Raw genomic sequence first — 56,694 nt, forward strand, 5'->3', positions numbered from 1 at the left:
ACCAGGATGGCCATGATCGCGACGACGACGATCAGTTCGATGAGGGAGAAGCCCTCGTCGCTCTTGCGACGCTTCAGGGCCTCGATGAGATGTGCACGCATGGAAGTAGCCTCCGGAGGGTGTGACAGAATACGGCCGCTACGGCAGACAGCTCATACCTGCTGTCCAGGTCGCCAGAACTCCCCCCTGGCCAGAGACGCCTTTTTCGGCGACTCCGGGGGAAACTTTTGCGTATTGAGAGACGTTTGTCAACGGCGTTTTTAGGGAAGTTTGTAAAGTGCGTTAACAGTCCCCCGGAGGGGGGACGGAATTGCATCTCCCGTTACCTGCTACGCGGTCGCGGAGGCTTCGGCTGTATCGGCTTTGACTAGGGGAGAGGCGCGTCAGTGAGGTGCTGAGTGGTGCGCGTCAGTCACCCCCGCGGGGGACAAAATAATCGAGCAATGAAAGGGGATCCCGGTATTTCTTGCCCGTGTTAAGGACCGGGTCCACCGCGCGGGGGACGGTGCCCCTTGTTTGTGGCGTAAAAAACGACTACTCGGACGAGCCCAGCGCCGCTCGGCCGGGTGGGATCGGGTGGTGGTGCTCGGGCAGCCTGGCCAAGGCGGCGCGGGTGACCGCCTTCGCGCCGAACCGGGCGTTGAGCCGGTCGGCGGCCCGCTCGGCCTCCCGCCAGCCGAGCTCTGGCTCGCCGAGGGTGGGCTGCAGGTGGACCTGATCGGCACCGACGAGTTGATCGCACCGCACACCCACCCGGCGCACCGGCTTGGCGTGCAGGCGTGGCCGGTCGTAGAGGGTCAGCGCCACGGCATACAACTCCTGGGCGGTGTCGACCGGGTTGGGCAGGGTGAGCGAGGCTGACGCGGTGGTGAAGTCGGCGAAGCGGATGCTCAGGGTGACCCCCCGTCCCATCAGGCCGGCCTTCCGCAGCCGGCGCGCCACTGAACTGCAGACCCGCAGGATCTCGGCCCGCACCACCGCGGGGTCGGCAGAGTCGGCGGCGAAGGTCTCCTGGTTGCCCACGCCGACGGCGGGGACGTGCTGGTTGCTGACGTGCGCCGAACTGCGGCCGAACGCCAGGTTGACCAGCGCCACGGCCGCCTGTGGCCCGAAGCTCGCCCGCAGGGTTTGCCGGGGTGTGTCGGCCAGGTCGCCGACGGTCACGATGCCCCGCCGGTGCAACCGTTCAGCGGTGCTCGCCCCCACGCCGTACAGCTGCTCGACCGGCATCGGGTGCAGGAAGGCCAGCACCTCCTCCGGCGGCACCTCCCGCAGTCCGTCGGGCTTGGCCGCCTTGGAGGCCATCTTGGCCACCAACCGGTTCGGGCCGATCCCGACCGAGCACGGCAACTGCTGCTCGGTGCGCACCAACTGTCGAATCTGCTGTCCGATCTCGACGGCCGAGCCCCACATCCGCAGGGCGCCGGTCACGTCCAGGTAGGCCTCGTCGATCGAGGCGGTCTCGACGACCGCCACCACCCGCCGGAAGATTTCCATCACCGCCCGGGAGGCGACCAGGTAGGCGTCGAAGTCCGGACGGACGGCCACCCCGGTGGGGCACAGCCGCTTCGCCCGCGCCGAGGGCATGCCGCCCTCCACGCCCCACTGTTTGGCCAGCCAGTTCGCCGACAGCACCACTCCGCGTCCGTCTCCGCCCACCCACATCGGCGCCCTGCCCAAGGCGGGCCGGCGGCGAATCTCCACAGAGGCGTAGAACGAGTCCATGTCGACGTGCATGATGGTCGCCACGACGCCTCCAAAATCGAACAATTGTTTCATAGTGTAGACGGCCGTCGGCATGGCCTGCGACGGTATGGCCTGCGAGACGGGATGAAGCATGCGAGTCGGTCCGCCAGCCCGCTGACACCGAGAAGAACGGCAGCAAGCGACGACCGAATGGACTGGGGCTGAGGGTTTCGGCGGGCTCCGCCCGGTGGGTCTGGCTGGACCAGGCCTTCAGGGTTGGCGGTGGGCTGTCCTGTGCCTCTTGACGGGAGGGTGCCGTCCGGGGTCGAATGGACGATGGTCCGGCGGGAGCCCCGTGGGCTCGCGACGGATGGGGGATTCCGGCTGAAGGCGTCGCCGGTTCCCGTGTGACGCCACCTCAAGGAGGAGTGGTGAGGCGACCCCGGCTTGCGGCGCTGGCGAGCGCAGTGCTCGCCGTCGCGACGATGGCCGCGCTGACCACCCCGGCGTCGGCTGCACCTCCGAGCCGCGATTCCAGGCTGTGGGTGAACCCGGCGAGTTCGACCCTGCAGGCGGCGGACTCCCTCACCGGGGCGGCGCTGACGAACGCACTCACTCTTGCTGCCTACCCCAGCGCAACCTGGTTCACCGGCGGCACCCCCGACGAGGTCCGGCAACAGGTCGGCGCAGTGGTGGTGCAGGCCGATGTGGCCGGACAGGTGCCGGTTCTGGTGGCGTACAACCTGCCCTACCGCGACTGTGGTCGGTACTCGACCGGCGGGGCGACGGGCGTGGTCGCGTACCAGGCCTGGATCGACGGCTTCGCGCGGGGGATCGGGAACTCGGCGGCGATCGTGATCCTTGAACCGGATGGTCTGGCGGCCATCCCCTGGTACTCCGCCGCTGACGGGACCGAGCAGGACTGCCGTCCGGACGGCTCCAACCGGGCAACGGCGGCTGCCGAGCGGTTCGCGGCGCTGAACCACGCCGTCGAGGCACTGACGGCGCTGCCGTCGGCGAAGGTCTACCTGGATGGTGGACACAGCAACTGGTTGGGTGTCGGGGACCTCAGTGAGCGGCTGATCAAGGCGGGCGTGCTCAGGGCGGCCGGGTTCTTCCTCAATGCTGGCGACTACCAGTACACCGCGAACCTGCGAGCCTACGGGCGCTGGGTGTCGTCCTGCATCACCTGGGTGGTCACCGCCCGAGGCGACCCCGACGAATGTGGCGACCAGCGCTGGAACGGCGGGCCATCCACCAACTGGGTCGGCGCGGCGATGAACGCCTACGGCCAGTGGAGCCAGGACAATCCCGCTTTCGCGCTGGATACCGCCGGGGTCGACTCGCGCTACGTCCAGCAATTGGCGGGACGGACGCCGCTGGTCCACTTCGTCATCGACACCAGCCGCAACGGGGCCGGGCCGTGGGAGGTGTCGTCGGGATACGAGGGTTGGTGCAACCCACCCGATCGCGGTCTCGGGCTGCGTCCCACCCTGAACGTCGACGACCCGCTCGTCGACGCCTACCTGTGGATCGCCAACCCGGGGACCTCGGACGGTGCATGTCTGCGCGGTGACCCTGGCCCGCTCGACCCGGCTCGCAACCGGGTCGATCCGCCGGCTGGGGAGTGGTTCCCCGAGATGGCCCGGGAGCTGCTGGCGAACGCCGTCCCGCCGGTGCGGTGAATCGGGGACCCTGCCACGCCGTGATGTGCCGCCGGGTGGGCCGTGGGTGGGCACCATCCGGCGCTGGTGAGCGACTTGTAGGCTGGACGGCATGACGTCCGCTCCCGCTGCCAGGCTGCGCAGGCTCAACAACCTGCCGGCGGGCGGGCAGGACCGGCGACCGCTGCCACAGCGGGTGCTCACCTCCTGGTGGACCTGGCTCACCGTCGGGATGGTGATCGTCTTCGCCGCCTGCCTGGCAGCGCTCTACGTCCAGATCACCGCCGACCAGCCGAGCCTGGACGGGACGGTTCCCGGGGTGAACCCTTCCGCGGTCAGACTCGGCGCCTGGTACGCCACCTCGACCCTGGCGTTCTGGATCGTGGTCTTCCTGCTCGCCGACCGCTTCCGTCCGCAGCGCTGGACGGTCTGGCTGATGTCGCTCGGCTGGGGAGGCTCGGTGGCCACCTACGTCGCCTACTTGGTGAACTCCTGGGCAGCGATGCAACTGCAGGTCAGCGGCAACTTCGACCCGGCGACCTCGGCCCGGGCGGCGATCTTCGTCGCCCCCTTCGTCGAGGAGGCCGCGAAGGCCACCGTCCTGTTCGGGCTGGCGATGCTGGTGCGCTACGAACTGGTCTCGAAGGTCTCGCTGGTGGTGATGGCCGGCCTGTCGGCAGCAGGTTTCGCGTTCACAGAGAACATCATCTACTACGCCCGCGCGATCGTGTACTCCTCGCAGACCATCAACGTCGGGGACGCCGAGTCGGCGGTGGTGGAGCTGGTCTGGCTGCGCGGCTTCTGGCTCGCCTTCGGCCACCCGCTGTTCACCATGATGACCGGCCTCGGGGTGGCGGTCGCGCTGCGCACCCGCAGCAAGGTGGTCAGGGTGCTCGCCCCGCTCGCCGGCTACGGTCTGGCGGTGCTGGGCCACATGGTGTTCAACTCCCAGGCCAGCCTCACCCAGGGCAACCAGCAACTCCTGGTCTACTTCACCCTTGCTCTGCCGCTGCTGATCGCGGCCGTGGTCTACGTGGTCAGGCAGGTACTCAAACAGGGCCGCCTGATTCGCGCCCGGCTGGTCGACTACGTCCTGATGGGCTGGCTGAAGCCGACCGATCCCGAGGTGTTCGCCAGGCTGCGCACCCGGCTGTGGGCACTGCTGGTCGCGCTCACCCGCGGCTGGCGGGTCTTCGTCGCCACCCGCGGCCTGCAACGAACTCTCACCGAACTCGCCTACCTGCGCGATGCCGAGGTGCGCGGGGTGATCGACGCGACCGGCGACGAACGCGTCCGGGAGCTGCTCGACCTCTCTCGCAGCCAGCGGGCGGCCGGGATCGACGACCCGCACGGAATGAAGCTCAGCCTGCCACGACTGCGGCGCCGGGCGGCGGCCGACTTCCCGCCGCCGACCCACCCCGGCCCGGCAGGTCTTGGCGGGTCATGGCCGGCTCCGACGAGTTCGCCAGTAGGATCGCAGCGACATTCGCCGGTGGACCCGACCTGGGGGCCACCGGGCCGGTAGGAGAAGGCTGACCAGATGGGTGCTGACAGCTTGGCGGTCGCCCTCGCACAGTTGCGCGACGTGCTGGGTGCGGTCCGGCTGCCCTTCGACCTGCCCGGGTCGACGCAGGCAGCCACGCAGGCCCGGGAGGCCACGGCCCAGCTCGACGACTACGTGCTACCCCGGCTGGCCCGGCTTGAGGCGCCGCTGCTGGCGGTGGTGGGCGGTTCGACCGGGGCCGGCAAGTCCACCCTGGTGAACTCCGTGATCGGACGGACGGTGAGCACGCCTGGCGTGATCCGCCCGACCACCCGCTCCCCGGTTCTGGTGCACCACCCGGCCGATGCGTCCTGGTTCACCTCCGACCGGATCCTGCCCGGTCTGGCGCGGACGCACCAGCCCGCCCACGACCCGCGCACCGTCCAGGTGGTGGCCGAGCCAACCCTGCCGCGCGGGTTGGCGATTCTGGACGCCCCCGACGTGGATTCGGTGGTGGCCGAGAACCGCGCTCTGGCCACGCAGCTGCTGGCTGCCGCCGACCTGTGGCTGTTCGTCACCTCGGCCGCCCGCTATGCCGACGCCGTCCCCTGGGACTACCTGCGCCAGGCCGCAGAGCGTCGGGCGGTGGTGGCCGTGGTGCTGGACCGGGTGCCCCCCGCCGCGATGGTCGAGGTACCGGCCCACCTGGGCCAGATGATGAGCCAGCGCGGGCTGGCCGACTCACCGCTGTTCGCCGTCCCGGAGACCACCGTTGACGCAGCCGGGCTGCTGCCGGACAGCGCCGTCGCCCCGATTCGCGGCTGGCTGGCCGATCTTGCCCAGGACGCGGTCGCCCGGCAGTCCGTGGTGCTGCAGACCCTGGACGGCGCGATTGCCCACCTGGCCGGTCTGGCGCCGCAGGTCGCCGACGCCGTGGATGCCCAGCGCGCCGCGCTCGCCACGCTCAGCGAGGACGCCGAGAAGTCCTACGCCGAGGCCGTCCGCACCATCGCCGTCCAGACCGCCGACGGCAGCCTGCTGCGCGGCGAGGTGCTCGCCCGCTGGCAGGACTTCGTCGGGACGGGGGAGTTCTTCCGGGCGGTCGAGCAGAAGGTGGGCTGGCTGCGTGACCGGATGATGGCAGCGGTGCGCGGCGAACCGAAGCAGGCGATCGACGTCTCCGTGGCGGTGGAGTCGGGCATGGAGGTGCTGATCCGCGAGGAGGGCGAGGCGGCCGCCGTCCGCACGGCTTCGGCCTGGGAGGCGCACCCGGCCGGACGGCAGCTGCTGGGCACTGCCGACGACCTCTCCCGGGCCAGCGCCGACTTCGACCTCGCCGCCCGCCGGACGGTGCGCGACTGGCAGGCCGACGTGATGGAACTGGTCAGCGAACTCGGCGCGGCGAAGCGCTCCCGGGCCCGGTTCTGGGCGCTGGGGGTGAACGGCGTCGGGGTGGCGTTGATGATTCTGGTGTTCTCCCAGACCGCCGGGCTGACCGGCGCCGAGCTGGGCATCGCCGGCGGCACCGCGGTGCTCGCCCAGCGCGTCCTGGAGGCGATCTTCGGCGAGGACCAGGTGCGCAAGCTGGCCAAGCAGGCCAAGGACCAGCTCGACGGACGCGTGCAGGTGGTGATGGCGACCGAACTGGCCCGCTACCTTGACCGGCTGGCGGCCGTGGACGTGCGGGGCGAGCAGGCCGAGGCGTTGCGCGCCGCGGTCGCGGCGATCGAACCCGCCCGTCGCGAACTGTCGCTTCCTGCCCTGCCGGTGGTCGATCAGCCGGCCGTGCCGGCGGCACCCGCAATCCCCGAGCTGGACGCTGCCACGACCCGACCGGCGATCACCGGTGAGGTGGTCGAGGGCACCGTCCTGGATCCCGAGGAGGACGGGTGAAGGCCGCCGCGGGCAGCCTGGCCGAGCGGGTCGAGGCGCTGGGACGGGCGGCGGGGGCGGCCGCCGGCCGCAGCGACCCCGCCGTCGTCGAGGCGGCCAGGACGGTCGTGCAACGCTCGGGCGAACGCCTCGGGTTCAGCGGCGAGTACACCGTGGTCGCCCTGGCGGGAGCCACCGGTTCGGGCAAGTCGAGCCTGTTCAACGCGATCACCGGCACCCAGCTGGCCGAGGCGACGGTGCGCCGGCCGACCACTTCCCGGGCGCTGGCGGCGGTGTGGGGCACCACGTTGCCGCATGAACTGCTGGAATGGCTGGACGTCCACAAGCGGCAGCTGATCCCCGCCGGCCCGGACGATCGGCTGACCCGGCTGGTGCTGATCGACCTGCCCGACCACGACTCCACCGAAGCGAGTCACCGGCTGACCGTCGACCGGCTGGTGCAGTTGGTGGACGCACTGATCTGGGTGGTCGATCCGCAGAAGTACGCCGACGCCGCGCTGCACGACAACTACCTCAAGCCGTTGGCGCCGTACGCCGATCTGATGATGGTGGTGCTCAACCAGGCCGACCGGCTCGCGCCCGAGCAACTGGCCAGTTGTGTGCAGGATCTGCGGGCCCTGCTCGACCGTGAGGGGTTGCGTTCCACGCCAGTGACGGTGGCCTCGGCGGTGCAGGGCACCGGTGTTCCGGAGCTGCGCGAGACACTGGCCAGGACGGTGAGCGGCAAGGCGGCTGCCGTCCGCCGGCTGGAGACCGATGTCGACGTGGCCGCCGAGGGGCTGGCGGCCGACCTCGGCAACGCCTCGGTGGCCGGGATCGGCCGTGGCCTGTCGGACGACCTGACTGCGGCACTGGGCGACGCCGCGGGGGTGCCGGCGGTGGTGGACGGGGTTTACAAGGCCTGGCGTAAACGGGGGGCTGCGGCCACCGGCTGGCCGTTCGTGAGCTGGCTCGGCAAGCTCCGACCCGACCCGCTCAAACGGCTGCGGCTCGACCTCGGCAAGGATTCCCGCAGCCCCACGGCGCTCAACCACACCTCGCTGCCCAGAACCGGACCGGTTCAGGCGGCACTGGTGGAGCGGGCACTGCGGGGCATCACCGATGCCGCGGCCGCCGGGCTGCCGAAGGGCTGGGCGGACGCGGTCAGACAGGCCGCCTACGTCAATCGTGCCCACCTGCCCGACCGGCTGGATGCCGCGATCGCCGGCACCGACCTGGGCGCCCGGCGCGGAACCTGGTGGTGGTGGCTGTTCCGGGTGCTGCAGTGGGTGCTCATGTTGGCGGTGGTCGGCGGCGGGCTGTGGCTGCTGTACGGGCTGTTCCATCCCTTGCTGCAGTTGCCGCCGCTGCCGGACGTGATCTGGTACCAGGTGCCGGCGCCGTGGTGGTTGTTCGCCGGCGGGATCGCGGGCGGACTGGTGCTCGCCCTGCTGGGCCGCGGCTTCGTCGCGATCGGTGCGGGCTGGCGTTCGCGCGCGGCACAGAAGGCGCTGCGCGCCTCGATCGCGACTGTGACCGCCGATCAGGTGGTCGCCCCGGTGCAGGCCGAACTCGATCGCTACAGCGACGCCGTGACGGCGGTGGCACTGGCCCGCCGGGGGGCGAAGCGGAGCGGGTGACGTCCACGCTGCCCCGGCGGGGGCCTGCCGGGGCTGTCCACAGCCTCGGGGTTGTCCACAGGCCGGCAGATTCGGGTGAACCGTCCGGGCCCCAACTGCCGATACTGCTGGGCGACCGAGAGGAGAATCGGAGATGGAAGCACAGCTGTGGATGACCGGACGGGTCGGCAGCGACGTCGACTACCGGGCGCAGAGTGGGTCGCCCTGGGCAACGTTCCGGATGGCCTGCACCCCGCGGGTGCCCCGTGGTGAGGAGTGGAAGGACGGGCAGACCACCTGGGTCACGGTGAACTGCTCGAATCGGCTGGCGCAGCACGTCATGTACAGCCTGCGCAAGGGCGATCCGGTGATCGTCGTCGGCAGACTGCGTACGAATCGCTGGATCGATGCCAACGGCGTCGAGCATGAGCAACTCCAGATCCGTGCCGGGAGCGTTGGTCATGACCTGACCACCGGCACCACCAGCTTCCACCGCCGCCCACGTGAGGCAGCTCCCGATCAAGCCGGATCGCCGGCGGAGGGGGAGACCACGCCGCGCGAGGGCTGGCGGGAGTCACCTGACGGGCCCGACGATCAGGAGTCCGGCTTCGACGAGTTCGGCAACGAGCCCGACGACCAGGAGGCAGGCGAGGCCTCGGCGGCCTGAGGACGCAGGGCCGGGGCCGGAGGACGCGAGGGCACCGCTGCGCCGGGAGGTGCACCCAGTGGTGGGCGCCTGAAGGGGAGAGGAGTTCGCCGCCGGCAGGGTTCCGGTCGGGCGGGTGCCGTTGGGTTGGGTTCCCGGTCGGACGGGTGCTGCCGGGCTGAAGCTCAGTCCTGGTCGCGGTTGTCCTGGTCGTTGTGGTGGTCGTGGTTGTCCTGGCCCCGGCGTGGCCAGGGTGACCAGGCGCGGGCCTCGGGAAGCCGCCAGCCGCGGGCGTAGGCGAGCAGGCACATGGTGCCGCCGACCAGGGCGGCCACCAGGGTGGTGACGCCGTCCCAACCGTCGGGGGTGGCGCCGTAGAGGAACACCGTGACGATCGCGGCCACCGTGGCGCAGGTGGCGTACAGCGTGCCGCCGCCGAAGATGATCGGGGTGCGGCGGACGAGCACGTCCCGGATCACCCCGCCGCCGACGGCGGTCACCGTCCCCAGCAGGATGGCGGGCATCCAGCCCATCCCGGCGGCGAGGGTCTTCTGGGCACCCACCGCACCCCAGGCGCCCAATGCCACGGCATCGATCACCCGCAGGCTGCGACGCCACCACCTGCCCTCGGTGAGCACGAAGTAGGCGACCAGCGAGGTGACCACGGCCGTCCCGAGGTAGGCAGGATCGGTGAGCCCCACCGGTGGACCGTTCTGCAGCAGGGTGTCGCGCAGCATGCCGCCGCCGAGACCGGTGATGATGCCCAGGAACAGGAAACCCACCGCGTCATAGCCCAGCGAGCGCGCCAGCACCCCAGCCAGCAGCACGTTGGCGACCACCCCGAACAGGTCGATCGCGCGGACCAGTTGCTGGCTGACCTCCGCGATGTCCACGCCTCAGTCGCGGGTCAGGCGACGGTGCGTGGTGCGGTGCGGACGGGCGGCCTCGACCCCGAGCCGGTTGATCTTGTTCTCTTCGTAGTCGGCGTAGTTGCCCTCGAACCAGTACCAGCGCGACTCGTCGGCGTCGTCACCCTCCCAGGCCAGGATGTGGGTCGCGACCCGGTCGAGGAACCAGCGGTCGTGGGAGATCACCACGGCGCAGCCGGGGAACTCCAGCAGCGCATCCTCCAGCGACTGCAGGGTCTCCACGTCCAGGTCGTTGGTCGGCTCGTCCAGCAGCAGGACGTTGCCGCCCATCTTCAGGGTGAGGGCGAGGTTCAGCCGGTTGCGCTCACCGCCGGAGAGCACGCCAGCGAGCTTCTGCTGGTCGGGGCCCTTGAACCCGAAGGAGGCCACGTAGGCCCGCGACGGCATCTCGAAACTGGCCACCTTGATGTGGTCCAGCCCGTCGGAGACCACCTCCCAGACGTTCTTGTTCGGGTCGATGCCCGAACGTCCCTGGTCGACATAGGAGAACTTGACCGTCTGGCCGACCTTGAGGGTGCCGGAGTCGGGCTGCTCCTGACCGACCAGCATCTTGAACAGGGTGGTCTTGCCGACGCCGTTCGGCCCGATCACCCCGACGATGCCGGCGCGCGGCAGCGTGAAGCTGAGGTCCTCGATCAGCAGCCGGTCGCCGAATCCCTTGAACAGATGGCTGGCCTCCAGCACGTTCGAGCCCAGCCGGGGGCCCGGCGGGATGTTGATCTCGGCCAGGTCGACCGCGCGGTTGCGCTCGGCCTCGGCGGCCAGTTCCTCGTAGCGGGCCAGCCGGGCACGGTTCTTCGCCTGCCGTGCCTTCGCGCCCGAGCGCACCCACTCCAGTTCCTTCTCGAGGATCTTGGCGCGCTTGGCGTCCTTCTTGCCCTCGATCTGCAGCCGGGCCCGCTTGGTCTCCAGATAGGTGGAGTAGTTGCCCTCATAGGGGTGCAACTGGCCACGGTCGACCTCGCAGATCCAGTCGGCCACCTTGTCCAGGAAGTACCGGTCATGGGTGACGGCCAGGACGGCGCCGGGGTAGTTCTTGAGGTGACCCTCCAGCCAGTTCACGCTCTCGGTGTCGAGGTGGTTGGTGGGCTCGTCCAGCAGCAGCAGGTCGGGCTGTTGCAGCAGCAGTTTGCACAGCGCCACCCGTCGGCGTTCGCCACCGGACAGGATGTCGACCACGACATCGCCGGGCGGGCACTGCAGCGCGTCCATCGCCTGCTCAAGCTGGGAGTCGAGGTCCCAGGCCTGCCGGTGGTCCAACTCCACCTGGAGTTCACCCATTTCGGCCAGCAGGGCGTCGAAGTCGGCGTCCGGGTCGGCCATCGCCTCGGAGATCTCGTTGTACCGGTTGAGCAGCCCCTTGGTGTCGGCGACCGCCTCCTCGATGTTCTCCAGGACGGTCTTGCCCTCGGTGAGCGGGGGCTCCTGCAGCAGGATGCCGACGGTCTTGCCCTTGGCCAGCATGGCGTCGCCGTTGTCCGGGCGCAGCAGCCCCGCCATCAGCTTCAGCATGGTCGACTTGCCGGCGCCGTTCGGCCCGACCACACCGATCTTGGCGTCGTCGTAGAACGAGAGGGTGACGTTGTCCAGCACGAGCTTCTCGCCCAGCTTCTTGCGGACGTTGTGCATGGTGAACACGAATTCAGGCATGGGGCTTCCTCGACAGAGTTTTCGGCCCCCCAAGTATGCCAGCCCTTGCCGCCCTGCAGGACGACGGGCTCAGCCGGCCGGCCGGGGCACAGGCGGGTTCAGGAACGGGCGTTTACGACGGCCTGCATGGCGCGGCCGAGAGCCTCGAAGTCGGCAGGATCGATCGGGTCGACCAGCGCCTCCCGCACCGACTGCACGTGGTACGGCGCGGCCTGGACCAGCAGTTCCCAGCCGGTCTGGGTCAGGACGGCGATCACACCGCGCCGGTCGCCGGGGCAGGTGGTGCGGGCAACCAGCCCCTGCCGCTCCATCCGGGTGACGGTGTGGGTGAGCCGGGAGCGCGAGTGCCGCAACCGGTCGGCGAGCTCGGACATCCGCAGCCGATGGTCGGGTGCTTCGGACAGGTGCACCATGATCTCGTACTCACCCAGATCAAGGTCGAACTCGCGCAGGGCGCTCTCGAGGTACTCCTGGATGACGTTGACGGCGTTCAGCCAGGAACGCCAGACGGCCTGCTGCTCCACCGTCAGCCAGCGCGGCTCCTCGATCTTCCTCACAGGGTCAATCTACCGACAAAAAGTTGACGGTTCAATCTTATCCGTACGCCCTCCTCGGCGCGGAGCTTTCCGCAGGCGGCAACCGGCGGATAATGTCAGGGCAGGGAGGCGCCCATCGCTGTGCTTCCGGGGCATCTGACCGATTGCCTGTTCCCAGGAGTGAGGAAATGCCGATGACCGACATCGAAGCCGAAGTCAACAGCATTCTTGCCGGAAAGCCCACCACCGTGGGCGGCATGCTGGCCTGGCGCGTCGAGCAGACGCCCACCAGGGAGGCGTTCCGGTTCCGCGACGCCGACCAGCAGTGGACCTCGATCACCTGGACGCAGACCCAGGAGCTCGCCCACACCATTGCCGCCGGCTTCCTGGCCCTCGGGCTGGAGACCGAGCAGCGGGTGGCCATCGTCGGAAACACCCGGATCGAGTGGATCCTGGCCGACCTCGGCATCAACATCGCCGGCGGTGCCACCACCACGATCTACCCCAACACCCAGGGCGCGGACTTCGAACACATCGTCACCGACTCCGGTGCGGTGATCCTGGTGGCCGAGGACGCCACCCAGCTGGCCAAGCTCGACTCGCTGCCGGCAGCCAGACAACAGGTCCGTCACATCGTCCTGATGGACGGCACCGGCGACGGCGAGCGGGTGCTCTCCTGGGCGCAGCTGAGCGAGAAGGGCAAGGCGCTGCAGGCCGAGCGGCCCGACGCCGTCGCGTCCGCCATGGCAGCCCTGGACGGCGACAGCCTGGCCACCCTGATCTACACCTCCGGCACCACCGGCCTGGCCAAGGGCGTGGAGCTCGTCCACCGCTCCTGGGCCTACGAGGGCTTCGCCGTCGACACCCTCAACATCATCGGCGACGAGGCCATCCAGTACCTGTGGCTGCCGCTCTCGCACGTCTTCGGCAAGTGCCTGATCGCCTGCCAGTTGGCGATCGGCTTCGGCTCGGCGGTCGACGGCCGGATCGACCAGATCGTCAACGGCCTGGGCGAGGTGAAGCCGAGCTTCATGTGCGGCGCCCCGCGAATCTTCGAGAAGGTCCGCGCCGCGGTGCTGCTGTCCTCCCCGGCCGGCGGCATCAAGGGACGGATCGCCCGCTGGGCGTTCGCGGTGGGTCGCGCCAGCCGCGAGTACCGGCTGGCCGGCAAGCCGCTGCCGCCGGCGATGAGCCTGGCCTACAAGGTCGCCGACCACCTGGTCTTCAGCAAGCTGAAGGAGCGGGTGGGCGGCAATATCGGGTTCTTCATCTCCGGCTCGGCCAAGCTCTCCGCCCAGGTGCAGGCCTGGTTCTACTCCGCAGGACTGCTGGTGGTCGAGGGCTACGGCCTCACCGAGACCTCCGCCGTGACCTGCGTGAACCTGCCGGCCGCACCCCGGTTCGGGACGGTCGGCCCGGCCATCCCGGGCACCCAGCTGAAGATCGCCGAGGACGGCGAGGTGCTGGTGAAGGGGCCGGGCGTGATGCGTGGCTACCACAACGACCCGGAGAAGACCGCCGAGGTGATCGTGGACGGCTGGTTCCACACCGGTGACATCGGCAAGCTGGACGCCGACGGCTACCTCACCATCACCGACCGCAAGAAGGACCTGATGAAGACCTCGGGCGGCAAGTACGTCGCCCCGGCGAAGGTGGAGAGCGTGATCGCCGCCACCATCCCGTATGTCTCGCAGGTGGTGGCGGTCGGCGACGGTCGCAAGTTCATCTCCGCCCTGCTGACCATGGACCGTGACAACCTGGCCAAGTGGGCCGACCGCAAGGGGCTTTCCGAGTTGTCCTACGAGGAACTCACCCAGCGTCCCGAACTGCGCCAGACCCTGGAGCGGTTCATGACCGCGGCGAACGCCAAGCTGGAGCGCTGGGAGACGGTGAAGAAGTTCATCGTGCTGCCGCAGGAACTCAGCGTGGACGACGGTGGTGTCACCCCGAACATGAAGGTGCGGCGGGCTTCGGTGGCCGCTCTCCACGCGAAGGAGATCGAGGCGCTCTACGCCGACGACGCGGTGGAGGAGTGAGCGGCGGGTTCATCGCACAGGTCCCGCTGCGCTGGTCCGACCTCGACGCCCAGGGGCATGTCAACAACGCCCTGGTCGCCGACTACCTGCAGGAGGCCAGGGTCGACTTCCTGCTGTCGGGTGACAACGCCCACCTGCTGGGCTCCTCGACGATCGTGGTCAGCCACCAGGTCGAGTTCCTGCGCCCGATCCGGTTCTCCGCCCGACCGGTCGAGGTCGCGGTCCGGGTCGGCCAGGTGGGTGCCGCCACCATCAACCTCGGCTACAAGGTGCGCCACGACGACGAACTCGCCGCCCGGGCGCGCACCCAGCTCGCGATCGTCCGCTCCGGTCGTCCCCGCCGGATGACGCCGGCCGAGCGGGAGTGGTTCGCGTCCCGTTCGCTGCCGCTGGGGCCGCTGCGCGACCTGGGGCAGTGGACGGTGGGGGAGCAGGCGCACAGCTACGACCTGCGGGTGCGCTGGTCGGATCTGGACCCCTACCGGCACGTGAACAACGTCCGCGCCTTCGACTTCGTCGCCGAGGCCCGCAACCGGCTCAACCCCGACGGCGAGCAGCTCACCCGGATGGAGGCGGCTGCCGCCGCCTCGCAGACCTGGATGGTGGCCCGGCAGGACGTCCGCTATCTCGCCGAGATCACGCACCGGCTGGAGCCCTACCGGGTCCGCACCGGCTACGCCGCAGTCGGGCGCACCTCGATGACGCTGGTCGCGCAGATCGAGGATCCGCTGGACGGTCGGGTGCTGGTCAGGACGACCACCGTGCTGGTCTGCGGTGACGCCGAGGGCAACCCCATCCCGGTCCCCGACTCGGTCCGCCGCGGGCTGGAGCGCTGGCCCGCGACCAGGCTCGACTGACACCTGTCTGCCGGGCCGTGACTCACGGGCCGTGACTCACGTAGGAACCGTCCCCAACCTGAGTCATGACTCAAGTAGGAACCGTCCCCAACGTGAGTCAGCGGTCGATGTCGGAGGAGGCGCGGACGACCAGCTCGGGGGTGAACACCAGCTGGCCGGCGTCGTCGCTGCCGAGCAGCAGGTCGGCAGCCGCCCAGCCCAGTTGCCGCATCGGCTGGCGGACGGAGCTGAGCGGGGTGGCCAGTTCGCCAGCCCAGTACAGGTCGTCGTAGCCGACCACCGCCACGTCGCCGGGTACCGTCAGTCCGCGGGCGCGGATCGCCCGGATCGCGCCCAGCGCCACCAGGTCGTTGATGCAGAACACTGCCGTCGGTGCCGGGCCCGGACCGTCGAGGGCCGCCGCCATCGCCTGCTCTCCCTCGGCGGCGGTGAGCGCTGTCAGGCTGCTCGGGTGCAGCACCTCGGCCGGCTCCAGTCCGGCCGCCCGGACGGCCTCCAGCGCGCCACGCAGCCGGTGCCGGCTCTGCTGCAGTTCCTGCGCCGCGGTGATGAACAGGATCCGTCGGTGGCCGCGTTCCAGCAGGTGCGCGATCGCCTGCCGTCCGCCGGCGACGTGGTCCACGCCCACCGAGGGCAGCACGGTGCTGCGGGAATCGACCAGTACCGACGGGATGCCGAGCGCCGCCAGGTCGGCCAGCCGCTGTGGCGTGCCGGGCATCGGGGTGACCAGCAGCCCCCGGACGCCCTGTTCGGCGAACTGCCGCAGGAAGTGCCCCTCGCGGGCCTCGTCCTCGTCCGACGAACAGACCATCAGGGTGTGTCCCTCGACGGCCAGCCGGTCCTCGATGCCGCGGGCGATCTCGGTGTAGAACGGGTTGCCGAGATCCAGCAGGACGGCACCGACAGTGGTCGAGACCCCGGCCCGCAGCTGCCGGGCGGAGGCATTGCGGACGAACCGCAACTCGGCCATCGCGGCCTCGACCTTCTCCCGGGTGCGCCTGGCGACCGCCTCGGGGCGGTTGAGGACGTTCGACACCGTGCCCACCGAGACGCCGGCCAACTGGGCGACGTCCTTCACGCTGGCGCGTTCCTTGGGCATGGGTTCACACCTTCCGTCCGGGTGCGCCGATCCTATGCTGAATCGTTCTATTGCGGGATTCCCGCGGCGACCCCGCAGCTCAGCGCCGGTAGGTGACGGTTCCTGCCCAGATGGTCGCCACCACCGGATCGGGCAGCTCCCGACCGTGGTAGGGGTTGTTCCGCGACCGGGACGCGGAGGCCGCGCCGTCCACCACCGCCCTGGCCGCCGGGTCCACCAGGACGAGGTTTGCCGGCTCGCCAACCGCCACCGGGCGGCCCTGGCCGGCCAGCCGGCCGATCCGGGCCGGGGTGGCCGACATCCGCTCGACCAGGGTGGGCCAGTCCATCCGTCCGGTGTTGACCATCACCTCCGCCACCACGGCGAGGGCCTGCTCAAGGCCGAGCATGCCGGGCAGGGCGATGTCGAAGGGGTGGTCCTTGTCCTGCCGGGCGTGGGGGGCGTGGTCGGTGGCGACGGCGTCGATGGTGCCGTCCGCCAGCGCCTCGCGGACCGCCTCCAGGTGCTCGGAGGTGCGCAGCGGGGGGTTCACCTTGAAGGTGGTGTCGAAGCCCTCGACCAGCGGGGTGTCGAGCAGCAGGTGGTGCGGGGTGACCTCGGCGGTGACCGCGATCCCGCGCCGCTTGGCCCAGCGGATCACGTCCACGCTCTCCGCGGTGGAGACGTGGCAGACGTGCAGCCGGGCGCCGGCGAGCTCGGCCAGCTGGACGTCGCGGGCGACGATCACGCTCTCGGCCTGGGAGGGCCAGCCCGGCAGCCCCAGCCTTCCGGAGATCTCCGACTCGTGGCAGCAGGCGCCGGGGCCGGCCAGCCGCGGGTCCTGGGAGTGCTGGGCGATCACGCCGCCGTAGGTCCGGGCGTAGGTCAGGGCGCGGCGCATCAGCAGCGAGTCGGAGACGCAGCGGCCGTCGTCGGAGAACATCCGCACCCGCGCCCGGCTGGTGGCCATCAGGCCCAACTCGGCCAGTTCCTCGCCGGCCAGGCCCTTGGTGACCGCGCCCACCGGCACCACCTGGCAGTGGCCCTCGCGTTCGCCCAGCCCCAGGACGTACTCGGCGGCCTCGGCGGTGTCGGTCACCGGGTCGGTGTTGGCCATGGCGTGGACGGCGGTGAACCCGCCGCGGGCGGCGGCGGCCGTCCCGGTGGCGACGGTCTCGGCGTCCTCCCGTCCGGGTTCGCGCAGGTGGGTGTGGAGGTCGACCAGGCCCGGCAGGGCGAGCAGCCCGTCGGCGTCGATCCGCTCGACATCGGCCCCCGCCTCGGACGGCGGCGCGAACACCCCGTCCCGGACGAACAGGTCGGTCCGGTTGCCGTCGGCGGTGGCCGCCCCGGTGATCAGCAACTGCGTCACGCGTTCACTCCTTCATCGGACCCGCCGAGGATGTGGTACAGCACGCTCATCCGGACGGCCACCCCGGCGGCCACCTGCTCCAGCACCAGGGAGTTGGCGGCGTCGGCGGCCTCCGAGGAGATCTCGACGCCGCGGTTCATCGGGCCCGGATGGCAGATCGCCGCGCCGTCCTTGAGTCGCTGCAGCCGTTCCAGGGTGAGGCCGTAGCCCTCGGAGTACTCCCGCGGGGTGGGGAAGAAGCCGCCGGCCATCCGTTCGCGCTGCACCCGCAGCATCATCACGATGTCGGCCTGGCCCAGCACGGCGTCGAAGTCGTCGGTCACCTCGCAGCCCCAGGTCTCCACCCCGGTCGGCAGCAGGGTCGGGGGAGCGACCAGGACCACCTCGCCGCCCAGGGTGCGCTGCAGCAGGACGTTGCTGCGCACCACCCGGGAGTGCAGCAGGTCTCCGACGATCGCGATCCGCTTGCCGGCGAAGCCGTCGGAGCCGAGCTGGCGGAAGTGCCGGCGCATGGCATAGGCGTCGAGCAGGGCCTGGGTGGGGTGCTCGTGCTGGCCGTCGCCGGCGTTGATGACGTGGGCCTTTACCCAGTCGGCCGCCTGCGCGACCGCCCCGGAGGAGGAGTGCCGGATCACGAAGGCGTCCACCCCCATCGCGTCCAGGGTCAGCATGGTGTCGCGCAGCGACTCGCCCTTGGAGGTCGAGGAGCCCTTGGCCGAGACGTTGATGGTGTCGGCCGACAACCACTTGCCGGCGATCTCGAAGGAGCTGCGGGTGCGGGTGGAGTCCTCGAAGAACATGTTGATGATGGTGCGCCCGCGCAACGCCGGCAGCTTCTTCACCGGACGGGTCTGCACCTGCTGCATCTGCTCGGCCAGGTCCAGGATGCCCTCCGCCTCGGCCAGGCTGAGGTCGGCGGCGCTCAGCAGGTGCTTCATCGGCGGTCTCCTGCCCGGGAGATGGTGACCTCGTCGAGCCCGTCGACCTCGGTCAGCCGGACGCTGACCCGCTCGTCGGCCGCGGTCTGGATGGTGCGCCCGATCGCATCGGCGGCGATCGGCAGCTCGCGGTGGCCGCGGTCGACCAGCACCGCCAGCCGGACCGCCCGCGGTCGGCCCAGGTCGCGCAGCGCGTCGAAGGCGGCGGCCACCGTCCGTCCGGAGAACAGCACGTCGTCGACCAGCACCACCACTGCGTCGTCGATCGAGCCGGGCACCTCGGTGCGGCCGACCGGACGGGTGGGGTGGCGGCGCAGGTCGTCGCGGTACATGGTGATGTCGAGGGTGCCGAGCCGGACGGCCGTGCCCTCGGCCTGCTCGATCAGGGCCGCCAGCCGGCGGGCCAGCGGCGCACCACGGGTGGGGATACCCAGCAGGACCAGGTCGGACGCCCCGCGGTTGGCCTCCAGCAGTTGGTGGGCCATCCGGGTCAGCGCCCGGGAAAGCTCCTCGGCATCGATCACGACCCGGTCGGGTTGGGGACTGTCAGGGGGCAGGCTCACGCGGGTGACTCCTCGGGCTCTCGGCCTGACCACGCCGAACGCGGACTGGCTCCGAGCCGCCAATGTAGCCCACGTCGGTTACCCTGTGCGCATGCTTCCACGTCTTGTGCTGACCCCGCTGGAGAGCCTGCCTGGCTGGATGGCCGTCCACGAGCCGAGCGTCCTGGAGTTCCTGGTGGTGATCCTGGGCGTCCCGGCCGCGATCGCCGCCGTGTTCGTCGCCCTGGTGATGGGCCCGGCGTGGTGGCGAAACCGCAGCTCGGGCATCTGAGGACGCTCAGGACATCTGCGTTGTCATCCGCTTTGCGGCTGACAAGCTGGCCGTCTGTTCCTCACACCGCTGGCGCGCTGTTCGTCAGGACGTCTGCGCTTGCACCCGCTCCGCGGCTGACAAGCTGGCCGTCTGGCAGCGCAGCGCACGCTCTGCGTCGTCCCGCCGCTCGTTGATCTGCCGGCGGACGGCGTCGGTGAGCGGGGTGTCGCGCAGCCAGGCGTCCAGCCAGCCGAGCAGTTCCCGGTCGGCCAGCGGACGGGGGAACAGCAGACCCAGCACATGCTGGCGCAGTGCCGAACTCCGGTCCGCCCAGCCGTCGGTGCCGTCCGAGATCGCCTTGGCAACATCGACGTAGGCCTGGACGTAGGGCGCCAGCACCTCGTCCTGGCCGAGCTGCCAGAACTGCGAGCAGACCTGGAAATGGGTCTCGTTGGCCACCTCCGGGTCGGCGGTGGCCAACGCCCAGGCAGTCGCCTTCGCCTCAGCCGTGGGCTGAGCGGCGCGCGCCCCGGCGGCCTTCTCCGCGCCAGCAGCGGTGGCATCGCGGCCGGCCTCGGCTGTGATCGTGTCCTCGCCGACCGCACCGCGCCGGGCCAGTTGGGTGAGGATCTGCCAGCGCAGGTCGGTGTCGATGGCGAGCCCTGCGGGAGCTTCCTCGCCGTCCAGCCAGGCCCGCAGTACCTCGATGGCGGGCTCGGACTCGGCCGAGCCGACCAGCGCACGGGCGAAGGCCAGCTGGTGGTCGGAGCCGGGCTCGGCGTCCTTCAGCAGCCGGGCCAGGCCGCGGGCGAAGTGTTCGTTCAGCGCCTCGCGATCGGCTCGGGGCGCGTAGTAGTCGATCGCGGTGCGGACCTCACCCAGGACGGCGCCGACAGCGGTCAGGTCGGTCTCGACGCCCACCCCGCCGAGGACCATGTCGGTGAAGTCGGCGGCATTGAGCTCGGCGTCGCGGCACATGTCCCACGACGCCCCCCAGACCAGCGCCCGGCTGAGCGCGGAGTCCAAACTGGCCAGGTGGCCCACCAGGGTGGCCAGGGAACGGTCGTCGAACCGGATCTTGGCGTAGGTCAGGTCGTCGTCGTTCAGCAGGATGAGGTCCGGCCGGGGTTGCCCGACCAGTTCGGGGAGCTCGGTCAGCTCACCGGCGATGTCGGTCTCGACCCGCTGGAAGCGGGTGAGCCTGCCGTCCCGCTGGCCGCGTTCCCCGCTTGGCTCGTCAACTCCTGCCTCGCCCTGGTGAGAGATCGAGTCGGTTCGGTCCTCCGCTCGGGCCTGGGTGGAGTAGAGGCCCACGGCCAGCCGGTGCTGCCGCAGCGTCGGCCAGGCTGGGGCGGCCGTCTGCCGGATCGCGAAGCTGGTGAACCGGCCGTCGTCGTCGACGCTGAACTCGGCCCGCAGGGTGTTGACCCCGCAGGTCTGCAGCCAGTCGGCCGCGAACCGGGAGAGGTCGCGTCCCGACGCCTCGGTGAGGGCTTCGAGCAGGTCGTCGAAACGGGTGTTGCCCCAGGCGTGTTTGGCGAAATAGGCCCGTACCCCGGCCAGGAAGCCCTCCTCGCCGACGAAGGCGACCAGTTGCCGCAGCACCGAGGCGCCCTTGGCGTAGGTGATGCCGTCGAAGTTGAGTTCGACGGCCTCCAGGTCGACCATGTCGGCGGCGATCGGATGGGTGGACGGCAGTTGGTCCTGCCGGTAGCCCCAGGTCTTGCGGCTGTTGGCGAAGGTAGCCCACGGGTCGTCGAAATCGCCGCCGGCCTCGCGCCGCTTCGCCTGGGCGAAGTGGGAGGCCCACTCGGCGAAGGACTCGTTGAGCCACAGGTCGTCCCACCAGGTCATGGTGACCAGGTCGCCGAACCACATGTGCGCCAGTTCGTGCAGGATCGTGTTGTCCCGGGACTCGTAGGCAGCGTTGGTGGTGCGCGAGCGATAGAGGTACTCGTCGCGGATGGTCACGCACCCGGCGTTCTCCATCGCCCCGGCGTTAAACTCGGGGACGAAGATCTGGGCGTAGTCGGCGAACGGGTAGGGGAAGCCGAAGTGCTCCTCGAAGACGGCGAAGCCGGCCTTGGTGGTGGCAAACAGGCGGTCGGCGTCCAGGAACTCCACCAGCGATTGCCGGCAGGACAGCGACAGCGGGATCTCGGCCGCGCGGCCGGCATAGCTGTCGGTGACGGTGTGGTACTCGCCGGCGATCAACGCGGTGATGTAGGTCGAGATCGGCGGCGTGGGAGCGAAGCTGAACCGGGCCAGCCCCTCATCCTCGGGCGTGGGTTCGACAGCGGGCGAGTTGGAGAGCACCGTCCAGTGGTCGGGGGCGATCACGGTGAGCTCGAAGGTGGCCTTCAGGTCGGGTTGCTCGAAGCAGGCGTACATCCGGCGGGCGTCGGCGGTCTCGAACTGGGTGTAGAGATAGACCCGATGGTCCACCGGGTCGACGAAGCGGTGCAGGCCCTCGCCGGTGCGCGAGTAGCGGCAGACTGCGGTCACGGTCAGCTCGTGGTCGCCGGCGGCGGCCCGGAAGTGCAGTTTGTGGTCGGCGAAGGCGTCCTGGGGCAGTTCCTCGCCGTCCAGGCTGGCGTGCAGCACCCGGTCGGCGATCAGGTTGACCCAGGTGTCGACGTCCACGCTGGAGAAGTGGATCGTCGAGGTGGAGACGAAGGTGGTGCCATCGCCCGCGTCCTGGTCGTCCGCGACACGTCCGGACAGGTCGACGAGCACCTGGTAGCCGGTGGTGCGAATATCCTTCGCGCGCTCGGCGGCGTCGGCGCGCGTGATGTTGGCCGGGTACATGGCCCCTCCTCTGGCTGAGCCTCGGTGGCAAGCGTGCCGAGGTTACCGGCCGGAGTGGCTGGGCTCAACCGCCGGCCTGGACGGGCCTTGCGATTGCGCTCAGCGGGATAGTCTTCCAGACCCGTCCGCGGAAAGGTCCAGGTATGCCCGAAGGTCACGTCATCCACCGGCTTGCCGGCGAGCTGGACGCCGCCTTCGCCGGCCGCCCGGTGCGGGTCAGCAGCCCCCAGGGACGATTCGCCGACGCCGCGGCGCTGCTGGACGGACGGACCTTTGCCGGCGCCGACGCCTATGGCAAGAACCTGTTCCTGGGGTTCGCGGGCGCGCCGGAGTTCGTCCACATCCACCTCGGGCTGATCGGGAAGCTGCGGATCGGGCCGGCGCTGCCGGTGACCACGCCGGACACCCTGCGGCTGCGGATTGAGGACGGGCGCACCGCCGCCGAACTGCGCGGGCCGCAGACCTGCGCGCTGATCACCGCCGACGAGAAGGAACGGGTGGAGATCCTGCTCGGACCCGATCCGCTGCGACCCGGAGCCGACGGGGCACTGGGCTGGGCAAGGGTGACCCGCTCCGCGCGCCCGATCGCGTCCCTGCTGCTCGATCAGCGGGTGGCGGCCGGGGTGGGCAACATCTACCGTTGTGAAGCGCTCTTCCGGGCGCGGCTGCACCCGTTGACGCCGGGCAACCAGGTGACGAGGCGGCGCTGGAACCGGATCTGGGCCGATCTGGTGGCGCTGATGCCGCTGGGGGTGGCCGACGGCCGGATCGACACCGTCCGGCCCGAGCACGGCCCGGAGGCGACCGGCCGCCCGCCGCGGGTCGACCGGCACGGCGGCGAGGTCTACGTCTACCGCCGGCAGGGGATGCCCTGTCTGGTCTGTGGGCGGCCGGTGAGCATGCGCATGCTGGAGGGACGTACCTTGTACTGGTGCTCCCGATGTCAGGCCAGCCGGTGAGGTTGCCGTTCGACGGCGGCCGGGTGGTCGTGGCTGCCGACGGCGGCCTGGAGTTTCTGGTGGACGGGCTGGGCGGCGTCCGGTGCAGTGTCGTGGGTGCACAGTTCACCCCGGTCCTGGTCGAACCGGACGTGGCCGAGCACGAGGGAACCGCCGGTGGCCTGGAGGTCGGGCAGCGGGTGACCGCCGGCGAGCACTGCCAGCTGCGCTGGGCGATCGACGTCCCCGAGCAGCTGGACGATCCCGGACTCGTGGTGCAGGTCGAGGTGGGCGACCGGCAGCTGGTCTGGCTCTGGCCGAGCGGTGCCGACGGGCTGCTGGTGGTGCTGCCGCGCAGCGGGACGGGCCCGGTGCTGGCGCTGCACGCCGTCCAGGCCGAGCTGCGGCTGGCGGAGTCGGCGGGGGACAGCGACCCGGCCACGGTGGTGCGGCTGGTGGTGACCCCGCGGGACCTGGGACCCGGGCGCCAGGTGGTGGTACTGCGGGCGCTGGTACTGCCGACCCTGCTGGCGGCCGGGTCGCTGCTGCCGGCCTGGTTCGAGTCGCTCACGCTGGAGGCGGGGGAGGAGTGGACGGCGCCGCTAGCCGACCTGGGTGTGGACAGCGAGCCACCGGTTGAACTGGCCCTGACCGAGCGCGCGGCGGAGATCCGGCTGCTGGCCCCGGCCGGGCGGCACCGGGTCGGCGTGCATGGTCGCCGCGGGGTGACCGACCTGGTGTTCGAGGTGGCGCCGCCGATCGCCGCGCTGTTCAGCGAACTCGCCGGCGTGCTCGGTGAGGTGCCGGTGGCCGATGGTGCGTCGGCGTTCGTGCTGCATCGTGCCCTGGTGTCGGGGGCTGTGTCGCGAACAACGGCGATCGAGGATGCGCTCGACCGCTTCGACTGGAGTTCGAAACCTGGCGCGCTGGCGGTGGCCTTCGGCAGCGAACGGGCGCTGGCGGACGGGGAGCCGGCCATGGCGAGAGAGGCGCAACGGCGGGCGGCCGAGCTGCCACCGGGGTTGGGCCGGCCGCGGGTGCGCAGCTTGGCCTGGCTGGTGGCAGCCGCGCTCGGCCTGGACGCGCTGCTGGCGCTGGGCGCTGACCCCGAGAGCGAGCTGCCGGACGACCGGCCGGTCACTAGGGACGCCGCAACGTCCGGTGAGGGTGTGGAAGCCGACCTGGCGCTGGCCCGCCGTAGCCCGCTGGCGGTCGACGGGCTGGCCGGTGCGATCAACGCGCTCGGCGCCGGGTTGCCCGGCTTCCCGGTCGGCCTGGGTGCGGTCGAGCAGGCGCTGCTGGTCGGTCTGCTGGAAAGCTGCCCGGAGGACTGGCCCGAAGCCCCGCTGGCCGGCGCCACCGCGCAGGCCACCCGCCGGCGACTGCTGGCGTCCTACGCCGCCGGCCGGCTGACCGACCCGGCGCCGCTGGCCTGGCTGCTGGTCTACGGCTGACTCTCACCGAGCTGTCTTTGGATGCAGGTCGCGAAACAGTCCCGGATATCGGTCGGCGGTGGGACGCGCGGACGGACGCTTTCTGGTAAGCAGAGCGGTGGAGATCGGGTGAGGGATGAGAGGCTGACGGGATGGGTGGCGGACGGCCTGCGGTCGCGATCGTGGGTGCCGGTGCTGCCGGGACGGCGACGGTGTGGCGGCTGCGCGAGCTCCTCGGTGGCGAGATCGCGCTCACCGTCTTCGAACGCGGCCCGCACGTGGGCGGACGGGCCTGGGACGTTCCCTTCGCCGGTACCCGGGTCGAGGTGGGTGCCAGCCTGGTGCACTCCGCCGACCGGTATGCCCACGCGCTGATCGATTTCGCCGGGGCGAGGGCTGTCCCGCTCACACAGCTCACCGGTGAGCCCAACGACGGCGCGCTGTGGACGACCGGAGGTCTCGCCGCGCGCCGCCGGGGCAGGTCGACTGCTGCCTCCCGGGGAATCGCGCGGTACGCCGGGCCGGCGGCTGCGCTGCGGCTCACCGGCAGCGTGAAGGAGTTCGCCGAACGCTGGGCGAGGATCTACCCGCTACAGGCGGCCGGCAGCGGCTATGACACCGTGGACGACTTGCTGCAGGCGCTCGACCTGCGCCCGGAGACGTTGGTCTCCCTGTGGGCGCATCTGCGGGCCCACGGTGTTGCCGAGCGTGCGATCGACGAGATCGCGGCCGCCGCCGTCGGTGCCCGGTACGGCCAGGGCGTCGAGGTGAACGCTGTCGCCGGAGAGTTCGTGCTGGCGGCGGCCGGCCTCGCCGGCGGTCAGCAAGCCGCCATTGAGGGTGGCAGTTGGAGGCTCCTCGATCGCACGCTCCGGAAGCTGAAGACGGAGATCCGGCTGAAAACCGCCGTCACCGGTGTCGAGGGACGGATGCTCGCCGGCTCCCCGTCCTACCGGCTGTCGACCACGACCGGTGAGGTGGGTGACTTCGACGCGGTGGTGATCGCCGCTCCGCTGGCGCTGGCCGGGCTGCGGCTGAGGGCGGACGGCCTCCCGCTCACCTTTCCGCTGCACCGCTACCAGGAGATGCACACCACCCTGGTGGCCGGCGAGCTGTCGTCGGGCTATTTCGGTTCTCCGCCGCACCGGAGGCTACCGGGACGGATCCTCGCAACGCCCTCGGCCGGGGCACCGTTCAGTTCGGTGGTCCTCGCCGGCCGCTCACCGACCCGCCAGGTCCCGATCTACCGGATCACCTCCAGCGCACGGCCGGCCGGGAGGGAGCTGGTCGGCCAGCTGTTCAGTCGCGTCGACGATGTGTACCACTTCGCTTGGCCGGCGGCCGCACCGGTGCTCACACCGGGGACAGCGCACCTGCCGTTCGAGCTCCGTCCGGGGCTGTTCTACGCCTGTGCTGGCGAGACCGTCGCGTCCGCGGTCGAGGTCGAGGCTGTCGGCGGTGTCAACACGGCGCTGCTGGTCGCCCGGCAGCTGCGTCGCTGACCTGCGCGGCCCGGCCGCCCTCGCTCGCGCACAGGACGACCGCCGCAGCCACCCCGCGACCCTCTACGCTGGCGCGGTGCACACGACAACCAGGATCGCCGAGGTGGACCGGGCCACCGAGCTGGCGGGCGACGCTTTCGCCGCCACCGTCGGGGCTTCCGACGACACCCGGGCCGGCTGGCTGCGGGCAATTGCCGACGCGCTGGACGCGCACGTGGACGACCTGGTTGCGCTGGCCGACGGCGAGACCGCCCTCGGCGCGGCGCGGCTGACCGGAGAGGTGGCTCGCACCACCGGCCAGCTTCGGCTGTTCGCCGCGGTACTGGCGGACGGCGGCTATCTCGAGGCGATCATCGACCATGCTGCGCCCGGGCGGCCCGACCTGCGCCGGATGCTGCGTCCGCTGGGACCGGTGGCGGTGTACGCCGCCTCCAACTTCCCGTTCGCCTTCTCGGTGGCCGGTGGCGACACCGCTTCGGCGCTGGCTGTCGGCTGCCCGGTCGTGGTCAAGGCCCACCCCGGACACCCTGAGACGTCGCGGCGCACCGCTGCCCTGGTGACGGAGGCGCTCGCTGCCGCCGGCGCGCCGGTGGGGGCGTTCGGTCTGGTCGAGGGTTTCGAGGCTGGCCTCGCCCTGATCGACCATCCAGCGATCACCGCCGCGGCCTTCACCGGCTCGGTCGCGGGCGGACGGGCGCTGTTCGACCGCGCGGCGGCACGGCCGGCCCCGATCCCGTTCTTCGGGGAGCTGGGCAGCATCAATCCGGTGGTGGTCACCGAGGCGGCCGACGCCGTCCGCGGAGCCGAACTGGCCGCCGGGCTGGCAGCCTCCTTCCAGTTGGGCGTCGGGCAGTTCTGCACCAAGCCAGGCCTGGTCTTCGTGCCCGAGGGATCGGTGCTTGAGGCCGCCCTGCCCGCTCAGGTCGGACGGGCGCCACACCGCCTGCTCACCGAGGCCATTGCCCGCGGCTTCCGCGCCGGTCTGGAACACCTCGCCGGCGTCCCCGGAGCCGCGCTGGTCGCCGGGACGGTCAGCGAACCGGCCGCCGGGCCCGAGCCACTGGTGTACGCGGTCGACCTGGCCACCTTCACTGACCCGGCGTTCACCGCGACGCTGACGACGGAGGTCTTCGGCCCGGTCACCCTGCTGGTGCGCTACCCGGACGCGGCCACCCTTGTGGGAGCTCTCGCCGCACTGGAGGGCAGTCTGACGGCGACCGTCCACGCCGAACCCGACGAGGATGTAACCGCACTCAGCGCGGTGCTCGCCGACCGGGTGGGACGGCTGCTCTTCGGCGGCTGGCCGACCGGGGTGGCAGTCACCTGGTCGCAGCAGCACGGCGGCCCCTGGCCCGCCACCACTTCACAGCACACGTCAGTCGGGGCGACCGCCGTCCGCCGGTTCCAGCGTCCGATCGTCTACCAGGACGCCCCCGAGGCCGTGTTGCCGGCGGCGCTGCGCGAGGACAACCCGCTGGGAATACCTCGACGGGTGGACGGCGTGCAGGTGCGCTGAGACGGCCGCCGAGTGAGGGAGGCCGGCCCGGCTGAGGCGTCCGGATTGGTCGCCCCCCTGACGGACGGCATAGACTGAGCCGCCGACGCGTCCGGGGATCCCGGGCGACCGGGGCGTAGCGTAGTGGCTAGCGCGCCTGCTTTGGGAGCAGGAGATCGCAGGTTCGAGTCCTGTCGCCCCGACCGTTGAAATACGGCTCTGGCTAGGATATTTAGCCGGAGTCGGCCCAGTTGGCGACGATCTTGCACAACATATGCACACCATAGGACTGCATGGAACTGCCCGGATCCTTAGGTCTTGGAAGGCTCAACTCGTCTCGTCGATGTAGGTCATGGGAGCTTCCATGACCTCCAGCACCTCGGTCGCGGCCCAGAACTCGCGTCCGCCGCGTCCCCTGCTGCCTAGGCTTCTTAGCCAGCCTCGGGCCTCGGCGGTCCGGATCAGGGTACGCGCTGCCGGGGTGGTCAGTCCGGTTGCTGCCTGGACGGCCTTTACTGTCGCCACGGGCTTGCGGACGACGAGTTCGACCAGCGCAGGCAGGCTGGAGCGGGTCTGAATGGCCTCGGAAAGGTAGGTCTCGCGGATCTTGACGAGGGCGCGCGAGCGGGCGACCGCGTCATCGGATTGCGATCTGACGGCCTTCAGGAAGAACAGCAGCCACCCCTCGATGTCTGCCCGTTCACGGACGGACTGGAGACTGTCGTAGTAGTCCTGCCGATAGGTCTCGAAGTAGCTCGACAGGTAGAGCAGCGGGAGGGGGAGGCGTCCGCGTTCCATAAGCAGCAGGTTGATCAGCAGCCGTCCGAGGCGGCCGTCGCCGTCGAGGAACGGGTGGATCGTCTCGAACTGGTAGTGCATGAGCGCGGCCTGGACGAGGGCAGGCAGGTGCCTACCGTCGTCGTTGACGAAGAACTCCCAGTCCCGCATCAGGTCGGGCAGGTGCTCTGGCAGTGGTGGGACGAAGAAGGCGCTCTCGGGCGTCGCGCCCGCATGCCCGACCCAGACCGGGCTGGCGCGGAACTCGCCGGGGTTGCGCTCGTCGCCGCGCACACCACGCAGGAGGACTTCGTGGACCCGTAGGACGAGGCGCTGGGTGATCGGAAGGGTCTTGGCCAGGTCGTAAGCCAGTTCGGTCGCTTCCAGATAGCGGCGGACCTCCTCGGTGTTGTCGTTGCCGGTCTGTGCGTCGAGTTCGGCCTGGAAGAGGTCGGACAGGGATGCCTGGGTGCCTTCGATGCGCGAGCTGGCCAGGGCCTCGCGCCGCAGATACGGGCCGATCAACAGGCTCGGATTGGTGATGACCATGCCGAGGCCCTGCAGGTGTCCGAGCGCGGCGTCGGCCTCGGAGAGTGCGGCAACCACCTCCGAGTTCAGCGGGAGTTCTCGCGGGATTGGATTCGGCAGGTAGTAGGTGAAGGCCCACTTGTTGCCCGGCTCGCGCCACGGCTTGCCGAAGATGCTGTCGGCGAACCTGCCAGCGTCCATGAATCCCCCTGTGGGTGAGGCGCGTTGACCCGAGTAGTGCAAGTTGTAAATCTGAGTATAGCAAACTTACAAGTTGTGGAAGACGCTGTAAGTCGGCTTGACACCCCGCCGCAGGTTGAAAGTGAGACCTGCGTTGACTTACATGTGCGCAGCCACCCTGTAAGCCGACTTGGCGTGCACTCACCAGCACTTCCGGAGCTGACTCGACGTCGGCGCTGGGTTCGCCGAGCCTGAAGGAGGTTGCCGATGAGCACCAAAGGCATCACCAGCTGCGCGGGCGACCCGCAGGCGATAGGGCCAGAATCGCCGTTCTGGCCGGATCGCAGCAGATATGTCAGTTGACTAGCAGTTTTGCGCGACTGTTCGACGTTTGTGAGTAGCGCACACGTCCCCCCGTCCGGGGGGCTGAGCCAGCTTCGAGGGCGGGCGCGCCCGGGCGAGTTAACCTGAGAAGATGTCAATGCAGACTGAATCCGGTCCAACCCTCGCCGTGATGGGACGATCCCGCAAGGAGAATGAGCGGCGGCTTGCGCTCCATCCCAAGCACCTCGAACGGATTCCGGACGAACTCCGGTCGCAGGTGTTCTTGGAGACGGGGTACGCCTCCCGGTTCGGCGTCCCGGATGCAGAGCTGGCTCCGTGGGTGGGTGGATTCGGTTCCCACGACGAACTCGTCGAGCGTTGCGATATCGTCCTGCAGCCCAAACCCGTGGCCGCCGAGCTGGCCAGCATGCGGCCGCACCAGGTGTTCTGGGGGTGGGCGCACTGCGTCCAGGACCACGAGCTGACCCAGCTTGCCATCGACAACGGACTGACTGTGGTCGCCTTCGAGGCGATGAACCACTGGCACAGCGACGGGTCCTTCTCGCTGCACGTGTTCCACAAGAACAACGAACTCGCCGGCTACTCCTCGGTGCTGCACGCCCTGGAGCTGTGCGGGTTGACCGGGCACTACGGGCGGCGCAAGAACGCGGTAGTGATCGGTTTCGGGGCGACCGCCCGCGGCGCGGTGACCGCGCTGAACGGCCTCGGTTTCCACGACGTGGACGTGCTCACCCACCGGGAGGTGGCCGCCGTCGCGGCACCGATCCACTCGGTGCGGATGGTGCACTTCGAGAATGGCGTCGGGGCCACCGATCCCGGGCAGGCGGTCGTGGAGGACGAACTCGTCCCGCTGCCGTCCTTCCTTGCCGCTCATGACATCATCGTCAACTGTGTCCTGCAGGATCCGAACGCGCCGATGGTCTTCCTCGATGAGGGACACCTGCCGATGCTCGTCCCGGGCACCCTGGTGATCGACGTCTCCTGCGACGCCGAGATGGGGTTCAGCTGGGCGCGTCCGACCACCTTCGACGAGCCGCTGCTGACCATCGGAGGCGTCCGCTACTACGCAGTCGACCACAGCCCCTCCCACCTGTGGGCCGCCGCTACCTGGGAGAACAGCGAGGCCCTCCTGCCGTTCCTGCCAGTTGTCCTGAGGGGACCGGCTGCCTGGGACGCCCACCCCGCCATCGGCCGGGCGGTGGAGATCCGTGACGGCGTCGTCCAGAACCCTGCGATCCTCACCTTCCAGCACAGGAGGGCCGGCTTTCCGCACGAGGTCATCGCCGACTGATCGCGACCGTGCGGGCGAACCGGACGGGGGGCGACCTTTCAGGAAGATCGTCCGGCACCAGGAAGGCACGCCCGTCCGGCGCCAGGAGGCTCCGTCCGACCGTCATCCCGGCGAAGGCGGGGGTCTCTCGTGGGGTCTGATCGGACGGGCCGTCCCGATGAAGGTCCCCGCGAAGGGTCAGGACGAGCAGGTCGGTGCACGCCTGTGGCGCACCGCTGAGGAGCTCACCGGCGGCTCCCTGGTATCTGTGGACCTGTGAGGGACTCGCCTCCCCGGCCGTGCAAGGGACTGCCACGATCGACTTCGACGTCTCTCACGCACCGTCAGGACGCCGCCAGGTGCCGGCCGGCGATGTAGCCGAAGACGGCCGCCGGGCCGAGGGTCGAGCCCGGACCGGGGTAGGTGTGTCCCATCACCGAGGCCGAGTTGTTGCCCGCGGCGTACAGGCCCTCGATCACCGAGCCGTCCTCGCGCAGCGCGCGGGCGAACTCGTCGGTCAGCACCCCGCCCTTGGTGCCGAGGTCACCGGCGACGATCTGGACGGCGGTGAACGGACCCTTCTCGATCGGGCCGAGGTTCGGGTTGGGCCGCACCAGCGGGTCTCCGTAGTAGCGGTCGTAGGCGGAGTTGCCCCGTCCGAAGTCCTGATCGACGCCGGTGCGGCAGAAGCCGTTGAAGCGTTCGACCGTGGCAGTCAGCCGGGACGGGTCGACACCGATGCGCAGCGCCAGGTCGGCCAGGGTGGGCGCCTTGACCGAGATTCCGGCCTCGGCCATCGCCTTGTTCGCGCGCGGGTCGAGCGCATAGGACCGCAGGTAGCGACGGGGGAACCGGGCGTCGGTGATCATCCAGCAGGTGCCGGGCACCGACTTGTGGTGTTCGAACATGTGATGGCCGAGGTCGACGTAGGACTCGGACTCGTTGGCGAACCGCTCGCCGGCGGCGTCCACGATGATCGTGTACGGCATCGAGCGCTCGCTGACCAGGAAGGACGGCGAGCCGTCCGGGCCGGCCGGCGGGATCGAACCGCCCCACCAGGCGTCGTCCATCAGATCGACGGCTGCGCCGATCCGCTGAGCCACCTCGATCGCCGATCCCAGGTTCCCGGGGGCGCCGGACGAGGCGCTGCCGTCCACGCCCTGGTAGCGCTCGCGCCACTCGGCATTGTGGTCGAAGCCGCCGCCGCCCAGCACGACGCCGCGGGTGGCGCGGACTGTCTGCGGCCGGCCATCGCGGACGGTGTGGACGCCGACCACCCGGCCGTCGGCTTCGAGCAGTTCCTCGACCGGGCTACTCAGCCAGACCTCGACGCCCAGCCGCAACGCCACCTCCAGCAGCGCGGCGGTCACCGCACCACCCATGCCCACTGCCCGCTTCCGGGTGGCGAGACTGCCGATGGTGCGGAAGACCACCTTGGCGCCGCGGGTGAACCCCGCCGGGGTCGACCAGGCGCGGGAGAGCAGCCAGAAGTCGTCGGTCTTGACCGGTGCGGGCAGGCCGTCCTGACCGCGGGAGGTCTCCCACCAGGATCCGATCCGCTTGGTGTCGAAGGGCGCCACCTCGATCGCCCGGCCGATCTTGCCGCCGGGCAGCTCCGGGTAGTAGTCGGGGTAGTCGGTGGCGCGGGCGAAGGTGACCCCGTGCCGCTCCGCCAGGCCGACGAAGCCGGTGACGCCGTCAACGAAGGCCTCTTTGCGCGCCCGCGAGGTGGCCGGTCCCGCGTCGCCGATGGTGGCTTCCAGGTAGGCGAGCGCGTCCTCGCGGGAGTCGCCGGCACCGTCGCGCTGCATCAGCGGGTTGTTGGGCAGCCAGAGCCCGCCACCGGACAGGGCGCTGCTGCCACCCCAGCGGTCGGTGCTCTCCAGCATCAGTACCTTCAGGCCGGCATCGGCAGCACTGACGGCCGCGGCCAGGGCGGCGACCCCGGTGCCGACGACCACCACATCGACGGTCTTGTCCTGGCTCATCGTTCCAGCTCCCCTCTGACCGGACACTCCTGTCCGGTTCTAGACTGACAAGCATGCCTGCTCCCGCCCGTCCCAGCAATAGAGGCCCCGCTGCCGCGGCCGAGAATCGTGCGGCGATCCTGGCCGCCGCACGGACGCTGTTCGCCGAGGCGGGCTATCGGGTGCCGCTGAGCGCGATCGCGAAACGCGCCGGGGTCGGCCAGGGCGTGTTCTACCGTCATTTCGGCGACCGGCTCACCCTCGCTGACGCCGTGTTCGCCGAGAACTTCGACCGGTTCGAACAGTTCGTCGCCACTGTGCCCGGACCGGAGTGCTTTGGGGCGCTCTGGCGCCGCCTGGTGGCCGCGACCCTGGAATCCGGCGCCTTCATCGACATGGTGATCGACGCCCGCACCCGACGACCCGGATCACAACCCGAGCAACGCCTGCGGGAACTGGTTGCCGAGCCGCTGGCCCGGGCCCAGGCGGCGAGACTGGTCGACCCCGGCTGGACGGTCGACGATGTCGAGTTGCTGCTTCACATGGTCCACGGCGTGGCCATCGCGCAGCCCGATCGCCGTCGAGTTCCCGGTGCCGTGCAGCGCGCGCTCTCCCTGATCGACCCTCGGCTGGCCGACAACCACTGAGTTGACCGACGCGGCCCGCCGCGGTCGCTGCCAGCGGGGGCGACCGGTGAGGGTCAATCGGCGCTGGCGGCCTGGCGTGGCGATCGCTGCGCGCCGTCCCCGGCGCCCGGCGGCACTTCCTCCCCGGCGAGCGGGGCGATCTCGCTGAGCCAGTTCGTGCGTCCACCGGGGAAGGCGGCTTCGAGGCGGGCGATGGTGTTGCGGGAATGCTGCAGCAGTCGGGCGTGGCGGCGGGATCTGGCCTGGTCGAACTCCGTTCCCAGGTTTGCCAACTGGTGGTCGATCTGGTCACGCAGTCGCGTGAGAGAGCCCTGGAAGGCGCGGATCTCGGGACGGACGCGCAGCACGGAGACGATCGAGTGGCCCCAGTCGGCGATGAACACGGTGGCCAGGGCAGAGGCGAGCGCGACCGCCCACAGCACCGGGAGCGCGGCCAGAGCCTGCTGGAGCAGCGGATCGAGAACGTACACCACGGCCAGGGCGGCCACCCCGAAGCCGAGCGAGTTCAGCAGGCACACCCGTCCCTGGATGCTGCCGACCCGGCCGGAGTAGTCCCACAGCACCAGGCCGAACAGCCGCTGGAGCAGCAGGTGCCCGATGAACTCGACGACGGTCGCGACGGCGGTTCCGATCACGAACACCAGCACAGGGCTGTCGTGCAGCCCGGCGGTGCACACCTGGATGCCGAGCGCCCCGACCGCGTAGATCGGGACGAAAGGCCCGGTCAGGAAGCCCGGGTTGATCAGCCGTCGCTGGTACCACGACAGCACGGTCCCCTCCAGCACCCAGCCGAGGAAGGAGTAGCACGCGAACGCGAGCACGAGGCTGCTGATCGTCACCATGGCGTCACCGCGCCCGAGATCGCTCCGCTGCCGAGCCTGAAGTGCGGCCCTGAGGCGATCATGGCTGCAGGGGCGCCGTCCCGCGCGGGGGGAGCGGGACGGCGCCCGACGGGTTCAACCCGTCCAGGAGAAGGCTCAAGTAGCGTCGCCGGACGGTCGGCGAGGCGTCCACCACGCCCTGCCCGGTCAAGACCATCGCAAGCAGGACAGGCAGATCGTCGGCATCCAGGTCGGGCCGGAGGTTGCCGGCCTGTTGCGCCCGGGCAACAGTGTCCCTCAGTCGCCCGTCCCGGCCCAGGAACTGTGCGGTGACCTCGTGAAGGTTGCCGACCGACTGCACCACCCCGATCTCTCGCCGCATCACCTCAACCACCTGCTCGGCGACCGTCAGCAGGTCCTGATGTGTGGCAGCACCCGAGGCGAACTCCGCCAGCAGCGGATCGATCTCCTCGTCGAACACCCGATTGAGCACCGCTCGAGCCAGCACCTGCCGGTTGGGAAAATGCCGGTACAGCGTCGCGACACCGACGCCGGCCTCCTCAGCGATGCGGCTGAGCGTGACCGTGCCGTCTCCCAGCAGCCGCCGGGCAGCGTCGAGAACCCGACCGATGCTGGTCCGGGCATCCGCCCGGACGAGCCGTTGCATGGGTGGCGAGTCGACTGAGGTCACACACCCATTCTGATAGTTCACTCTCAGATCATCAAGTCCGCCGACTCATCAGCTACTCGGGTGCGACCTTCGTGGGCGGGGGTGGAACCAGCAGTTGGCCGCGCAGGGCTCTGGCTTGCTGGTAGAGGTCGCGCAGGCTGTTGGTGGTCGTGAAGGCCCAGGCGTCCAGCGCGGCGGTGACCGTCGCGATGATGAGGTGCAGGACGACGGCGATCGGGAGTTCACCGATCCCGGCGGGCAGTTGCTCGCCGAGCCGGGTCTCGGCGAGTTGCACCAGCCGTGACTCCCAGGCATCAAGGGTCTGGCGCAGGTCGGGATCCTGCTGCACCAATTGGCGGAACCGCCGGTAGGTCCCCGCGGCGGCCGGAGCGGTGACCCGGTCGTAGTCGTCGAGGGCCTGCAGGATGGTGCGCTCGATCTCGTCCAGCAGATCGGACGGTGTGGTTGCGGTGAGCGGGAGGCTGTTGAGGAGTTGTTCCAGGCCGGGCAGCCAGTCGAAGACCAGGTCGCTCTTGGTCGGGAAGTGGCGGAAGACGGTGCGGGTGGACACCCCCACCTTGCGCGCGATGTCTTCCATGGTGGTGGCCCGGAACCCCTGCTGATCGAACAGGTCGAGCGCTGCCGCGGCGATCTCGTTGTGGGTCTGGTCGCGCAGCCGTTCGCGAAGCGGCACCGGTGCCGTCTCGGTCATCGTCCACTCCTTCCGGGCGTGCTGCATCGGGATCGCTCCCGCCGCAGATCGACTGTCAGCCTACCGTTTGGCGCGCGATGTCACCATGTCAGTGAGTGACGTATAGTCAGTCGGGTTGGTGTTGTGAGGAGATCGCGAATGGCTGGTTGGCTGTATCGGCTGGGCACCTGGTCGGCGCGTCACGCCTGGTTGGTGATCGTCGCCTGGCTGCTCATCCTGGGTGGCGTCGCGGGTGCGGCCAGCGCGCTGTCACGGCCGTTCACCACCCAGATCACGGTGCCAGGGACGGAATTTCAGGCTGTCGTCGATGAGCTGGAGGCGGCGCTGCCGGAGGCCGCCGGCGGTTCGGGGACGGTGGTGTTCTCCACCGCCGACCGGGCCGCGTTCACCCCCACACAGCGGGCGGCCATCGCCGAGGTGATCGCCCGGTGGGAGAGCATCGATCAGATCGACACGGTGGTGGACCCGTTCGCAACCCAACAGCAGATGGATGACGCTGTCACCGATCTGGCCAAGGGCAAGCAGGAGCTCGCTGACGGCAAGAAGGAGCTGGAGGAGAACGCCCAGAAGCTGGCTGACGGGAAGAGCGACATCACCGACGGCAAGCAGCAACTGGAGGAAAAAGCCGAGGAACTGGAGGACGGCGCCCGCCAGCTTGAGGAGGGCCAGGAGGAACTGGATCGGGGCAAGGCGGAACTGGAGACCAACGCCGCCAAGCTCGCCGACGGGGAGAAGCAGCTCAACGCCGGGCAGAAGAAGCTCAACCAGGGCCGGTCGGAACTGGAAGCCAACGCTGACAAGCTCGCTGCGGGCGAGAAGCAGCTCAACGCCGGCCAGCAGAAGCTCGACGAGGGCCGGTCGGAACTGGAGGCCAACGCCGCCACGCTGGAGGCGGGGCTGGCTGTGATCAAGCAGCAGGAGGCCGGGCTGGCCGCCAACCAGCAGCAGCTTGACGCTGCCCGGGCCGACCTTGAGGCCAAGCAGCAGCACGTTGCCGGAGGGCTCGCCAAGCTCGCGGGGGACATCACCGACCTGGAGCAGGAGATCGAGGCCTTGATCAAAGATCAGGGTGAGGACTCCGAGGCGGTGGCCGATGCCCGCACGAAGTTGGCAGGGTTGGAGGCTCAGCAGCAGGAGCTGCAGGGCCAGGCCGACCAGCTGGCCGCCGGGCTGCAGGCACTCGCCCAGCAGCAGCAGGAACTCGACGCCGGAGCCAAGCGACTCGCCCAGGCCCGCGCCGAGGCCGAGGCCGGTCTGCAGCAACTCCAGGCAGCCCGCGCAGCGCTCGAGGCGTCCCAGGCTGAGATCGACGCCAATCGCGCCGAGCTCAACAGCGGCAAACAGCAGATCGCCGCCGGCCGGGCGGAGTTGGCGGCCGGCCAGGCCGAGATCGACGCCAACCGGGCAAAGATCAACGACGGCAAACAGCAGATCGCTGCCGGCCGCAAGAAGCTCGCCGCCGGTCAGGCCGAGCTCGACGCCAACCGGGAAAAGATCAACGACGGCAGGCGGCAGATCGAGGAAGCCCGCCAGAAGCTTGTGGACGCCTCCGCGGAGATCGCCGACGGCGACGTGAAACTGGCCGAGGGGCGCCAGGAGCTGCTGGACGGCGAGGCCGACCTGTCCCGCGGCGAACGGCAACTCGCACTGACCAGCGGGCTGCGGATGGTCAGCGAAGCCGGTGACGTTGCGGTCTCCCGGATCCAGTTCACCGAACCGATCGAGGGGGTCTCTGCCGACACCAAGGCAGCCATCACCGACCTGGGCGCCACCCTGGCCGCTGTGGGGGTGACGGTCGACTACTCCACCCAGATCTCGGCGTCGACCTTCGCCTTCGGCAGCGAGGGCGCCGGCCTGGCGGTGGCCGGGCTGATCCTGTTGGTGATGCTCGGCTCGCTGCTGGCGGCGGGCCTGCCCCTGATCACCGGCCTGGTCGGCGTCGGGACCGGCCTGCTCGGTGTGGTGGCCGCTACGCACTGGGTGGAGCTGACCGAGTTCACCCCGATCCTGGCCTTGATGCTCGGTCTGGCGGTCGGCATCGACTACGCCCTGTTCCTGGTCAACCGGCACCGCCACCAACTCGTCCAGGGCACGGACCTGGTCGAGTCGATCGGCCTGGCAACCGGCACCGCCGGCAGCGCCGTGGTGGTCGCCGGCCTCACCGTGACCGTCGCGGTCGGCGCGCTGACGCTGACCGGGATCCCCTTCCTCGGTGCGCTCGGCATCGCCGCGGCCGCCACCGTCCTGCTCACCGTGCTGGTGGCGATCACCCTCACACCCGCACTGCTGCGGCTGATCGGTCATCGGGTGCTGTCGCCCAAGGGACGGCGGAAGCTGGCCGCCAAGCAGGCGGCGGCGGGCGAGTCGCAGCCGGCGGCTTCGAGCGTCCTCGCGACCGGTGCGAAGCATGACAGGGGCTGGGGCCGCTTCGTCACCCGCCACCCGATCCCGGTCATGCTCGCCGCGACCGCGATCCTGGGCCTGATCGCGGTCCCCGCTGCCAGCCTGCGACTCGGCCTGCCCGATGGCTCCAACGAGCCGCAGGACTCCACGGCATTTCGTGCCTACACGCTGATCTCGGAGAACTTCGGCGTCGGCGAGAACGCGGCCATGATCGCGGTCGCGAAGCTGCCCGAGGCCACCGCGTCCGCGCTGGACTCCGACGGCTTCACCGATCTGCAACTCGACATCGCCGAACGGTTGCGGGCCACCCCCGGCGTGGCCTACGTGGTGCCGGCCATGACCAGCGACAACCAGCAGACCGTCGTCTTCCAGATCGTGCCCACCACCGGTCCCTCCGACGACGCCACAGTTGACCTGGTCAACGCGCTGCGCGACCAGCGCGACGGGATCATCGCAGACACCGGCATCAGTTCGCTCGGCTTTGCCGGCCAGACCGTCGCCAACATCGACATGTCGGAGCGGCTGGCCGAGGCCCTGCCCGGCTACCTGGCAGTCGTGGTCGGCATCTCCCTGGTCCTGCTCCTGCTGGTCTTCCGCTCCTTGCTGGTGCCGCTGCTGGCCACCGGCGGCTTCCTGCTCACGATCGCCGCTGCGTTCGGCGCGGTGGTGGCGGTCTACCAGTGGGGGTGGCTGGGCACGGTGTTCCAGGTCACCCACCCCGGACCGATCCTGAGCTTCCTGCCCACCCTGGTGATCGGCATCACCTTCGGCCTGGCGATGGACTACCAGATGTTCCTGGTCACCGGTATGCGCGAATCCTGGGCCCATGGCGAGGACGCCCGCACTGCCGTCCGCTCCGGGTTCAGCCACGGCGCGAAGGTGATCACCGCGGCCGCCCTCATCATGGCCTCGGTCTTCGCCAGCTTCGTCTACTCCCACATGACAGTGGTGCGGCCGGTCGGGTTCGCGCTGGCCATCGGCGTCCTGTTCGACGCCTTTGTCGTCCGGATGACCATCATGCCCGCGCTCATGCACCTGCTCGGCGAAAAGGCCTGGTACCTCCCCCGCTGGCTCGACCGCATCCTGCCGAACCTGGACGTCGAGGGCACCAAACTCCTCGCCGCCAACCACAGCTCCACAGCTGATTCGTCCGGCGGCACCGAGCGCCCGGATCCGGCCTGAGCGGTGCGACGGGGATTTCCTCCCCCGAACTCAAACCGGTTACGTTGCGGCTTTACGGCATGATGAGCTAGGTCAGTCCCGACAAGGGGGCGGTGATGGTGGGCGCATTGCCCGGTGTCGTTCGGTTGGCGTTGCTGTTTCTGCAGCGCTCCTGGCGGTCGGGGCTGGCGGCCGGTGCGGTGAAGGACTGACCGATTCCTGCGACAGTGAGGCGGAGACAGACATGCGTGTGTTGGCGACCGGCGGTGCCGGTTACATCGGTTCCCACACCCTGGTCGAGTTGCTCGACGCCGGGCACGACGTCCACGTCGTCGACGACCTGTCCAACTCATCGGTCGAGGCGCTTGCCCGCGTCCGTGAAATCACCGGCAAGCCGGTCGGCTTCACCCGGGCGAATCTCCGCGACGAGGACGCGCTGGAGCAGTTGTTCACCGACTTCGCTCCCGAGGCGGTGATCCACTTCGCCGGGCTGAAGGCGGTGGGGGAGTCGGTGGCCCAGCCGCTGCGGTACTACCACGAGAATGTCGGCGGCAGCATCGCCCTGGTGCGGGTGATGGATCGGCACGACTGCCGCACCATCGTGTTCTCCTCCTCGGCCACGGTCTACGGGGTGGCCTCGGAACCGCCTTTCGTCGAGGACGCGCCGGTGGCGGCGACCAACCCCTACGGCCAGACCAAGGCGATGATCGAGCAGATCCTGAGCGATGTGGCAGCGACCGGTGGCTGGCGGGTGGCGCTGCTGCGCTACTTCAATCCGGTCGGCGCCCATCCATCCGGGCGGATCGGCGAGGATCCGGCTGGCATCCCCAACAACCTGTTCCCCTATGTGGCGCAGGTGGCCAGCGGGCGGCTGGAGGCCCTGCAGGTCTTCGGCGACGACTACGACACCCCCGACGGCACCGGGGTGCGTGACTACATCCATGTCTGCGACCTGGCCCGGGGGCACCTGGCAGCCCTGGAGGCGCTGGCCGAGGGCGAGGGCTGCCGGGTCTGGAACCTCGGCACCGGGGTGGGCGCGTCGGTGCTGGAGGTGCTCGCCGCCTGGAGCGCGGTGGTAGGGCGAGAGCTGCCCTACCGGGTCGTCGCACGGCGCAGCGGGGATGTCGCGGTCTCGTTGGCCGATCCGGCCAAGGCTCAGCGTGAGTTGGGCTGGCGGAGCACGCGATCGCTGGCCGACATGTGCCGTGACCACTGGGTCTGGCAGTCCGCGAACCCGCGGGGGTACCGGGCGTGAGCGTCACCAAGGCGGTGGTGATGGCGCGGGGTCTGGGATCCCGGATGCGCACGGCCGCTGCCGGCGACCTCACTGTCGAGCAGGCGGCCGCCGCTGCGTCCGGGGCAAAGGCGATGATGCCACTGGCCGGGCGTCCGTTCCTGGACCACGTCCTGACCAGGCTGGCCGACGCCGGCCTGACCGACGTCTGTCTGGTGATCGGCCCCGAGCACGCTGCGGTGCGGGAGTACTACGACGCACTGCGGCGGGAACGAGTGCAGATCAGCTACGCCGTCCAGGCTGAACCGCTGGGAACTGCGGACGCTGTCGCCGCCGCAGCCGAGTTCGCGGGCCGGGACCGGTTCGTGGTGGTCAACGGCGACAACCTCTATCCGGCCGAATCGTTGCGGCGGCTGGTCGCCGAGCCGGGGCTGGCCACCGTCGGATTCCGTCCGGAAGGGCTGGTGGCCAACGCGAACATCCCCGCAGACCGCATGGCTGCCTTCGCGCTGCTCATGGTGGATCGGGCGGGCAGCATCATCGACGTCATCGAGAAGCCCTCCGAGCAGGAGATCGCCGCGCTCGGCACGGATCGACTGGTGAGCATGAACTGCTGGTTGCTCGGGCCACGGGTGTTCGAGGCTTGCGCCGCCATCGAGCGATCCCCGCGTGGCGAGCTGGAACTGGTGGACGCGGTGCGCTGGCTGGTCGCTGCCGGCGAGCGGATCTCCCTGGTGCAGTCCACCGAGGGTGTCTGGGACCTGTCCTCGCGCGGGGACGTGGCCGACGTTGCCCGCGCCCTGACGAACGACAAGGTTCGGCTGTGACCGCCAGGTGGCGGGTTCCCGGACGGATCGAGGTGCTCGGCAAGCACACCGACTACGCCGGCGGGAACGTGCTGGTGTGTGCTGCCGGCCGGGGTGTGACGGTCACCGGCACTGCCACCGGCGGAGGCCGGATCGTCGCCCGGAGCACCAGCTTCCCCGAACCGGTCACCCTGGGTGGCGGTGTGGACGCGGGCCTGCCGGCAGGGCACTGGGGACGCTATCTGCAGACCGCGATCGACCGGCTGACGCTCAACTTCGGCCCGCTGGAGGGTGCCGAGCTTCGAATCGACTCAGACCTGCCACTGGCCTCGGGGATGTCGAGTTCCTCGGCCCTGCTCGTCGCGGTGGCCCTGGTACTGGCCGATCTGAACGGCCTCCGGGAGACACCGCTGTGGGCAGCCGAGCTCGGCACCGACCGGCTCCGGCTGGCGTCCTATCTGGCGTCGGTGGAGAACGGGAGCAGCTTCAGCGGGCTCGGCGGGCACACCGGGGTGGGCACTCTGGGCGGGTCGGAGGACCACACCGCGATGCTGTGCGGGAGCCCCGGGGAGTTGGGCTGGTTCGGGTTCGCGCCGGTCGAGCAGCAGCAGAGCGTGCCCTGGCCTGCTGATCAGGTGTTCGTGGTCGTCACCAGCGGCGTGAGGGCGGAGAAGACCGGCGCTGCCCGAGAGCTCTACAACCGGGCCTCGCTGGCGACCAGGGAGGCGCTGGCGGTGTGGAACGACGCCACCGGACGCGCCGACCGGCACCTGGCGACCGCCGTCCGGAGTTCGGACGATGCTGTCACCAGACTGCTGGGCCTGCTCCCGGCCGGCTATCTGCGGTTGCGGGTGGCGCAGTTCGTCCGCGAGTCGGAGGTGCTGGTTCCGCAGGCGTCGGCAGCGCTGCAGACCGGCGATCTGGCGGGCTTCGCGGCCGCGACCCTGGAGTCACAGCAGCTCGCTGAGACCCAGCTCGGCAACCAGGTTCCGCAGACTGTGGCGCTGGCCGCCGACGCGGTGCGGCTGGGCGCCGTGGCCGCCTCGGCCTTCGGCGCCGGATTCGGCGGCAGCGTCTGGGCTGTGGTTCCGTCCGACGCCGCTGAGGGCTTCGCCGAGGAATGGCTGGCCGGCTACGCCAGGGCCTTCCCGTCCGAGGCCGCCGTGGCCACCGCCCTGGTGACCGTACCGTCGGCGCCGGCCGAGAGACTGGACTGACCCCGGTCGGGGTGCGGGCTACCTCCCTGGTTCCCGGTGGGGTTGGCGCGCAGGCCTGACACGACCTGCGCGCCTGTGGAGGGGGTCGTTACTGGTGGCCGTTTTCACTCATCGGGTAGACGACCACTTCGGTCACGCGCGCGTTCGCCGGCTGCTGAATGGCGTAGAGCACCGCGTTGGCGATGGTCGTGGGGCTCAGCCGGTCGACATCTGCCACCTCGGCGGGATCGATACCGGTGCCGAAGGCCCAGTTCGTGTCGACGCCAGCCGGACAGATCGCCGTCACCTTGATGCCCTTCGGGCTCAGCTCCTTGTCGAGTCCACGACTCATACCCACTGTCGCCCATTTCGTCGCGCAGTAGGCAGTCGCGCCGTCGAAGCCAACCAGGCCGGAGATCGAGGCGATGTTGACGATGTTGCCTCCGCCCGTAGCTTCCAGTCGTGGGATCATCGCGCGGGTGAACCTGAAGATGCTCTTGACGTTGACGTCGAGTTGACGGTCGAAGTCCTCGATGCTCATGTCGGCGAGCGGTCCGAGGATCCCGATTCCGGCGTTGTTGACCAGGATGTCGAGCCGCCCGGTGACCGCGTCGGCCGCAACGAATACAGCCTCGACCGTGGCGAGTTCTGTGACGTCGCCTGCCACGATCGTGGCCGCTCCGCCGGCCTGCCTGATCTCCGCCTCAAGTGACTCCAAGTCGGCTTCGGAACGGGCTGTGGCAACAATGTGCGCGCCGTTGTGTGCGAGCAGCAATGCCGTCGCCCGTCCGATGCCCCTGCTCGCTCCGGTCACGATCGCAACGCGGCCTGTGAGGTTTCCCATGTCTCTCCTCTGTGGTGGTGTTTGCCTGGTCGACGTCCGGTTGACCGCCGGACTACTTCAGGAACTGGTCCAGGTTGTCCTTGGTGACCAACTGGAACGGGATCACGTATTCCTTGTCGACGGTCTTTCCGGCGAGGTAGTCGGCGGTCACCTCCATGGCCTTGGTTCCCTGGCCGACGGCATCCTGGAAGACGGTTGCGGTGATGTCCCCGCTCTGAACGGCCTTGAGCCCTGCCTCGGATCCGTCCACACCGATGATGAATTTGAACTCGTCGGACCGGTTCGCTTCCTTGATGGCGGATGCCGCGCCGATGGCCATCTCGTCGCTCTGCGCCACGATGCCGGAGATCTCACCCTTGGTGGAGTAGCGCCGCAACAGGTTCTCCATCACCGTCTTGGCGTCGGCGCGGGAGCCCTTGGCCTCGATCTCGGTGGACACGTTGATGCTGGAGCCCTTGATGGTCTCGTCGAAGCCTGCCTTGCGTCGCTCGGTCGAGGCACCGCCGTACTGGCCCACCAGGTAGATGATGTTTCCGCCCTGGGGCAGTTGGTCAAGGGCGTACTGGCCCTCGATCTGACCAGCCTCGGTGTCATCGGATCCCACATAGGTCACCGATTCTCCGGTGAAGTCATCGCTGAACCGGGTGTTGACCAGGACGAGCGGGATCTTGGCCTGGTTGACCTTGGCCGCTGCCGCCTGGCTCGCCTTCTGGTCGACCGGGATCATGATGATGGCGTCGACCTTCTTCGTGATCAGGTCCTCAATCTGGCTGAGTTCGGTCGCGGTGGACTGGCGCGGGTCGAGCGAGGTCAGTTCGACACCGCTCTTCTCAGCCTGCGCCTTCATCGCGTCATCAAGCGTGACCAGGAAGGGGTACTGCAGGCTGAGCAGCGTGGCTCCTACCTTCTTGCTGCTGGCTGCGGTAGATGAGGCTCCGCTCGACGATGCGGCCGGTGAGTTCGAACACGCGGCGACGCCGGTTGAGAGCAGGACGGTGGAGAGGATGGCCGCCGTCGTGGTGGTGATTCTGGACACTGCAATCTCCTTTGATCGTGCACGGAAGTCCGTGGCTGACAATGGCTTTCTGACGTGAGGTTTCGGGCGCTGGGTGACGTTCACCGGTCGCTCTTCCAGCGGTTGAGCAGGACGGCGAGGACGAGGATCACGCCCTGGACTGCCTGTTGGTAGTAGGACGAGACGTTGAGGAGGTTCATGCCGTTGAGAACCACGGCCACCAGCAGGACGCCGACGACGGTGCCCCGAATCGTGCCGGTACCGCCGGTGATACTGGTACCCCCGATGACAACTGCCGAAATCGCCTGAAGCTCGTAGCCAGTGCCTGCCAGCGGATCGGCGCCGTCGACTCGTGCGGTCAGCACCAGCCCGCTGGTGGCCGCCATGATCCCCGAGATGATGTAGACAGCGGTCAGCACGCGACTGACCGAGATGCCGACATTGCGAGACGCCTCCTCGTCCCCGCCCACCGCGTAGACGTGCCGGCCGAAGGCCGTACCCGAGAGTACGAACTCCAGGATCAGGGCGGCTATGACGAAGAGGATCACGGGTACCGGTACCGGGCCGACAGCGCCGGCGCCAATCCAGTCGAATCCGCTGTCCAACTGGGTTATGGGTTGGCCGTTGGTGAACACCAGGGCAGCACTGCGCAGGATGGCCATCATGGCAAGGGTCGCCAGGAAGGGAATTACTCCGCCGCGAACTACCAGTCCGGCGCTGAACGCACCGGCCATCAGCCCGATCAGGAGTCCCACCACGATCGGCAGGAGCAGTGCGCCCGATCCGCTCGGCGTCAGTGAGGCTGCCACGACGCCGACCAGTCCGACGGTCGAGCCGACGGAGAGGTCGATTCCGGAGGTGATCATGACGAACGTCATGCCGAGCGCCAGAAAGCCGATGATGGACGACTGGCGGACCACATTGGTGAGGTTGTCGAGGGTGAGGAACTCGGGGGTGGCGACCGCGAGGTAGATGATCGCGGCGGCGAAGACGAGCAGGATGCCGTAGTCGCCGAGCAGGTGCCGGATCGATGCCTTGCGCGCCCGGGCGGTGGGGGAGATGCCGGTGGCGCTGGGAGCTGGGGAGGTCATGAGAGTCTGGCTCCCTTGGTCTCGGGCTGGTGGTGTGCGTGAGATGGCGGAAGTTCTCCGTGCGAGATGAGGTGGGCGATGTCGGTCTCGTTCGCTTCCGTCGGACGGAAGCGGCCCACGACGCTGCCCTGCCGCATCACAACGATCCGATCCGCAACAGCGAAGGCCTCATCCATCCGATGGGTGATGATGATCACGGCGATGCCGAGCTCCTTGAGGCGCTTGGTGACCTCGATCAGCTTTTCCACCTTCGCCACCGACAGGTTTGCCGTCGGCTCGTCCATGATGACGAGCTTCGCTTCGAAGGCCAGGGCACGGCCGATGGCGACTGCCTGACGCTGCCCGCCGGAGAGTCGGCGAACCTTGAGCCTGGGGTCGATCTCGATGTCGAGCGAGTCGAGGACGGTCCTGGTGCGCGCCGTCATCTCCTTGTTGTTGAGTATCCGGATGAGGCCGCCCAGGAGATTCCGCTTCACCTCCCGACCCAGGAAGATGTTCGACCGGACGTCCAGGTTGTCGGCGAGCGCGAAGTCCTGAAAGATCATCTCGATGCCGTGCGCCCTCGACACCGACGGGTTCTCGAAGACGACGGTGTCACCGGCATAGCTGATCGTGCCGGCGTCTGGCTGGTATACCCCGGTGAGCACCTTCATCAGGGTCGACTTGCCCGCCGCGTTGTCGCCGAGGAGGGCAAGGGTCTCGCCGGGGTCGATGTCTATCGTCACCCCCCGCAAGGCCGTCACTGCACCGAAGCTCTTCTGGATATCGGTGAGTGCGATGAGTGGTGTGCTCATGACTGAGTCCTTCTGAGGTCAGCGATCGTCACTTCTGCCGGAGGCCGAGAGTCAGGACGATGCACGAGGCCGGACGGAGGTCGCCGGTCAGGATTGCCAGGCACAGGTCCTGCTCAGAGAAGGTCGTGGTGAGCTCGGACCCCTTGACCGACTCGAGTTCGATGTCAGCTGGGAGCAGGTGGTCGAACTCCGCCCACGCGGGGGGTTTGCTTCCGTCTTCACGTACCGTGGCGACCGCCGCCTGGACGGGCACGGCGTCGAGGATCGGGCCCAGCGCCGCGGGCGCTGAGATCACGTCCGGTGCGTAGTTCAGGAAGACCCTCGCAACGTGCTGCGGTAGCGCGGTGGAGGAGGGGAAGTGTCCATCGGCGATGAGCACTTTGGCGGTGTGGCCGGCTGAAGCGAGCGCTCGCAGGACATCCGGGTGGGTCAGTTTGCCGTTGATCATCGGCTTCTAGCTCCTGTCGATCTGGTTCATGGCGTGGAGAGTCTGTTCGAACTGTTCCAGGCGGTGCGCGAATCGCGTCCGTCCTCGTGCTGTGGGCAGCACCGGGGGGAAGTCGTCGCTGGCCGGCGGGGTCCAGCCGTCGCTGTGGGCGGCCAGGATGGCGGCCCCGCTGGCCGATCCGGACGGGGAGAAAACGACCGGCCGTCCAAGCCCGTCTGCCAGGAGTTGGCGGAGTGCTGCGATCCGTCCGGCGCGGCCCCCGATGCGGACCACGTCGTCGACCCCGCTGCTCCCGGGAAGCCCTTCCGCCAGCCGGACCAGATCAATGGCCACGCCTTCGAGGACCGCTGCGGCCAGATCCTTGCTGGTGTGGGTGGCCCGAAGGCCGGTCAAGGTGCCCGGATATGCTCGGCCGCCGCGGGCGCCCTGGAGGTACGGCAGGAAGACGGGCAGGGATTCGGGCCTGCTGTCCGGTTCGGCGTCGTAGAGGCTGTACTCGATGCCGGTGCGATCCGTCCACCAGGCCAGAGCCAGTCCTGCGGCGTGGGTGGAGTCCAGCGCCAGCCAGGTTTCGGGGAGCGCGTGACGGAAGGCGCCCCGTACGGGCTGAGCGACGGCGCGGAAGGCCACTCCGCTGGTACCGATTCCCAGCCCGAGTGCGCCTGCGTCCGTGACCTGGAGGGCGAGTGCCTGAGCTGCCTGATCACCCGCACCTGCGACGACGGGGATGCCAAGGAGTTGTCGTTCTCTGCCTCGGGCAGGAGGTGGGTTCGTGATCACTCCGGTTACCTCGGTCGAGGCAAGGATGGGGGGTAGCTGGTCGTGCGAGGCGCCCACGTGGTCGATCAGATCGGATGCCCACTGGTCGGTTCGGTAGTTCATCAGGTTCATTGCTGATGCATCTGACGGTTCGGTGGCCCAACCTGCTCCCAGGCGCAGCCGAAGATCGTCCTTGGGGACAGCGATCGTGTGGGCCCGGGCCAGCGATGCTGGTTCGTTCTCGGCCAGCCACGCCAGATGCGCGGAGGTGAATGCCGGCATCGGTGTCTGCCCGGCGATGGACTCCCACAGCGGCGAACTGGCCTCAATGGCGGCACACAGGGACGTGGCTCTGGTGTCCGACCAGAGGATGGCCGGCCGGATCAGCGTCCCGGTGGAGTCGCGCAACACGCTGGTGTGCATCTGACCCGTCAGTCCCAGACGGGTTGACCTGGCGTCAATCCCGGGGAAGGCTTCGAGTGCGTCGGCGAGCGCCTGCCCTGCCGCGTCCCACCACTGACTGGGATCCTGCTCGGCCCAGCCGGGGTGTTCTGACTGGGTCGAGTAGGGCTGGGACACGAACTCGGCCTGCCGGCCGTGGGAGGTGAGGACGCTCACCTTCACGCTGCTGGTGCCGACGTCGATTCCCACAGCGAAGCGTTCGCCGGCCTGTCGCTGGCCAGCTTCCTGTTCAGGACGCGTCACTGCAGCCCCTTCTGCTCGATGATCAGCCATCGTTGGCGTTGATACGTAGACCATAAGGCCCTTATTGTGGAGATGCAAGGCGTAAGAAGAGAATCTTTGGTAGTCTTTTCGACGTAAGAGAGGTGCTCGGCTGGAGTTCGGCAGAATTCGTGCCACGATCAAGCACCAAGCCAGGAGGGACGCAGCAATGACGTTGCTGAGCAGGTCGTCAACTGCCGGGGATGTGTTCGCGGCGATCGCCGACGGCACCGCCAACACCCGCTCCGACCTCATGCGCGCGACCGGTCTGTCGAGGTCGACCGTCACCGAGCGGCTGGATGCGCTCTTCGAGGCTGGACTGGTCAAGGAGGCCGACCAGCGTCAACCCTCGGGTGGACGGCCGTCGAAACGCATCGTCGTGAACGAGGAGGGGCACCTGGTTCTGGCGGCAGATCTGGGCGAGGATCACTCTCGCCTGGTGGTGACCGATCTGGCAGGCCACGTGCTGGGGGAGCGTGTCGGGGCGATCGCCGTCGGTGGCGGGCCATCGCCCCTGCTGTCCTGGATCGCCGAGCAGGCCCGCGAGTTGGTGGCCGAACTGGGCAGGACGGCTGCGGATCTGCTCGGTCTGGGTCTGGCCGTTCCGGCGCCGGTGGACTTTGCCCGGGGGCAGGTTGTTGCCCCCTCTGTTATGACGGGGTGGGACGGTGTCGACATCCAGGCCCGCTTCAGGGAACTCCTCGATATCCCGGTTCTGGTCGAGAACGACGTCAATGCGCGCGGTTTCGGCGAATACCTGCAGGGTTGGCAGGACTACGACGACGTGCTCTACATCAAGGCGGGGACAGGCCTCGGCAGTGCGATCCTGACCGGACATGATCTGTACCGTGGCGCTCAGGGTGCGGCCGGGGACATCGGTCACATCCGCCTCGAGCCCGATGGCGGCCCGCTCTGTCGTTGTGGCGCGATCGGTTGCGTCGAGGCCATCGCTGCGGGGTGGGCGATCGTTCGCGATCTCGCAGCTGCCGGCATGCCGGTAGCGTCCACGCGGGACGCCATCGCCGCGATCCGTGACAATGACCCCATCGCCATCCACCGGGTTCGGGAGGCGGGCCGCGTCCTGGGGCGGGCCATCGCCTACACGGTGAACATGCTCAACCCGAGCCTCATCATCGTCGGTGGAAGCCTCACCGCGGCTGGCGACCATCTGATGCTCGGGATCCGGGAGTCCGTCTACCAGTACTCCTTGCCGCTTGCCACCAGGGATCTTCGTATCGTGCCGGCTCGCGGGGACGACCGGCGGGGTGCGATCGGCATGGCACACCTCATCATCAAGACGTCCCTGCAGCCGACGCAGATCAACGGACGCATACGTTCAGTCCGCGAGCGCTAGTGGTGTCGAGTGCCGTATGGCGCGTCCGCCATCATGGCGGTGCAGTGGCGCCCCAGGAGGCGGAGCGTCCAGCCGGATGGCCAGATCTCTGGTAGTCCAACCCGCCGCTGGGGTTCCGGTACCATAGCCGTTGGCCCGCGGCAGCGGTTGCCACGCGGATGTAGCTCAATGGCAGAGCCCCAGCCTTCCAAGCTGGTCATGCGGGTTCGATTCCCGTCATCCGCTCTCGGGTGAGTTGCCTAGTCAACGCTAGGTTCCACACCCACAAGTGAACAGTTTGGAAGCGCGATCAGACCCCTTCCGTGGACTCCCGTGGACTCACGGCCACTGGAAAGGGGCACGCAGCATGGCACGCACGACCACCAAACGACGCACACCCGGCCCGCTGGGGACGGTCGAAAAGCTCCCCTCGGGACGGTTCCGAGCGTTCTACCGCCACGAAGGAACCAAGTACCCAGCACCGCACACCTTCACCACCCGCGAGGCCGCGCAAGGCTGGCTGGCCACCGAGCGGGCCGACCGCCGGCTAGGCACCTGGCGAGACCCGAAGCTCGGGCAGATCACCCTCACCGAGTACGCCCGAAGCTGGCTCGACTCCCGAACCGACCTGGCCTCACGCACCCGCCACCTGTACGGCCACCTGCTCGACCGGCGCGTGCTGCCGGCCGTCAACGCCGACGCCGGCGGCCGGCTTGCGCTGGGGCGGCTGGCCCTGGTCGCGCTCACCCCGGCACTGGTCCGCCAGTGGTTCGCCCTGATGTCGGCCGACTGCGCACGGGACGCCCGCCGGCCCCGACGCCGGCCAGATGGTGCCGGCTCGACCCACGGCCCTAACCCCGTCCGAGCATGGGCAATCGCCAACGGCCACCGAGTCGCCGCGCAGGGCCGGCTACCGCAAGCCGTGCTGGACGCCTGGAAGGCCGCCGGCAGCCCCACAGACGACGACCAGCCGGCCCGGCCGACCCACACCGGGCAGACCACCGCCGCCCAGTCCTACCGGCTCCTGCACGCGATCCTGGCCGCCGCCGTGATTGACGGACTGCTGACCAGCAACCCCGCAAGGATCACCGGCGGCGGCATCGTCCGGCACGCCGAACGCGAGACCGCCAGCCCCGACGAAGTCGCCGCCCTGGCCGAAGGAATGCCGGCCAACCTCCGCGCGGCGGTCTGGCTGGCCGCCTGGTCCGGTCTGCGCCGAGGCGAACTGCTCGGCCTGGCCCGCCGCCACGTTGACCTGGAAGCCGGCAGCGTCCGCGTGGAACGCACCCTTGACCGAGCCGGCACCCTCGGCCCGACCAAGACCCGCGCCTCGGTCCGGACGGTCTACCTGCCGGCGTTCGTGGTCGAGCACCTCGCCAACCACATGGAAACCTTCACCAAGGCCGAACCCGACGCCCTGGTGTTCACCAACGCCGCCGGCGGCCCGGTCTACGCCAGCCACCTGCTCTACGCCTTCCAACGCGCACGCCTGGCAATCGGCCGGCCCGGCCTCACCTGGCACGACCTGCGCCACACCGGCGCAACCCTGGCCTACCAAGCCGGCGGCAGCGTCCGCGACGTGCAACGCCGCCTCGGCCACGCCACCGTCCGCGCCGCCATGATCTACGCCCACGCCGCCGACGACTCAGACCGCCACCTGGCCGGCCGGCTCAACGCCGCGTTCGGCCCAACCGATCCGCAGCCGCCCACACCCACACCCCAACGACCCGAGCCGGCCGCACCGGCCACCGCGCCTTCCGCAGCCCGCCGGCACCTGCGCGCCGTCCCGAACCCCTCCGAACGGCGGGCGTCGTGAACCTCGCCCAGCGGCCCGACCTGGCCGACTACGCCGCCGAGCTGGCCTATCTCGACCCTAGCCGAACTGCTCACCGAGCACGCCGACCAGACCGCCGAAGCAAACCAAGCTGAACGGCTGTTCGACGGCACCGACAACACCCGCCAGCGCTACGGCTGGCTGTTCGACTACCACGATCAGCGCCGCCAGCTCGCCGCCACAGAACTCGACCGCCGGCACCAAACCACCTAGCCAACGCAAGATCACACCACCGCCACCCCGCAAACCACACGCGAGCTGGCAACCAACCGAAAGGAAACCCCATCATGACCGACAGCACCGCCATGTACGCCGCCCAGTGCCCGCCCTGGTGTGACCGCCAGCACTCGCCCTTCCTCGCCCTGGACAACGGAGGCCCCGCCGAACTGGTGATCCACACCCGGCAGCTACTCGACCACTCACCCGCAGCGGCGGCCGCCGGCCTGGCCGTCACGATCGAGCAATACGAGCTGCACCCCGACTGTGACCAAGCCGAGGCGGTCGCCGGCCCGCACCTGGTGGTGACACCACACCGCGAGCACGCCGACCTGGGCATTACGCCGGCCGAACTGCGCGGCTGGGCCGTGCTGCTCGACCTGGCCGCCGACCGCGCCACCGAACTCCTCACCGAGGCCGACCGGTGACCGCCACCACGCCGGCCACCCGCCGACCCCGAACCCTGGCCCGCTCGGAACGCTGGGATGCCAGCCTGGCCGACTTCACCGACGCCATGACCCGCGCCGGCCTGGCCGACTCCACCATTGAGCGCGTGGTCAAACACTGCCGCAAGTTCGCGGCTGAAACCGGCCTGACGCCCTACGACGTAACCGCCAGTGAACTGGCCGGCTGGCTCGATTCCCGCAACGTCACCCCGGACGCGCTGAGGGTCTACCGAACCAGCCTGCGCACGTTCTACCGCTGGGCACACCGCGCCGGCCGCGTCCCCGACGACCCCACCACCCGACCCGGCCCAGACCCCCGAGCCAAGCCCGTTCCGACCGACTGGCAACCGCTACTAGCCCAGTGGCGGCGCTGGATGCACTCCGCCGGCCGATCCCGTGAAACCGTCGTAACCTACACCGACCTCCTACGCCGGCTCGCCCGCCAAACCGGAGCTAGCGACCCGTGGGCACTGGACACCACCGACCTGGTCGATTGGATGGCCCGGCAACGCTGGGGACTGGAACAACTCCGATCCGGCCGCAGCGCGCTACGGAGCTTCTACGGCTGGACCTATGACCTGGCCCTGGTCGATCACAACCCCGCCGCCCACCTACCCAAGCTGAAAGCCACACCACCCAACCCCCGACCCGCCAGCGAGGCCACCTACCGCGCCGCGCTGGACGCGGCCACGACGACCGCCGACCGGCTCATGCTCCGGCTCGCCGCCGAACTGGGCCTACGCCGAGGCGAAACCTGCCAAGTCCACAGCCGGCACCTGACCACCGACGACGCCGGCGTCTGGTGGCTCGACGTGCTCGGCAAAGGCAACAAACGCCGCCGCGTCCCCGTCCCCGACGACCTAGCCCGCGACGTACTCACCGAGGCCGCCGGCGGCTTCCTGGTCCCCGGCGACATCGACGGCCACCTATCGGCGCAACGGGTTGGCAACCGGGTATCCCGACTGCTTCCGCCCGGCGTGACCATGCACGCGCTACGACACCGGTTCGCCACCGTGGCCTACAACTTCGACCGAGACGTGTTCACAGTCCAACGACTACTGGGCCACGCCTCACCAGCCACCACGCAACGCTACGTTCATACAACCGACGACACCGCCCGCCGACTGGTCGCACGCGTCGGCGTACTCTCCTGGCCGGCAACGCCAACCGGCCGTTGACGGCCGACGCCGGCCCGCTACCGTGACCAGCGAAGGGACACCATGACCGATCAGACGCCCGGAGACGACCTCGCATGAAGCACGCCGAGTTCCACTACCTCGACCCCAGCGTGATCGCGCGCGACTTCCCGCCCCTCGACGTGACCCCAGCTTGGCCGGCCGGCCGGCCCACCCGGTGGGCAGGAACCAACCTCACCGCCCGCCAAGCCTTCGCCCTGGCCCAAGCCGGCCACGGTCGCGGCCCCGCCATGCAACGAGTCGAACTCACCTGCTGGGCCGAACCCCAACCCCACACCCTGGGGCAGATCATCACCGACACCACCGGCCGGCTACTGATCGACCCCTGGAGCAACGCCGGACAACCAAGCGTCGGGCAGATCGGCGGACGACTCGTAGCGTCCTGCCACGCCTGCCGCCACGCCGGCCGCACCCTGACCACCGACCTGGACCTCACCCGGCTCTGCGCACTGGCCGCCGCCCTGGCCTTCCTGGCCGTCACCAGCGACGGGGACCACCCCCGGCGTACGGAACTCCGAGTGCAAGCCCAAGCCGACGCAATCGACCGTGCCACGCGCGAGCTGATCGCCGGGGAAGGACACGAAGATTCCCACCGCCGCCGGCAACGCCTGGAGCTACGCGCTCAACTGGTCCGGGCAATCCAGCACGATCGGGGATAAACGGAAACAGACCACTGCATACGGCGTGGCGACGTGCGTAGTGGTCCGGTGCTGGGCAGTGTTGTTCGGGTCATCCTTTGCCGGGTAGCGGCCGGCGGGGTGGCCCCGCTTCGTGGCCGTGGGAACCAAGATGCTACGGGTTACCTGCGCTGGGGTGTTCGGCCGGCACCTGGGACTAGCTCCCTTGGGCTGTTGGCAATGGCCGGACTCGGTGCGAGCTTTCGCACGCACAAGGAGTCCACCCCGTGGAACCGCTACCGAACAACCCGCTATCCCATAGCGCCACTGACCCGCTGTTCACCGTTGGGCAGGCCGCCGCCGCGACCGGATTGAAACCCCAAACCTGGCGCGGGATCTTCAACCGCCGAGACGTGCCACTGGTCCGCGTACGTGGCCGGCTCTACGTCCGACAGTCCACCATGCTCGCCTACCTGGAAGCCTGCGCCGAAGGGCCGGCGGAGTGAACGGCCAAGACCTGGAGCTGCTGGACGTCGCCGGCATCGTGGCCGCCACCGGCCTGGCCGCCCGCACAGTTCGCGAGCTGGTCTACACCCGGCAACTGCCCGTGGTGAAGGTCGGTAGTCGGGCCTACGTCCGGCGCTCAGACCTGGCCGACTGGATCGAGCGCAACACCGAGCCAGCGCGGGCCGAACAGTGACCCTCAGCCGGCACGCGGCCGTGATCCTCGACCACGCCCGCCGAACACCGGGCCTATGCTCCCGAGACCTACGCCACGCATTACCCGAGACGCTGACCCGTCGGCAGTTCGCGCAAGCCTGGCGCGAGCTGGTCGCGCTCGGCCTGGTCCCCGTCCCGGAGGTGACCCGGTGCCCAGTCGGTTAGTCGTAGACCTCCGATCCGCAATCGACGCGACGGGGTACCTCGACCCGCGACGAGGACGACAGGCGATAGCGGCGCTCGGCTGGTCGCCGGCGCTTGGCCGAACCGCTGGCCTGTTCGTCGTCGTCAGATTGCCGCTACGACCAAGTGAGCCGGGCCGGTTCCTGCACGACCTGGCCGAAGGTATCCGGTGCTATCCCCGAGTGATCTTCGAGGGTGAGCCTTCCGCCGTCTCCTGGGAAAGGGAATACCACCGCATAGCCGGCGGCGTGGTGCTGCTCGACCTGGTGCTCTTTGTGGACCAGATCACGGGAACGCTCGACGCCGGCGCGGCCAGTGAATGGCTCTCGGGTGAGCTGGTCAAGACGCGCCTAGCGAAGGCGCGAGCGGTGGCCGTAGACCTGCCTGAGTGGCGCACAATCGACCCATCCGTGCCCGTCCTGGCGGCATTGGTCCGCACCATCGCGGCCGTGATGCCCTCACGCCGCACCGCTGGCCTGAAAGCCCCACCGGTCACGTTCTACGGACTCACCGCCCACGCATGGGACGCCAACTACAGGGCCGCCGTCGCGGCCTACCTCGACACGCGAAAGCCGAAGACAACGTGATCGATTGGCCCGACGATGACACCTACTACGCAGCCGAGCCAGACCCGGACAGTCAACCCCCGGTTGACGCGCAACCGCCGCCGAGCTGGGCACCCGTAGACCTGGCCCCAATCCTGAGTGGGGACTACACGCCACCGGTTCCCGATCTGCTGATCCGAGAGGACGGGGTGGGGCTGCTGTACCGAGGCCTCACGCACTCGTTCCACGGAGAGTCTGAGTCTGGGAAGTCGCTGCTCGCCCAGTTCCTTGCTAGCGAGCTGCTGAAAGGCGGTCAGCGCGTGCTCTACGTCGATTGCGAGAGTGACCCGGTATCGGTGGTCGGCCGGCTACGGCTGTTCGGCGCTACTCCCGCCCAGATCACCGCCGGGTTCTTCTACGTTCACCCCGAAGCAGACCCACGACTAGCCGGGGAGCTACGGGCCTGGGTTCAACTGCTTCGGCAAGCTTTCGACCTGGTGGTGATCGACGGGGTAACCAACGCCCTCGGCCTGGCCGGCGGTGAGAGCAAAGACAACGACCAAGTAACTCGCTGGATGTACTCCGTGCCTGGCCAACTGGCCACCCGTACCGGCGCGGCGGTCGTGCTGATCGACCATGTGACGAAAGACGCGCAGACCCGAGGCCGCTACGCAATCGGCGGGCAAGCCAAGCTCGCCGCACTAACCGGTGCGGCCTACGTGGTCGAGATTGACGGCCACATGGTGGCACCCGGCAAGAAAGGCGTGATCGCACTCAAGGTGTCCAAGGATCGCCCCGGCTACGTCCGGGCGCGTTCTGGAACCTTTCGCCCTGGTGACCGCCTGCAACTGGCCGCAAAGGTGCTGATCGACTCGACCGGGGAACAACCCATCGTCCGTGTCCTGCCACCTGACCACATGGACGGAGACCCGGCCGCACCGGCCGACTTCCGACCAACCACGCTCATGGAGAAGGTATCCAAGCTGCTCGAAAACTCGGCCGACCCGCTGAGTAAGGCGGCAATCGAGAGCGCGAAACTTGGGAACACCGACATGGTGCGAAAGGCGGTCGCTTTCCTAGTGGCGGAACGGTATGTGACCACCGCACCCGGCCTACGAAACTCGGTCCTGCACACCAGCGTTAAGCCCTACCGCTGGGACGCCGAAGTGGCCGGACCCGCCATCGACTGAGGCAACACCGTCGTTCCGGACGGCCGGCAGCACGCGCTGGTGACCACCGCTGGCCGGACGCGCTCACCCCACGTTCCGGCGTGGTCGCACCACCGCCAAGCAACGGAGAACTAACGGGGTGGGAAACGGGTGGCCAGCGACCTCGACCTCGACCTCGACCCCCCTATAGGGGGTTGGTCGAGGTCGAGGTCGAGTACCAAGACGCTGGCGGGGTCATGGTCGAGGTCATGGTCGAGGTCTGGGCGGGGTGGTCGAGGTCGAGCGAAGCCCCTAGCCGCGTCCGGGTTGACCTCGACCATGACCTCGACCACGGCTTTTTCCCAACCCGCGACGGACTGGAAGACTCCGCCGCTTCCCGTCTCTCTCCCCGATGTGAAGTCCCTAGTCAATGGCTGGTCGAGGTCGAGTTTTTTTCCCTGCCCGAATCGGCCAAACAGACTCCGCCGCTTCCGTCGTACACATCCGCAAGCGTCCTGGTCGAGCTGCTGGCCGGCGTCCTGCTGGCCGTCGTCCTGGTGGCCGTCGTCCTGGTGGCCGTCGTCCTGGTGGGCGTCGTCCTGGTGGGCGTCGTCCTGGTGGGCGTCGTCCTGGTGGGCGTCGTCCTGGTGGGCGTCGTCCTGGTGGGCGTCGTCCTGGTGGGCGTCGTCCTGGTGGGCGTCGTCCTG

50 protein-coding genes, 2 tRNA genes and 1 pseudogene are annotated in these 56,694 nt (G+C 69.4%); 31 read left to right on the forward strand and 22 right to left on the reverse strand.

What is annotated here, in order from left to right; genetic code table 11:
• On the reverse strand, window positions 1–101 hold a 101-nt coding region (locus VB080_RS16055), incomplete at its 3' end, for a prepilin-type N-terminal cleavage/methylation domain-containing protein (protein ID WP_416339627.1).
• 433 nt (window positions 102–534) lie between these two features.
• Complete coding sequence (dinB, locus tag VB080_RS08630; RefSeq protein ID WP_323418037.1) at window positions 535–1,770, reverse strand: DNA polymerase IV; 1,236 nt, start codon at window positions 1,768–1,770, stop codon at window positions 535–537.
• 347 nt (window positions 1,771–2,117) lie between these two features.
• On the opposite strand from dinB, the gene VB080_RS08635 reads away from it, so the two are divergent.
• The 5 genes from VB080_RS08635 (at window position 2,118) to VB080_RS08655 (ending at window position 8,991) form a co-directional block, all read left to right on the forward strand.
• Window positions 2,118–3,371 carry a glycoside hydrolase family 6 protein gene (locus VB080_RS08635; RefSeq protein WP_323418038.1) on the forward strand — a complete coding sequence of 418 codons (1,254 nt, stop codon included), beginning with the start codon at window positions 2,118–2,120 and terminating at the stop codon, window positions 3,369–3,371.
• A gap of 91 nt (window positions 3,372–3,462) precedes the next feature.
• Complete coding sequence (locus VB080_RS08640) at window positions 3,463–4,875, forward strand: PrsW family intramembrane metalloprotease (RefSeq protein ID WP_323418039.1); 1,413 nt, start codon at window positions 3,463–3,465, stop codon at window positions 4,873–4,875.
• Between the two features lie 15 nt (window positions 4,876–4,890).
• Window positions 4,891–6,726 carry a GTPase domain-containing protein gene (locus tag VB080_RS08645; protein ID WP_323418040.1) on the forward strand — a complete coding sequence of 612 codons (1,836 nt, stop codon included), beginning with the start codon at window positions 4,891–4,893 and terminating at the stop codon, window positions 6,724–6,726.
• Window positions 6,723–8,345, forward strand: a complete 1,623-nt coding sequence (locus VB080_RS08650; protein WP_323418041.1) for a GTPase family protein — start codon at window positions 6,723–6,725, stop codon at window positions 8,343–8,345. Before VB080_RS08645 ends, VB080_RS08650 begins: the two co-directional genes overlap by 4 nt.
• A gap of 133 nt (window positions 8,346–8,478) precedes the next feature.
• A complete protein-coding gene (locus tag VB080_RS08655) occupies window positions 8,479–8,991 on the forward strand; it encodes a single-stranded DNA-binding protein (protein WP_323418042.1) in 513 nt (170 codons plus the stop codon).
• Window positions 8,992–9,155: 164 nt separating this feature from the next.
• Here the strand turns inward: VB080_RS08655 and VB080_RS08660 are convergent, their stop codons facing one another.
• From VB080_RS08660 to VB080_RS08670, 3 genes are all read right to left on the reverse strand, one after another.
• The gene (locus tag VB080_RS08660; RefSeq protein ID WP_323418043.1) at window positions 9,156–9,863 is read right to left on the reverse strand and encodes a trimeric intracellular cation channel family protein; all 708 of its coding nucleotides are present in this window, start codon (window positions 9,861–9,863) and stop codon (window positions 9,156–9,158) included.
• A gap of 3 nt (window positions 9,864–9,866) precedes the next feature.
• Window positions 9,867–11,549 carry an energy-dependent translational throttle protein EttA gene (gene ettA / locus VB080_RS08665; RefSeq protein ID WP_323418044.1) on the reverse strand — a complete coding sequence of 561 codons (1,683 nt, stop codon included), beginning with the start codon at window positions 11,547–11,549 and terminating at the stop codon, window positions 9,867–9,869.
• A 98-nt stretch (window positions 11,550–11,647) separates the two neighbouring features.
• On the reverse strand, window positions 11,648–12,106 hold the full coding sequence (locus VB080_RS08670) for a MarR family winged helix-turn-helix transcriptional regulator (RefSeq protein ID WP_323418045.1): 459 nt from the start codon (window positions 12,104–12,106) through the stop codon (window positions 11,648–11,650).
• Window positions 12,107–12,279: 173 nt separating this feature from the next.
• Between VB080_RS08670 and VB080_RS08675 the strand changes: the two genes are divergently transcribed.
• A complete protein-coding gene (locus tag VB080_RS08675) occupies window positions 12,280–14,121 on the forward strand; it encodes a long-chain fatty acid--CoA ligase (protein WP_323418046.1) in 1,842 nt (613 codons plus the stop codon).
• Window positions 14,118–14,978: an acyl-CoA thioesterase gene (locus VB080_RS08680; RefSeq protein WP_323418047.1), complete on the forward strand. Its 861-nt coding sequence runs from the start codon at window positions 14,118–14,120 to the stop codon at window positions 14,976–14,978. Before VB080_RS08675 ends, VB080_RS08680 begins: the two co-directional genes overlap by 4 nt.
• Before the next feature lie 97 nt (window positions 14,979–15,075).
• On the opposite strand, the gene VB080_RS08685 is transcribed toward VB080_RS08680, so the two are convergent.
• The 4 genes from VB080_RS08685 to pyrR all read right to left on the reverse strand — a co-directional run bounded on the left by VB080_RS08685 (window position 15,076) and on the right by pyrR (window position 18,929).
• Window positions 15,076–16,077, reverse strand: coding sequence for a LacI family DNA-binding transcriptional regulator (locus tag VB080_RS08685; RefSeq protein ID WP_323418048.1), 1,002 nt, complete (start codon window positions 16,075–16,077; stop codon window positions 15,076–15,078).
• A gap of 79 nt (window positions 16,078–16,156) precedes the next feature.
• On the reverse strand, window positions 16,157–17,428 hold the full coding sequence (locus VB080_RS08690; RefSeq protein WP_323418049.1) for a dihydroorotase: 1,272 nt from the start codon (window positions 17,426–17,428) through the stop codon (window positions 16,157–16,159).
• Window positions 17,425–18,366 carry an aspartate carbamoyltransferase catalytic subunit gene (locus tag VB080_RS08695; RefSeq protein WP_323418050.1) on the reverse strand — a complete coding sequence of 314 codons (942 nt, stop codon included), beginning with the start codon at window positions 18,364–18,366 and terminating at the stop codon, window positions 17,425–17,427. The genes VB080_RS08690 and VB080_RS08695 overlap by 4 nt, the downstream gene beginning before the upstream one ends.
• Complete coding sequence (gene pyrR / locus VB080_RS08700) at window positions 18,363–18,929, reverse strand: bifunctional pyr operon transcriptional regulator/uracil phosphoribosyltransferase PyrR (RefSeq protein WP_323418051.1); 567 nt, start codon at window positions 18,927–18,929, stop codon at window positions 18,363–18,365. The genes VB080_RS08695 and pyrR overlap by 4 nt, the downstream gene beginning before the upstream one ends.
• 91 nt (window positions 18,930–19,020) lie before the next feature.
• Between pyrR and VB080_RS08705 the strand changes: the two genes are divergently transcribed.
• Window positions 19,021–19,200, forward strand: coding sequence for a hypothetical protein (locus tag VB080_RS08705; RefSeq protein WP_323418052.1), 180 nt, complete (start codon window positions 19,021–19,023; stop codon window positions 19,198–19,200).
• Window positions 19,201–19,284: 84 nt separating this feature from the next.
• Here VB080_RS08705 and pepN read toward each other — a convergent pair whose 3' ends face one another.
• A complete protein-coding gene (gene pepN / locus VB080_RS08710; RefSeq protein WP_323418053.1) occupies window positions 19,285–21,990 on the reverse strand; it encodes an aminopeptidase N in 2,706 nt (901 codons plus the stop codon).
• Between the two features lie 143 nt (window positions 21,991–22,133).
• On the opposite strand from pepN, the gene VB080_RS08715 reads away from it, so the two are divergent.
• The 5 genes from VB080_RS08715 (at window position 22,134) to VB080_RS08735 (ending at window position 27,561) form a co-directional block, all read left to right on the forward strand.
• Entirely contained in the window at window positions 22,134–22,949 is an 816-nt protein-coding gene (locus VB080_RS08715; RefSeq protein WP_323418054.1) for an Fpg/Nei family DNA glycosylase, read from the forward strand.
• The gene (locus tag VB080_RS08720) at window positions 22,922–24,382 is read left to right on the forward strand and encodes a hypothetical protein (protein WP_323418055.1); all 1,461 of its coding nucleotides are present in this window, start codon (window positions 22,922–22,924) and stop codon (window positions 24,380–24,382) included. Before VB080_RS08715 ends, VB080_RS08720 begins: the two co-directional genes overlap by 28 nt.
• 131 nt (window positions 24,383–24,513) lie before the next feature.
• Window positions 24,514–25,863 carry an FAD-dependent oxidoreductase gene (locus tag VB080_RS08725; RefSeq protein ID WP_323418056.1) on the forward strand — a complete coding sequence of 450 codons (1,350 nt, stop codon included), beginning with the start codon at window positions 24,514–24,516 and terminating at the stop codon, window positions 25,861–25,863.
• A 76-nt stretch (window positions 25,864–25,939) separates the two neighbouring features.
• Entirely contained in the window at window positions 25,940–27,379 is a 1,440-nt protein-coding gene (locus VB080_RS08730) for an aldehyde dehydrogenase (NADP(+)) (protein WP_323418057.1), read from the forward strand.
• A 109-nt stretch (window positions 27,380–27,488) separates the two neighbouring features.
• A tRNA-Pro gene (locus VB080_RS08735) sits at window positions 27,489–27,561 on the forward strand.
• Window positions 27,562–27,685: 124 nt separating this feature from the next.
• Here VB080_RS08735 and VB080_RS08740 read toward each other — a convergent pair.
• Window positions 27,686–28,864, reverse strand: coding sequence for a Fic family protein (locus VB080_RS08740; RefSeq protein WP_323418058.1), 1,179 nt, complete (start codon window positions 28,862–28,864; stop codon window positions 27,686–27,688).
• Window positions 28,865–29,318: 454 nt separating this feature from the next.
• Here VB080_RS08740 and VB080_RS08745 point away from each other — a divergent pair, with 454 nt between their 5' ends.
• On the forward strand, window positions 29,319–30,479 hold the full coding sequence (locus VB080_RS08745; protein ID WP_323418059.1) for a N(5)-(carboxyethyl)ornithine synthase: 1,161 nt from the start codon (window positions 29,319–29,321) through the stop codon (window positions 30,477–30,479).
• A gap of 323 nt (window positions 30,480–30,802) precedes the next feature.
• Here VB080_RS08745 and VB080_RS08750 read toward each other — a convergent pair whose 3' ends face one another.
• On the reverse strand, window positions 30,803–32,446 hold the full coding sequence (locus VB080_RS08750; RefSeq protein ID WP_323418060.1) for an FAD-binding protein: 1,644 nt from the start codon (window positions 32,444–32,446) through the stop codon (window positions 30,803–30,805).
• 53 nt (window positions 32,447–32,499) lie between these two features.
• Between VB080_RS08750 and VB080_RS08755 the strand changes: the two genes are divergently transcribed.
• Window positions 32,500–33,072 (forward strand): helix-turn-helix domain-containing protein, encoded by a 573-nt coding sequence (locus VB080_RS08755; protein WP_323418061.1) that lies wholly within the window; start codon window positions 32,500–32,502, stop codon window positions 33,070–33,072.
• 53 nt (window positions 33,073–33,125) lie between these two features.
• Here the strand turns inward: VB080_RS08755 and VB080_RS08760 are convergent, their stop codons facing one another.
• The 3 genes from VB080_RS08760 to VB080_RS08770 are packed head-to-tail and all read right to left on the reverse strand — an operon-like array spanning window position 33,126 to window position 35,275.
• Entirely contained in the window at window positions 33,126–33,914 is a 789-nt protein-coding gene (locus tag VB080_RS08760) for a putative ABC transporter permease (RefSeq protein ID WP_323418062.1), read from the reverse strand.
• Between the two features lie 58 nt (window positions 33,915–33,972).
• A complete protein-coding gene (locus VB080_RS08765) occupies window positions 33,973–34,584 on the reverse strand; it encodes a helix-turn-helix domain-containing protein (RefSeq protein WP_323418063.1) in 612 nt (203 codons plus the stop codon).
• 52 nt (window positions 34,585–34,636) lie between these two features.
• Entirely contained in the window at window positions 34,637–35,275 is a 639-nt protein-coding gene (locus VB080_RS08770; protein ID WP_323418064.1) for a helix-turn-helix domain-containing protein, read from the reverse strand.
• 138 nt (window positions 35,276–35,413) lie between these two features.
• Between VB080_RS08770 and VB080_RS08775 the strand changes: the two genes are divergently transcribed.
• From VB080_RS08775 to VB080_RS08795, 5 genes and pseudogenes are all read left to right on the forward strand, one after another.
• Complete coding sequence (locus VB080_RS08775) at window positions 35,414–38,860, forward strand: MMPL family transporter (protein ID WP_323418065.1); 3,447 nt, start codon at window positions 35,414–35,416, stop codon at window positions 38,858–38,860.
• A 29-nt stretch (window positions 38,861–38,889) separates the two neighbouring features.
• Window positions 38,890–39,051, forward strand: a pseudogene (locus VB080_RS08780) (carbohydrate ABC transporter permease); the annotation flags it as partial.
• A 32-nt stretch (window positions 39,052–39,083) separates the two neighbouring features.
• Complete coding sequence (galE, locus tag VB080_RS08785) at window positions 39,084–40,094, forward strand: UDP-glucose 4-epimerase GalE (protein WP_323418066.1); 1,011 nt, start codon at window positions 39,084–39,086, stop codon at window positions 40,092–40,094.
• Between the two features lie 20 nt (window positions 40,095–40,114).
• Window positions 40,115–40,900 (forward strand): sugar phosphate nucleotidyltransferase, encoded by a 786-nt coding sequence (locus tag VB080_RS08790; RefSeq protein ID WP_323418085.1) that lies wholly within the window; start codon window positions 40,115–40,117, stop codon window positions 40,898–40,900.
• Window positions 40,897–42,096 (forward strand): galactokinase family protein, encoded by a 1,200-nt coding sequence (locus VB080_RS08795; protein ID WP_323418067.1) that lies wholly within the window; start codon window positions 40,897–40,899, stop codon window positions 42,094–42,096. The genes VB080_RS08790 and VB080_RS08795 overlap by 4 nt, the downstream gene beginning before the upstream one ends.
• An 88-nt stretch (window positions 42,097–42,184) precedes the next feature.
• On the opposite strand, the gene VB080_RS08800 is transcribed toward VB080_RS08795, so the two are convergent.
• From VB080_RS08800 to VB080_RS08825, 6 genes are all read right to left on the reverse strand, one after another.
• Window positions 42,185–42,919: an SDR family oxidoreductase gene (locus VB080_RS08800; protein WP_323418068.1), complete on the reverse strand. Its 735-nt coding sequence runs from the start codon at window positions 42,917–42,919 to the stop codon at window positions 42,185–42,187.
• A 52-nt stretch (window positions 42,920–42,971) separates the two neighbouring features.
• Window positions 42,972–43,955: a sugar ABC transporter substrate-binding protein gene (locus tag VB080_RS08805; protein ID WP_323418069.1), complete on the reverse strand. Its 984-nt coding sequence runs from the start codon at window positions 43,953–43,955 to the stop codon at window positions 42,972–42,974.
• An 80-nt stretch (window positions 43,956–44,035) separates the two neighbouring features.
• On the reverse strand, window positions 44,036–45,025 hold the full coding sequence (locus tag VB080_RS08810) for an ABC transporter permease (RefSeq protein ID WP_323418070.1): 990 nt from the start codon (window positions 45,023–45,025) through the stop codon (window positions 44,036–44,038).
• Window positions 45,022–45,819: an ATP-binding cassette domain-containing protein gene (locus VB080_RS08815; protein WP_323418071.1), complete on the reverse strand. Its 798-nt coding sequence runs from the start codon at window positions 45,817–45,819 to the stop codon at window positions 45,022–45,024. Before VB080_RS08815 ends, VB080_RS08810 begins: the two co-directional genes overlap by 4 nt.
• A 28-nt stretch (window positions 45,820–45,847) precedes the next feature.
• Window positions 45,848–46,267, reverse strand: a complete 420-nt coding sequence (locus tag VB080_RS08820) for an RbsD/FucU domain-containing protein (RefSeq protein WP_323418072.1) — start codon at window positions 46,265–46,267, stop codon at window positions 45,848–45,850.
• 6 nt (window positions 46,268–46,273) lie between these two features.
• Window positions 46,274–47,980 carry an FGGY family carbohydrate kinase gene (locus VB080_RS08825; RefSeq protein WP_323418073.1) on the reverse strand — a complete coding sequence of 569 codons (1,707 nt, stop codon included), beginning with the start codon at window positions 47,978–47,980 and terminating at the stop codon, window positions 46,274–46,276.
• Here VB080_RS08825 and VB080_RS08830 point away from each other — a divergent pair.
• The 3 genes from VB080_RS08830 (at window position 47,919) to VB080_RS08840 (ending at window position 50,898) form a co-directional block, all read left to right on the forward strand.
• On the forward strand, window positions 47,919–49,103 hold the full coding sequence (locus VB080_RS08830; protein WP_323418074.1) for an ROK family transcriptional regulator: 1,185 nt from the start codon (window positions 47,919–47,921) through the stop codon (window positions 49,101–49,103). The two genes, VB080_RS08825 and VB080_RS08830, sit on opposite strands and share 62 nt — an antisense overlap.
• 154 nt (window positions 49,104–49,257) lie before the next feature.
• Window positions 49,258–49,328: transfer RNA gene (locus VB080_RS08835), tRNA-Gly, on the forward strand.
• Between the two features lie 121 nt (window positions 49,329–49,449).
• Window positions 49,450–50,898, forward strand: a complete 1,449-nt coding sequence (locus tag VB080_RS08840) for a tyrosine-type recombinase/integrase (protein WP_323418075.1) — start codon at window positions 49,450–49,452, stop codon at window positions 50,896–50,898.
• 57 nt (window positions 50,899–50,955) lie between these two features.
• Here the strand turns inward: VB080_RS08840 and VB080_RS08845 are convergent, their stop codons facing one another.
• Entirely contained in the window at window positions 50,956–51,117 is a 162-nt protein-coding gene (locus VB080_RS08845; RefSeq protein ID WP_323418076.1) for a hypothetical protein, read from the reverse strand.
• A gap of 86 nt (window positions 51,118–51,203) precedes the next feature.
• On the opposite strand from VB080_RS08845, the gene VB080_RS08850 reads away from it, so the two are divergent.
• From VB080_RS08850 to VB080_RS08885, 8 genes are all read left to right on the forward strand, one after another.
• Window positions 51,204–51,560, forward strand: coding sequence for a hypothetical protein (locus tag VB080_RS08850; protein WP_323418077.1), 357 nt, complete (start codon window positions 51,204–51,206; stop codon window positions 51,558–51,560).
• Window positions 51,557–52,756, forward strand: coding sequence for a tyrosine-type recombinase/integrase (locus tag VB080_RS08855; RefSeq protein WP_323418078.1), 1,200 nt, complete (start codon window positions 51,557–51,559; stop codon window positions 52,754–52,756). Before VB080_RS08850 ends, VB080_RS08855 begins: the two co-directional genes overlap by 4 nt.
• 74 nt (window positions 52,757–52,830) lie before the next feature.
• Window positions 52,831–53,433 (forward strand): hypothetical protein, encoded by a 603-nt coding sequence (locus tag VB080_RS08860; protein ID WP_323418079.1) that lies wholly within the window; start codon window positions 52,831–52,833, stop codon window positions 53,431–53,433.
• Between the two features lie 245 nt (window positions 53,434–53,678).
• Entirely contained in the window at window positions 53,679–53,897 is a 219-nt protein-coding gene (locus VB080_RS08865) for a helix-turn-helix domain-containing protein (protein ID WP_323418080.1), read from the forward strand.
• Complete coding sequence (locus tag VB080_RS08870; RefSeq protein ID WP_323418081.1) at window positions 53,894–54,091, forward strand: helix-turn-helix domain-containing protein; 198 nt, start codon at window positions 53,894–53,896, stop codon at window positions 54,089–54,091. Before VB080_RS08865 ends, VB080_RS08870 begins: the two co-directional genes overlap by 4 nt.
• Before the next feature lie 385 nt (window positions 54,092–54,476).
• On the forward strand, window positions 54,477–54,881 hold the full coding sequence (locus VB080_RS08875; protein ID WP_323418082.1) for a hypothetical protein: 405 nt from the start codon (window positions 54,477–54,479) through the stop codon (window positions 54,879–54,881).
• The gene (locus VB080_RS08880) at window positions 54,878–56,029 is read left to right on the forward strand and encodes an AAA family ATPase (protein WP_323418083.1); all 1,152 of its coding nucleotides are present in this window, start codon (window positions 54,878–54,880) and stop codon (window positions 56,027–56,029) included. The genes VB080_RS08875 and VB080_RS08880 overlap by 4 nt, the downstream gene beginning before the upstream one ends.
• Before the next feature lie 215 nt (window positions 56,030–56,244).
• On the forward strand, window positions 56,245–56,694 hold a 450-nt coding region (locus tag VB080_RS08885; protein ID WP_323418084.1), incomplete at its 3' end, for a hypothetical protein.

It is taken from the genome of Propionicimonas sp. (assembly GCF_034927565.1).
In the GTDB taxonomy this organism is placed as follows: domain Bacteria; phylum Actinomycetota; class Actinomycetes; order Propionibacteriales; family Propionibacteriaceae; genus Propionicimonas.

Bases quoted from the DNA above. Each gene is read 5' to 3' on its own strand.
- VB080_RS08705 (WP_323418052.1), top strand. From the start codon at position 19,021: ATGCTTCCACGTCTTGTGCTGACCCCGCTGGAGAGCCTGCCTGGCTGG.
- VB080_RS08800 (WP_323418068.1), bottom strand. From the start codon at position 42,919: ATGGGAAACCTCACAGGCCGCGTTGCGATCGTGACCGGAGCGAGCAGG.
- VB080_RS08850 (WP_323418077.1), top strand. From the start codon at position 51,204: ATGACCGACAGCACCGCCATGTACGCCGCCCAGTGCCCGCCCTGGTGT.
- pepN (WP_323418053.1), bottom strand. From the start codon at position 21,990: ATGTACCCGGCCAACATCACGCGCGCCGACGCCGCCGAGCGCGCGAAG.
- VB080_RS08685 (WP_323418048.1), bottom strand. From the start codon at position 16,077: ATGCCCAAGGAACGCGCCAGCGTGAAGGACGTCGCCCAGTTGGCCGGC.
- VB080_RS08715 (WP_323418054.1), top strand. From the start codon at position 22,134: ATGCCCGAAGGTCACGTCATCCACCGGCTTGCCGGCGAGCTGGACGCC.
- VB080_RS08790 (WP_323418085.1), top strand. From the start codon at position 40,115: ATGGCGCGGGGTCTGGGATCCCGGATGCGCACGGCCGCTGCCGGCGAC.
- VB080_RS08740 (WP_323418058.1), bottom strand. From the start codon at position 28,864: ATGGACGCTGGCAGGTTCGCCGACAGCATCTTCGGCAAGCCGTGGCGC.
- VB080_RS08860 (WP_323418079.1), top strand. From the start codon at position 52,831: ATGAAGCACGCCGAGTTCCACTACCTCGACCCCAGCGTGATCGCGCGC.
- VB080_RS08840 (WP_323418075.1), top strand. From the start codon at position 49,450: ATGGCACGCACGACCACCAAACGACGCACACCCGGCCCGCTGGGGACG.
- VB080_RS08655 (WP_323418042.1), top strand. From the start codon at position 8,479: ATGGAAGCACAGCTGTGGATGACCGGACGGGTCGGCAGCGACGTCGAC.
- VB080_RS08810 (WP_323418070.1), bottom strand. From the start codon at position 45,025: ATGACCTCCCCAGCTCCCAGCGCCACCGGCATCTCCCCCACCGCCCGG.
- VB080_RS08770 (WP_323418064.1), bottom strand. From the start codon at position 35,275: ATGACCGAGACGGCACCGGTGCCGCTTCGCGAACGGCTGCGCGACCAG.
- VB080_RS08755 (WP_323418061.1), top strand. From the start codon at position 32,500: ATGCCTGCTCCCGCCCGTCCCAGCAATAGAGGCCCCGCTGCCGCGGCC.
- VB080_RS08830 (WP_323418074.1), top strand. From the start codon at position 47,919: ATGACGTTGCTGAGCAGGTCGTCAACTGCCGGGGATGTGTTCGCGGCG.
- ettA (WP_323418044.1), bottom strand. From the start codon at position 11,549: ATGCCTGAATTCGTGTTCACCATGCACAACGTCCGCAAGAAGCTGGGC.
- VB080_RS08750 (WP_323418060.1), bottom strand. From the start codon at position 32,446: ATGAGCCAGGACAAGACCGTCGATGTGGTGGTCGTCGGCACCGGGGTC.
- VB080_RS08760 (WP_323418062.1), bottom strand. From the start codon at position 33,914: ATGGTGACGATCAGCAGCCTCGTGCTCGCGTTCGCGTGCTACTCCTTC.
- VB080_RS08745 (WP_323418059.1), top strand. From the start codon at position 29,319: ATGTCAATGCAGACTGAATCCGGTCCAACCCTCGCCGTGATGGGACGA.
- VB080_RS08695 (WP_323418050.1), bottom strand. From the start codon at position 18,366: ATGAAGCACCTGCTGAGCGCCGCCGACCTCAGCCTGGCCGAGGCGGAG.
- VB080_RS08775 (WP_323418065.1), top strand. From the start codon at position 35,414: ATGGCTGGTTGGCTGTATCGGCTGGGCACCTGGTCGGCGCGTCACGCC.
- VB080_RS08645 (WP_323418040.1), top strand. From the start codon at position 4,891: ATGGGTGCTGACAGCTTGGCGGTCGCCCTCGCACAGTTGCGCGACGTG.
- VB080_RS08640 (WP_323418039.1), top strand. From the start codon at position 3,463: ATGACGTCCGCTCCCGCTGCCAGGCTGCGCAGGCTCAACAACCTGCCG.
- galE (WP_323418066.1), top strand. From the start codon at position 39,084: ATGCGTGTGTTGGCGACCGGCGGTGCCGGTTACATCGGTTCCCACACC.
- VB080_RS08675 (WP_323418046.1), top strand. From the start codon at position 12,280: ATGACCGACATCGAAGCCGAAGTCAACAGCATTCTTGCCGGAAAGCCC.
- VB080_RS08820 (WP_323418072.1), bottom strand. From the start codon at position 46,267: ATGATCAACGGCAAACTGACCCACCCGGATGTCCTGCGAGCGCTCGCT.
- VB080_RS08815 (WP_323418071.1), bottom strand. From the start codon at position 45,819: ATGAGCACACCACTCATCGCACTCACCGATATCCAGAAGAGCTTCGGT.
- VB080_RS08725 (WP_323418056.1), top strand. From the start codon at position 24,514: ATGGGTGGCGGACGGCCTGCGGTCGCGATCGTGGGTGCCGGTGCTGCC.